Source organism: Rhodoplanes tepidamans, assembly GCF_030813915.1.
GTDB lineage: Bacteria > Pseudomonadota > Alphaproteobacteria > Rhizobiales > Xanthobacteraceae > Rhodoplanes > Rhodoplanes tepidamans.
In genome coordinates this window covers 1-56022 of sequence record NZ_JAUSUJ010000035.1, presented here as the reverse complement: position 1 = coordinate 56022, position 56022 = coordinate 1, and the positions used below count along the sequence as shown (strand labels likewise).

At 71.0% G+C, this 56022-nt stretch carries 52 protein-coding genes and 2 pseudogenes (1 of these 54 only partly in view); 22 read left to right on the top strand and 32 right to left on the bottom strand.

The features are described from left to right. From J2S22_RS28500 to J2S22_RS28485, 4 genes are all read left to right on the top strand, one after another. Positions 1 to 673 carry the final stretch of a YncE family protein gene (locus J2S22_RS28500; RefSeq protein ID WP_272780718.1) on the top strand. It extends 806 nt beyond the left edge of the window, so the window shows 673 of its 1479 coding nt (coding positions 807–1479); the start codon falls outside the window, past its left edge; the stop codon is at positions 671 to 673. 79 nt (positions 674 to 752) lie between these two features. Next, positions 753 to 1277 (top strand): sigma-70 family RNA polymerase sigma factor, encoded by a 525-nt coding sequence (locus tag J2S22_RS28495; protein ID WP_272780717.1) that lies wholly within the window; start codon positions 753 to 755, stop codon positions 1275 to 1277. Next, positions 1274 to 2056 (top strand): anti-sigma factor family protein, encoded by a 783-nt coding sequence (locus J2S22_RS28490; protein WP_272780716.1) that lies wholly within the window; start codon positions 1274 to 1276, stop codon positions 2054 to 2056. Before J2S22_RS28495 ends, J2S22_RS28490 begins: the two co-directional genes overlap by 4 nt. A gap of 306 nt (positions 2057 to 2362) precedes the next feature. Further along, a complete protein-coding gene (locus tag J2S22_RS28485) occupies positions 2363 to 3799 on the top strand; it encodes an MFS transporter (protein WP_272780715.1) in 1437 nt (478 codons plus the stop codon). A gap of 154 nt (positions 3800 to 3953) precedes the next feature. Here the strand turns inward: J2S22_RS28485 and J2S22_RS28480 are convergent, their stop codons facing one another. Continuing rightward, complete coding sequence (locus J2S22_RS28480; protein WP_272780714.1) at positions 3954 to 4523, bottom strand: TIGR00645 family protein; 570 nt, start codon at positions 4521 to 4523, stop codon at positions 3954 to 3956. Between the two features lie 335 nt (positions 4524 to 4858). On the opposite strand from J2S22_RS28480, the gene J2S22_RS28475 reads away from it, so the two are divergent. Both J2S22_RS28475 and J2S22_RS28470 read left to right on the top strand, forming a co-directional pair. Continuing rightward, positions 4859 to 5947, top strand: a complete 1089-nt coding sequence (locus tag J2S22_RS28475; protein ID WP_272780713.1) for an aromatic ring-hydroxylating dioxygenase subunit alpha — start codon at positions 4859 to 4861, stop codon at positions 5945 to 5947. 4 nt (positions 5948 to 5951) lie between these two features. Then, positions 5952 to 6926, top strand: coding sequence for a PDR/VanB family oxidoreductase (locus J2S22_RS28470; protein ID WP_272780712.1), 975 nt, complete (start codon positions 5952 to 5954; stop codon positions 6924 to 6926). Positions 6927 to 6939: 13 nt separating this feature from the next. Here the strand turns inward: J2S22_RS28470 and J2S22_RS28465 are convergent, their stop codons facing one another. Both J2S22_RS28465 and ettA read right to left on the bottom strand, forming a co-directional pair. Then, entirely contained in the window at positions 6940 to 7170 is a 231-nt protein-coding gene (locus J2S22_RS28465; RefSeq protein WP_272780711.1) for a hypothetical protein, read from the bottom strand. Between the two features lie 419 nt (positions 7171 to 7589). Continuing rightward, a complete protein-coding gene (ettA, locus tag J2S22_RS28460; RefSeq protein WP_272780710.1) occupies positions 7590 to 9242 on the bottom strand; it encodes an energy-dependent translational throttle protein EttA in 1653 nt (550 codons plus the stop codon). Positions 9243 to 9714: 472 nt separating this feature from the next. Between ettA and J2S22_RS28455 the strand changes: the two genes are divergently transcribed. From J2S22_RS28455 to J2S22_RS28435, 5 genes are all read left to right on the top strand, one after another. Further along, a complete protein-coding gene (locus J2S22_RS28455; protein WP_272780709.1) occupies positions 9715 to 9933 on the top strand; it encodes a hypothetical protein in 219 nt (72 codons plus the stop codon). A gap of 148 nt (positions 9934 to 10081) precedes the next feature. Next, positions 10082 to 11041, top strand: coding sequence for a D-2-hydroxyacid dehydrogenase family protein (locus tag J2S22_RS28450; RefSeq protein WP_272780708.1), 960 nt, complete (start codon positions 10082 to 10084; stop codon positions 11039 to 11041). A 338-nt stretch (positions 11042 to 11379) separates the two neighbouring features. Next, entirely contained in the window at positions 11380 to 12330 is a 951-nt protein-coding gene (locus J2S22_RS28445; protein WP_272780707.1) for a caspase family protein, read from the top strand. Positions 12331 to 12544: 214 nt separating this feature from the next. Beyond that, a complete protein-coding gene (locus tag J2S22_RS28440; protein WP_272779720.1) occupies positions 12545 to 13903 on the top strand; it encodes a GntP family permease in 1359 nt (452 codons plus the stop codon). A 12-nt stretch (positions 13904 to 13915) separates the two neighbouring features. Next, complete coding sequence (locus J2S22_RS28435; protein ID WP_272779721.1) at positions 13916 to 14428, top strand: gluconokinase; 513 nt, start codon at positions 13916 to 13918, stop codon at positions 14426 to 14428. 25 nt (positions 14429 to 14453) lie between these two features. Here the strand turns inward: J2S22_RS28435 and J2S22_RS28430 are convergent, their stop codons facing one another. From J2S22_RS28430 to J2S22_RS28410, 5 genes are all read right to left on the bottom strand, one after another. Then, the gene (locus J2S22_RS28430; RefSeq protein ID WP_272779722.1) at positions 14454 to 15662 is read right to left on the bottom strand and encodes a M24 family metallopeptidase; all 1209 of its coding nucleotides are present in this window, start codon (positions 15660 to 15662) and stop codon (positions 14454 to 14456) included. A gap of 232 nt (positions 15663 to 15894) precedes the next feature. Beyond that, positions 15895 to 16947, bottom strand: coding sequence for an ABC transporter substrate-binding protein (locus tag J2S22_RS28425; protein ID WP_272779723.1), 1053 nt, complete (start codon positions 16945 to 16947; stop codon positions 15895 to 15897). Positions 16948 to 16983: 36 nt separating this feature from the next. Beyond that, positions 16984 to 18435: an amidohydrolase family protein gene (locus tag J2S22_RS28420; RefSeq protein WP_272779724.1), complete on the bottom strand. Its 1452-nt coding sequence runs from the start codon at positions 18433 to 18435 to the stop codon at positions 16984 to 16986. Between the two features lie 2 nt (positions 18436 to 18437). Next, positions 18438 to 19298, bottom strand: coding sequence for an ABC transporter permease (locus tag J2S22_RS28415; protein WP_272779725.1), 861 nt, complete (start codon positions 19296 to 19298; stop codon positions 18438 to 18440). Then, the gene (locus J2S22_RS28410; protein ID WP_272779726.1) at positions 19295 to 20101 is read right to left on the bottom strand and encodes an ABC transporter ATP-binding protein; all 807 of its coding nucleotides are present in this window, start codon (positions 20099 to 20101) and stop codon (positions 19295 to 19297) included. Before J2S22_RS28410 ends, J2S22_RS28415 begins: the two co-directional genes overlap by 4 nt. 120 nt (positions 20102 to 20221) lie before the next feature. Here J2S22_RS28410 and J2S22_RS28405 point away from each other — a divergent pair. Beyond that, positions 20222 to 20647, top strand: a pseudogene (locus J2S22_RS28405) (MarR family winged helix-turn-helix transcriptional regulator); the annotation flags it as partial. A 216-nt stretch (positions 20648 to 20863) separates the two neighbouring features. Here the strand turns inward: J2S22_RS28405 and J2S22_RS28400 are convergent. The 5 genes from J2S22_RS28400 to J2S22_RS28380 all read right to left on the bottom strand — a co-directional run bounded on the left by J2S22_RS28400 (position 20864) and on the right by J2S22_RS28380 (position 26182). After that, the gene (locus J2S22_RS28400) at positions 20864 to 22471 is read right to left on the bottom strand and encodes a bifunctional 3-(3-hydroxy-phenyl)propionate/3-hydroxycinnamic acid hydroxylase (RefSeq protein ID WP_272779727.1); all 1608 of its coding nucleotides are present in this window, start codon (positions 22469 to 22471) and stop codon (positions 20864 to 20866) included. Then, positions 22468 to 23241, bottom strand: coding sequence for an IclR family transcriptional regulator (locus J2S22_RS28395; RefSeq protein WP_272779728.1), 774 nt, complete (start codon positions 23239 to 23241; stop codon positions 22468 to 22470). Before J2S22_RS28395 ends, J2S22_RS28400 begins: the two co-directional genes overlap by 4 nt. 1 nt (position 23242) lies before the next feature. Continuing rightward, a complete protein-coding gene (locus J2S22_RS28390; protein ID WP_272779729.1) occupies positions 23243 to 24100 on the bottom strand; it encodes a fumarylacetoacetate hydrolase family protein in 858 nt (285 codons plus the stop codon). A 207-nt stretch (positions 24101 to 24307) separates the two neighbouring features. Continuing rightward, positions 24308 to 25147 carry a VOC family protein gene (locus tag J2S22_RS28385; protein ID WP_272779730.1) on the bottom strand — a complete coding sequence of 280 codons (840 nt, stop codon included), beginning with the start codon at positions 25145 to 25147 and terminating at the stop codon, positions 24308 to 24310. A 108-nt stretch (positions 25148 to 25255) separates the two neighbouring features. Further along, the gene (locus tag J2S22_RS28380; RefSeq protein WP_272779731.1) at positions 25256 to 26182 is read right to left on the bottom strand and encodes a LysR substrate-binding domain-containing protein; all 927 of its coding nucleotides are present in this window, start codon (positions 26180 to 26182) and stop codon (positions 25256 to 25258) included. Positions 26183 to 26313: 131 nt separating this feature from the next. Here J2S22_RS28380 and J2S22_RS28375 point away from each other — a divergent pair, with 131 nt between their 5' ends. The 4 genes from J2S22_RS28375 to J2S22_RS28360 all read left to right on the top strand — a co-directional run bounded on the left by J2S22_RS28375 (position 26314) and on the right by J2S22_RS28360 (position 29531). Continuing rightward, positions 26314 to 26964 carry a polysaccharide deacetylase family protein gene (locus J2S22_RS28375; protein WP_272779732.1) on the top strand — a complete coding sequence of 217 codons (651 nt, stop codon included), beginning with the start codon at positions 26314 to 26316 and terminating at the stop codon, positions 26962 to 26964. Positions 26965 to 27056: 92 nt separating this feature from the next. Continuing rightward, a complete protein-coding gene (locus J2S22_RS28370; protein ID WP_272779733.1) occupies positions 27057 to 28052 on the top strand; it encodes a Bug family tripartite tricarboxylate transporter substrate binding protein in 996 nt (331 codons plus the stop codon). A gap of 121 nt (positions 28053 to 28173) precedes the next feature. Further along, positions 28174 to 28947 (top strand): CPBP family intramembrane glutamic endopeptidase, encoded by a 774-nt coding sequence (locus tag J2S22_RS28365; protein ID WP_272779734.1) that lies wholly within the window; start codon positions 28174 to 28176, stop codon positions 28945 to 28947. Between the two features lie 167 nt (positions 28948 to 29114). Further along, the gene (locus tag J2S22_RS28360; RefSeq protein WP_272779735.1) at positions 29115 to 29531 is read left to right on the top strand and encodes a DUF6481 family protein; all 417 of its coding nucleotides are present in this window, start codon (positions 29115 to 29117) and stop codon (positions 29529 to 29531) included. A gap of 156 nt (positions 29532 to 29687) precedes the next feature. Here J2S22_RS28360 and J2S22_RS28355 read toward each other — a convergent pair whose 3' ends face one another. After that, positions 29688 to 30710: an alcohol dehydrogenase catalytic domain-containing protein gene (locus J2S22_RS28355; protein WP_272779736.1), complete on the bottom strand. Its 1023-nt coding sequence runs from the start codon at positions 30708 to 30710 to the stop codon at positions 29688 to 29690. Between the two features lie 412 nt (positions 30711 to 31122). Between J2S22_RS28355 and J2S22_RS28350 the strand changes: the two genes are divergently transcribed. After that, positions 31123 to 31422 (top strand): hypothetical protein, encoded by a 300-nt coding sequence (locus J2S22_RS28350; protein WP_272779737.1) that lies wholly within the window; start codon positions 31123 to 31125, stop codon positions 31420 to 31422. Between the two features lie 75 nt (positions 31423 to 31497). On the opposite strand, the gene J2S22_RS28345 is transcribed toward J2S22_RS28350, so the two are convergent. The 6 genes and pseudogenes from J2S22_RS28345 to J2S22_RS28325 form a co-directional block, all read right to left on the bottom strand. Beyond that, complete coding sequence (locus J2S22_RS28345; RefSeq protein WP_272779738.1) at positions 31498 to 31863, bottom strand: hypothetical protein; 366 nt, start codon at positions 31861 to 31863, stop codon at positions 31498 to 31500. Between the two features lie 109 nt (positions 31864 to 31972). Further along, positions 31973 to 33088 carry a pyrroloquinoline quinone biosynthesis protein PqqE gene (pqqE, locus tag J2S22_RS28340; RefSeq protein WP_272779739.1) on the bottom strand — a complete coding sequence of 372 codons (1116 nt, stop codon included), beginning with the start codon at positions 33086 to 33088 and terminating at the stop codon, positions 31973 to 31975. Next, positions 33085 to 34157: pseudogene (gene pqqC / locus J2S22_RS28335) on the bottom strand (pyrroloquinoline-quinone synthase PqqC). The gene pqqE and the pseudogene pqqC overlap by 4 nt, the downstream one beginning before the upstream one ends. Further along, complete coding sequence (gene pqqB / locus J2S22_RS28330; RefSeq protein WP_272779742.1) at positions 34118 to 35023, bottom strand: pyrroloquinoline quinone biosynthesis protein PqqB; 906 nt, start codon at positions 35021 to 35023, stop codon at positions 34118 to 34120. The pseudogene pqqC and the gene pqqB overlap by 40 nt, the downstream one beginning before the upstream one ends. 18 nt (positions 35024 to 35041) lie before the next feature. Further along, on the bottom strand, positions 35042 to 35119 hold the full coding sequence (gene pqqA, locus J2S22_RS30945; protein ID WP_370878258.1) for a pyrroloquinoline quinone precursor peptide PqqA: 78 nt from the start codon (positions 35117 to 35119) through the stop codon (positions 35042 to 35044). Positions 35120 to 35286: 167 nt separating this feature from the next. Next, positions 35287 to 35784 carry a DUF1236 domain-containing protein gene (locus J2S22_RS28325; RefSeq protein ID WP_272779743.1) on the bottom strand — a complete coding sequence of 166 codons (498 nt, stop codon included), beginning with the start codon at positions 35782 to 35784 and terminating at the stop codon, positions 35287 to 35289. Positions 35785 to 36076: 292 nt separating this feature from the next. Between J2S22_RS28325 and J2S22_RS28320 the strand changes: the two genes are divergently transcribed. From J2S22_RS28320 to J2S22_RS28310, 3 genes are read left to right on the top strand one after another with little or no spacing between them, the layout of a single operon-like run. After that, on the top strand, positions 36077 to 36262 hold the full coding sequence (locus J2S22_RS28320) for a hypothetical protein (RefSeq protein ID WP_272779744.1): 186 nt from the start codon (positions 36077 to 36079) through the stop codon (positions 36260 to 36262). Positions 36263 to 36275: 13 nt separating this feature from the next. Further along, a complete protein-coding gene (locus J2S22_RS28315) occupies positions 36276 to 37172 on the top strand; it encodes an MBL fold metallo-hydrolase (RefSeq protein WP_272779745.1) in 897 nt (298 codons plus the stop codon). A gap of 41 nt (positions 37173 to 37213) precedes the next feature. Further along, positions 37214 to 37999: an SDR family NAD(P)-dependent oxidoreductase gene (locus J2S22_RS28310; protein WP_272779746.1), complete on the top strand. Its 786-nt coding sequence runs from the start codon at positions 37214 to 37216 to the stop codon at positions 37997 to 37999. Between the two features lie 184 nt (positions 38000 to 38183). On the opposite strand, the gene J2S22_RS28305 is transcribed toward J2S22_RS28310, so the two are convergent. Continuing rightward, positions 38184 to 38678 (bottom strand): ferritin-like domain-containing protein, encoded by a 495-nt coding sequence (locus tag J2S22_RS28305; RefSeq protein WP_272779747.1) that lies wholly within the window; start codon positions 38676 to 38678, stop codon positions 38184 to 38186. A gap of 220 nt (positions 38679 to 38898) precedes the next feature. Between J2S22_RS28305 and J2S22_RS28300 the strand changes: the two genes are divergently transcribed. Then, positions 38899 to 39879, top strand: coding sequence for a DUF2865 domain-containing protein (locus J2S22_RS28300; protein ID WP_272779748.1), 981 nt, complete (start codon positions 38899 to 38901; stop codon positions 39877 to 39879). A 14-nt stretch (positions 39880 to 39893) separates the two neighbouring features. Here J2S22_RS28300 and J2S22_RS28295 read toward each other — a convergent pair whose 3' ends face one another. Continuing rightward, positions 39894 to 42155 carry a sensor histidine kinase gene (locus tag J2S22_RS28295; RefSeq protein WP_272779749.1) on the bottom strand — a complete coding sequence of 754 codons (2262 nt, stop codon included), beginning with the start codon at positions 42153 to 42155 and terminating at the stop codon, positions 39894 to 39896. Between the two features lie 475 nt (positions 42156 to 42630). On the opposite strand from J2S22_RS28295, the gene J2S22_RS28290 reads away from it, so the two are divergent. Beyond that, positions 42631 to 44379 carry a hypothetical protein gene (locus tag J2S22_RS28290; RefSeq protein WP_272779750.1) on the top strand — a complete coding sequence of 583 codons (1749 nt, stop codon included), beginning with the start codon at positions 42631 to 42633 and terminating at the stop codon, positions 44377 to 44379. Between the two features lie 4 nt (positions 44380 to 44383). Here J2S22_RS28290 and J2S22_RS28285 read toward each other — a convergent pair whose 3' ends face one another. The 10 genes from J2S22_RS28285 to J2S22_RS28240 form a co-directional block, all read right to left on the bottom strand. After that, complete coding sequence (locus J2S22_RS28285; RefSeq protein ID WP_272779751.1) at positions 44384 to 45463, bottom strand: protein-glutamate methylesterase/protein-glutamine glutaminase; 1080 nt, start codon at positions 45461 to 45463, stop codon at positions 44384 to 44386. Positions 45464 to 45466: 3 nt separating this feature from the next. Further along, a complete protein-coding gene (locus J2S22_RS28280) occupies positions 45467 to 46369 on the bottom strand; it encodes a CheR family methyltransferase (RefSeq protein WP_272779752.1) in 903 nt (300 codons plus the stop codon). 21 nt (positions 46370 to 46390) lie between these two features. Further along, positions 46391 to 48352 carry a methyl-accepting chemotaxis protein gene (locus tag J2S22_RS28275; protein WP_272779753.1) on the bottom strand — a complete coding sequence of 654 codons (1962 nt, stop codon included), beginning with the start codon at positions 48350 to 48352 and terminating at the stop codon, positions 46391 to 46393. A gap of 129 nt (positions 48353 to 48481) precedes the next feature. Further along, a complete protein-coding gene (locus J2S22_RS28270) occupies positions 48482 to 50341 on the bottom strand; it encodes a methyl-accepting chemotaxis protein (protein WP_272779754.1) in 1860 nt (619 codons plus the stop codon). Positions 50342 to 50379: 38 nt separating this feature from the next. Further along, the gene (locus J2S22_RS28265; protein WP_272779755.1) at positions 50380 to 50907 is read right to left on the bottom strand and encodes a chemotaxis protein CheW; all 528 of its coding nucleotides are present in this window, start codon (positions 50905 to 50907) and stop codon (positions 50380 to 50382) included. Between the two features lie 3 nt (positions 50908 to 50910). After that, positions 50911 to 52662 carry a methyl-accepting chemotaxis protein gene (locus tag J2S22_RS28260; RefSeq protein WP_272779756.1) on the bottom strand — a complete coding sequence of 584 codons (1752 nt, stop codon included), beginning with the start codon at positions 52660 to 52662 and terminating at the stop codon, positions 50911 to 50913. Beyond that, a complete protein-coding gene (locus J2S22_RS28255) occupies positions 52662 to 53198 on the bottom strand; it encodes a chemotaxis protein CheW (protein ID WP_272779757.1) in 537 nt (178 codons plus the stop codon). The genes J2S22_RS28260 and J2S22_RS28255 overlap by 1 nt, the downstream gene beginning before the upstream one ends. Positions 53199 to 53216: 18 nt before the next feature. After that, positions 53217 to 55277 carry a chemotaxis protein CheA gene (locus tag J2S22_RS28250; RefSeq protein ID WP_272779758.1) on the bottom strand — a complete coding sequence of 687 codons (2061 nt, stop codon included), beginning with the start codon at positions 55275 to 55277 and terminating at the stop codon, positions 53217 to 53219. Beyond that, positions 55274 to 55642, bottom strand: a complete 369-nt coding sequence (locus tag J2S22_RS28245; RefSeq protein WP_272779759.1) for a response regulator — start codon at positions 55640 to 55642, stop codon at positions 55274 to 55276. The genes J2S22_RS28250 and J2S22_RS28245 overlap by 4 nt, the downstream gene beginning before the upstream one ends. Further along, positions 55639 to 56022, bottom strand: a 384-nt coding sequence (locus J2S22_RS28240; RefSeq protein WP_307155903.1) for an STAS domain-containing protein, incomplete at its 5' end; no start/stop codon positions are given. The genes J2S22_RS28245 and J2S22_RS28240, both read right to left, overlap by 4 nt.

Below are 56022 nucleotides of genomic sequence, written 5' to 3'. Positions count from 1 at the left end.
CCACGTCAATTTCGCACGCACTGCCGCCGGCATGTTCGCCTATGTCACGGTCGGCGGGCTGAACGAGGTCAGGGTGTTCCGCACCGACGACTTCTCGCAGGTCGCGACCATCCCGGTCGGCAGGCTGCCGCACGGCCTGTGGCCGTCCGGCGACGGCAGCCGGATCTATGTCGGCCTGGAGAACGCCGACGGCCTCACGGCCATCGACACGGCGTCCAACACCGTGGTGGCGACCGTTCCGATCGGCCAGGCGCCGCAGGCCGTCGTGTATGTTCCGAACGCCGTGCCCTCCGGCGACGGAAAGCAGGGGCTGCAGCCGCTCGCGACATCCGGAGCGGCTGCCCAGTTCACGCTTTCGGGGCCGCACCAGGCCGACGCGGCGCCGACTAGCGTCTCGCTGTTCGACCAGGGCCTGACGCAGGTGCTGCAGGCATCGGTGACCGGCCTCGAACCGAGGAAGCCCTATGTGCTGGCTCTGGCGCCGAACCCGGACGGCAGCGGAGCGCTCCAGCCGCTCTCCGGTTTCACCACCAATCCGGCCGGGGCGGCCATCGTCAACGCAGTCGGCCCGATCCGCCAGGTGGTACAGGGTGTGGAGTCGCCGCCGCGATATCTCGTGATCGCTCCGGGGGTGCCCGGCCAGACCGGCGCGCCCGTACAGGTGCAAATGTGATGAAGACGCGCCGAGGGGCAGCCCGGATCCGACCCTCCCGGACGGGCGAGCCGTCCGGGAAGGCCGTGCGGGTTTCGCCATGACCACGATGACGTCGCTGATCGAGCCGCTCATTCCAGCGCTGCGGCGCTATGCGCGGGCCTTGCTGCGGGACAGCTCCGCCGCCGACGATCTCGTCCAGGACTGCCTCGAGCGGGCGATCGGACGTTGGCATCAGCGCCGCCAGGACGGCGACGCCCGGACCTGGATCTTCACGATCCTGCACAACCTCGCCATCAACCGCCTCCGCCAGGCGCAGCGCCGCGGCCGGCACGTTGCGATCGAGGACGCGGACGAGGATTCGGTCTCGCATCCACCCGCACAGGAGGATCGGATCCGGCATCACGACGTCGTTCAGGCGCTCGCCGATCTGCCCGAGGATCAGCGCGCCGTGCTCCTCCTGGTCGCCGTCGAGGACCTGTCCTATGCCGAGGCCGCCGACGTCCTCGACGTTCCGATCGGAACCGTGATGTCCCGCCTGGCCCGCGGCCGCGAACGGCTCCGGCGCGCTCTGGGGGAACCGGACAGGATCGCCAAGGCCCCGAATCTGCGGAGAATCAAATGAGCAGCCGTCCGATCTCCGAAGACGACCTGCACGCCTTTGTCGATCAGGCGCTCGATCCCGCGCGTCGCACCGAGGTCGCCGAGTATCTGAAGAGCCACCCCGATGTCGCCGGGCGCGTCGAAGACTATCGCCGGCAGCGCGAGTCGCTGCGCGCCGCCCTGGCGCCGATCGCCGAGGAGCCGGTGCCGTCGCGGCTCGACCTGAGGCGTCTGATCGAGGCGCGGCGAGCCTCGCGCGTCGGATGGCGGGCGGCGGCGGTCGCCGCGGCAGCCGCCATCGTGCTGCTGTGCGGCGGCGCGGCCGGCGGCTGGATGCTGCACGACCTGTCGCAGCCGCCGGCCGGCGGCATCGCGGCGCTGGCGTCGCAGGCGACGGAGAGCTTCGAGGTCTACGCGTCCGACCATGTCCGTCCGGTGGAGCTCCGCGCGGAGGACCGCACGCTGCTGGTCGACTGGGCCTCGCAGCGTCTCGGCCGGGCCGTCACGGCGCCGGACCTGTCGCGCTCGGGCTACCGTTTCATGGGCGGACGCCTGGTGGCCACGCCGCAGGGACCGGCCGTGCTGTTCATGTACGACGACGATCGCGGCACGCGTCTCGCCGTGCTGAGCCGCCGCATGGCGGTCGACCAGGACGCGCCGATGCGCCCGCATTCGCGCGGATCGACGGCAGGGTTCGCGTGGGCCGAGAACGGCATCGGCTACAGCCTGGTGGGACCGCTGCCGGCCGAGGCGCTGCATCCGATCGCCAACGAGGTTCGCCGGCAGGAGCGCGGCATCTGAACAGCGGCGGAGCGGCGCGCGTCGGCGCGATGCCGTCGAGCCGGCCATCGGGCACCCCGACTCCGGCGTCATCCCGGGTGAGCGCGCCGGACGGCTTGCGGATTCGGCCGGACCGCGCCTATGTGGGACGGCAGCGCCCCCGCGCCAAAGCGGGCACCGGTGTTCGCCACACGCGAACACCGGTGCCCGCTTCCGGACTCCAGGACCAGGCCGTTGTCGACCTCCCCCGAACAGCCCTCGCCGCCGTCGTCCCCCTCGCCCACCCCGCCCTCGCCTGCCGCCCCATCGCCGGCCCCGACCGCCTTCATGGTCGTGTTTCCGTCGATCATGCTGCCGATGTTCCTCGCCGTGGTCGACCAGACCATCGTGGCGACGGCCCTGCCGGCGATCGCCGCCTCGACCGGCCAGATCGAGCGCGCGCCCTGGGTGGTGGTCGCCTATCTGATCGCCGCGACAGTCGCGGCGCCGCTCTACGGCCGCCTCGGCGACTCCTTCGGCCGCCGCCGGCTGCTCCTGGTCGCGCTCGGCATCTTCATCGCGACGTCGCTCCTGTGCGCGGCGTCGCCGACCATCGAGGTCCTGACCCTCGCCCGCGTGCTGCAGGGTCTCGGGGGCGGCGGGCTGATGACGCTGTCCCAGGCGCTGATCGGCGAGGCGGTGCCGCCGCGCGAACGCGCCCGCTACCAGGGCTGGCTCGCCGGCGTGGCGGTGACGGCCAACTCGTTCGGGCCGGTCGCCGGCGGCTTCCTGACCGAGCATTTCGGCTGGCAATCGATCTTCCTGATCAACCTGCCGGTCAGCGTCGTCGCAATCGCGCTCGCGCTGCGCCTGCCGGCCCGCAAGGTCGAGCGCGTCGCGTGGCGGTCCGATCCGCTCGGACTGATGCTGTTCGCCGTTTTCGTGACGACCACGCTGCTGTCGCTCGAGCAGGTGCAGCGGGCGAACTTCTCGGCCCTGCCGCTCGCCGCGGCGTTGCTCGCCGGGGCGGGACTCAGCCTCGTGCTGCTGATCCTGCAGGAGCGCCGCACGCCATCGCCGCTGATCCCGCTCGGGCTCCTGAAGCAGCCGGCGATCTGGCGCAGCGACGCCATGGCGGCCTGCCACGGCGCCGCCCTCGTCTCGCTCATCACCTTCCTGCCGGTGTTTCTCGGGGTGGTGCGGGGGGCCTCGCCCTCGACCATGGGCCTGGTGCTGGTTCCGCTCACCATCGGCATCGGCACCGGCTCGCTGCTCACCGGCCGGCTGATGGCACGCACCGGCTACACCACGCTGTTCCCCTCGATCGGGCTCGGCCTCGCCGCCGTCAACCTGATCGTGCTGGCGTTCTTCGCCGCCGAGCTGTCGATCCCGGCGCTCGGCGGCATGATGCTGTGGAACGGCGCCTGCATGGGGACCGTGATGGCGGTGGTCCAGGTGACGGTACAGAGCGCCGCGGGGCCCGGCCGGCTCGGCGAGGCGGCCGCCTCCGTGCAGTTCTCCCGCTCGATCGGCGCCGGACTCGGCACCGCCATCATCGCGACGCTGCTGTTCGGCTGGCTGGCGCTGCACAATCCCGATGCCATGGCGGTCTTCACGGAGCTGGTGCAGCGCGGCCGCGACGCTGCCGCGCACGTGCCGGCCGCCCGGCTCGCCGCCGTGCAGGGCGACATTCGCGACGCCTTCCGGGTGGTGTTCCTCGGCATCGCCGGCTTCACGCTCGGCGGCCTGGTGCTGGCGCTCACCAACCCGCTGCGCCGGATCTGACCGACGCCGACGTCGTCATTCCGGGGGATGGCACGCGGCTCGGCGCGTCGCGCCGCCCGAGCGCGCCGCCCCGGAATCGAGCCACGCATTCCAGCTCCGCCGCTGGAGTCCGGGTTCGCGAGCCGTCGGCTCGCGCCCCGGAACGACCGCGCTGTCAGTGATGCGCGCTGTCGGGCGGCTGGCTCAGCCGGTCCACATAGGCAATGCCGATCGCCGACAGGATGAACACGCAGTGGATGATGGTCTGCCACATCACCCCGGTGGCGGTCAGCGTGCCGCGGCCGGAATCGAGCGCCCCCGCCTCGATGAAGGTGCGCAGGAGGTGGATCGACGAGATGCCGATGATCGCCATGGCGAGCTTGATCTTCAGCACGCTCGCATTGACGTGGCTGAGCCACTCCGGCTGGTCCGGATGGCCCTCGAGGCCGAGCCGTGACACGAAGGTCTCGTAGCCGCCGACGATCACCATGATCAGCAGGTTCGAGATCATCACCACGTCGATCAGGCCGAGCACCACCAGCATGATCTGCAGCTCGCTGAAGTCGAACGAGTGCGTCACGAGGTGCCAGAGCTCCTTGAGGAACAGGATCACGTAGACGCCCTGGGCGACGATCAGGCCGATATAGAGCGGCAGCTGCAGCCAGCGCGAGCTGAAGATCAGCAGCGGCAGGGGACGCAGCGACTTGGGCAGCGGCTGCGGAAGGTGCGGGGTCGTCTCGGTCATTCGTCGGGTCTCGCTCGTCGCGCCGTTCGGCGGGCGCGCGGGTGAAGGGCTGCAGGTGATACGACCGCGGCAGGCGAAAAGTCCACCGCGGCGGACTCGAAGCAGCAGAACAGCTTGGCAGCCGCGTGACCGCCCGCCGGGGCGTTTCGCCGCAGGTTTCAAAATACCTGCACGGCAGACGGCGTGGGCAAACGCCCACCAAATCTGTGGGAAAAATCGGTAGCTTGGGTGGACCCGGCCTGCCCACGGCAGCGTGGGCATCTTTCCACTGGTCGCGCCGCCGGCTCGGCGCCTAGCATCCGCTCAACAAGAAGCACCACTTCAGGGAAACGCATATGACGCCCGAGACCCCCGACCTCCCCTTCCCGCTGAACGCCTGGTACGCCGCCGCCTGGTCGCACGAGATCGGCCGGACGCTGTCGGCCCGCACGGTCTGCGCCAGGGACATGGTGCTGTACCGCCGCGCCGACGGCCGGGTCGCCGCGCTCGAGGACGCCTGCTGGCACCGGCTGCTGCCGCTCTCCCTCGGCCGGCTCGACGGCGACCAGGTGGTGTGCGGCTATCACGGCCTGGTCTTCGACGCCGACGGTCGCTGCACCTTCATGCCGGCCCAGAAGACGATCAACCCGTCGGCCTGCGTGCACGCCTACCCGGTCGCCGAGCGACACCGGCTCGTCTGGGTGTGGCCGGGCGATCCGGCGCTCGCCGACCCGGCGAAGATCCCCGATTTCCACTGGAACGACGGCACGGAGTGGGTCGGCGAGGGCGGCACCTTCTACGGCCTGAAGTGCGACTACCGGCTGGTCATCGACAACCTGATGGACCTGACCCACGAGACCTATGTGCATGCCGGCAGCATCGGCCACGACGCCATCCTGGAGAGCCCGTTCGAGGTCACCCATACGGCGCGCAGCGCCACCGTGACGCGCTGGATGATCGACATCGAGCCGCCGCCGTTCTGGGCCAGACTGCTCGGCAAGCCCGGCAACGTCGACCGTTGGCAGATCATCCATTTCCAGGCGCCGTCGGTGATCGCCGGCGACGTCGGCGTGGCGCCGACCGGGACCGGCGCGCCGCGGGGCGACCGCTCGCAGGGCGTCAACGGCTGCTTTCTCGCAGCGATCACGCCGGAGACCGAGACGACCTGCCACTACCACTGGAACTTCGTTCGCAACTTCCGCCGCGACGACGAGGCGCTGACGCGGGCGATCCAGAAGGGACACGTGAACCAGGGCAAGGGCGTCTACGACCAGGACCATGTGGTGCTGGAGGCGCAGCAGCGCGCGATCGACCGCAATCCGCGCATGCCGTTCTACAACCTCAACATCGACGCCGGCGCCCTGTGGGCCCGCCAGCTGATCGACCGCATGCTCGAGGCCGAGCGCGGCGGCGCCCGGCCGATGCCGAGCCAGGCGGCGGAGTGACGCCATGCTCCAGGCCGTCGACCAGCGGACCGCGCGGCTGCGCGCCACCACCGACCTGACGCCCGACATCCGCCTGTTCGAGATCGAGCCGGACGGGGCGTTCGTGCCACCGCCGCCCGGCAGTCACCTCGACATCCGGGTCCGGATCGGCGACCGGCCGGACCTGCGCTCCTACTCGATCGTCGGGCCGTGCGCCGACGGCCTCTACCGGATCGCCGTGAAGCTCCTGCCGCACAGCCGCGGCGGCTCGGCCTGGATGTGGTCGCTCACCCCCGGGGCCCGGCTCTCGTTCACGGGGCCCCACGACACGTTTCCGCTCGGCACCGGCCGGCCGGACTATCTGCTGGTCGCCGGCGGTATCGGCATCACGCCAATCTACACCATGGCGACGGCGCTCGCCCGTGCCGGCGCGACGCTGCGCCTCGTCTATGCGGCGCGGCGCGCCTGCGACCTCGCCTTCGCCGGCGAGCTGCGCGAGATCCTGGGCGAGCGGCTGACGATCGTCACCAGCGAGACCGGCGGGCGGGTCGACCTCGCGGCCGGGATCGCCGCGCTGGCCCCCGACGGCGAGCTCTATGTCTGCGGGCCGATCGGCATGCTGGAGGCGGCCAAGCACGCTTGGCAGGCGAGCGGCCGCCCGCCCGAGAAGCTGCGGTTCGAGACCTTCGGCAGCAGCGGCCGCTTCGCCACGGTGCCGTTCACAGTCAGGATCCCGCGGCTGGGGCTGGAGATCGCCGTGCCGGAGAACCGCACGATGCTGGACAGCCTGGAGGCGGCCGGCGTCGCGATGATCTCCGACTGCCGCAAGGGCGAATGCGGCCTGTGCGCCCTGCCGATCCTCGCGGTCGACGGTGTCGTCGACCACCGCGACGTGTTCTTCAGCGACGTGGAGAAGGCGGCGGACGCCAAGCTCTGCACCTGTGTCTCGCGTGTCGCCGGCGGCACCATCACGATCGACACGGCCGACCGGGAGGGGTGAGGCGGGACCGCGGTCAACCGCGGCGCTCGATCTCCCCGACGCGACGCTCCAGATCGGTGAGGCGGTCGTCGACCGACTTCGCCGCCATCCGGCCGAGCACCGTCTCGCCGGCCATCACCTTGCGCAGATCCTCGAACTCGTCGGAGATGTGCTCGAAGCCGTCGTTCACCTTGGCTTCGAGGCGGGTCAGCCCCTCGCGCAACTCCTGAAGCAGTCGGATCGTATGGTTCTCGATCTCGGCCATGTGCGGACCTCACTGAGCGCGACCGAACATAACATGAACACGAACCGAACGCGAGTCCCCGTGCCACGGCCGTTTGACCTTTTCCGGCGGGGCGCTAGCCTCGGGCCTTCGACGGTCGGAGCCCGCCGTGACCAGGGTGATCCCCGGCGAAGGCCGGGTCACTCTTCTTGGGGGACGACCCGGTTTTGATAGCCCTATCCGTCGTCGCAATGCACCACACGCACGATACCGCAAGCAAAGCTGAAATTTATCCGGAGTCGAAAACTCCTTGTCGCTTGCGTCGATAGCGGTGGAGCTCGAAAGAACCAGTTCCACCTTCGGTCCCGCTTCCCCTGCCTCTGTCGCGCTGCCGCGAGGAGTGGATGCCCGGCGCGAGGCCGGGCATCACGCTGTCGGAAAGGGGCGCGGGGTTCAGAACCTCACCGCGAAAACTTCTTGTACTTGAGCCGGTGCGGCACGATCGAGTCGGTGCCCAGCCGGCGCATCTTGTCCTTCTCGTAGTCCTGGAAGTTGCCCTCGAACCACTCGACGTGGCTGTCGCCCTCGAAGGCGAGGATGTGGGTGGCGATGCGGTCCAGGAACCAGCGGTCGTGGCTGATGATCACGGCGCAGCCGGCGAAGTCCTCCAGCGCCTCCTCGAGCGCCCGCAGCGTGTCGACGTCGAGGTCGTTGGTCGGCTCGTCGAGCAGCAGCACGTTGGCTCCGGACTTGAGCATCTTGGCGAGATGCACGCGGTTGCGCTCGCCGCCCGAGAGGTTGCCGACCTTCTTCTGCTGGTCGGCGCCCTTGAAGTTGAAGGCGCCGCAATAGGCGCGGCTGTTCACCTCGCGCTTGCCGAGCATCAGGATGTCGAGGCCGTCCGAGAGCTCCTCCCAGACGGTCTTCTTCGGATCGAGGCTGTCGCGGGACTGGTCGACATAGCCGAGCTGGACCGACTCGCCGACGACGATCGTTCCCTTGTCGGGCTTCTCCTGCCCGGTGATCATGCGGAACAGCGTCGTCTTGCCGGCGCCGTTCGGGCCGATCACGCCGACGATGCCGCCCGGCGGCAGCTTGAAGGTCAGGTCGTCGATCAGGAGCTTGTCGCCGAACGCCTTGGTGAGGCCCTCGAAGTCGATGACGTTCTGGCCGAGCCGCTCGGCCACCGGAATGACGATCTGGGCCGTGCTCGGCGCCTTTTCGCTGGCCTTCTGCAGCAGCTCCTCGTAGCGCTGATAACGCGCCTTCGACTTGGCTTGGCGGGCCTTCGGCGAGGACGCGATCCACTCCTGCTCGCGGGCCAGCGTCTTCTGCCGGCTCTCCTCCTCGCGGCCCTCCTGCTCGAGCCGCTTCTGCTTCTGCTTGAGCCAGGACGAGTAGTTGCCCTCGTACGGGATGCCGCGGCCGCGATCGAGCTCCAGGATCCAGCCCGTGACGTTGTCGAGAAAGTAGCGGTCGTGGGTGACGATCAGGATGGCGCCCGGATAGGTGCGCAGGTGCCCTTCGAGCCAGTTCACGGTCTCGGCGTCGAGATGGTTGGTCGGCTCGTCGAGCAGCAGGAGCTCGGGCTGCTCCAGCAGCAGCCGGCACAGCGCGACGCGACGGCGCTCGCCGCCGGACAGCTTGTCGACCGCCCAGTCGTCCGGCGGGCAGCCGAGCGCATCCATGGCCTGCTCGACCTGCGAGTCGAGATCCCACAGGTTCTGATGGTCGATCTTGTCCTGGAGTTGCGACGCCTCCTCCGCGGTCTCGTCGGAGTAGTTCATCATCAGCTCGTTGTAGCGGTCGAGGATCGCCTTCTTGGCGGCGACGCCGAGCATGACGTTCTCGCGCACCGTCAGGTCCTGCTCGAGCTGCGGCTCCTGCGGCAGGTAGCCGACCCGGGCGCCCTCGGCCACCCAGCCCTCGCCCGTGTACTCCTTGTCGATGCCGGCCATGATGCGCAGCAGCGTCGACTTTCCGGCGCCGTTGACGCCGAGCACGCCGATCTTGGCGTCCGGGTAGAAGGAGAGGTGGACGTTGTCGAGCACCTTGCGGTTGCCCGGATAGGTCTTGGACAGACCCTGCATGTGGTAGATGAACTGCCGGGCCATTGCCGCGCCTCGTCCTCGTCCGGTTGTCGGGATTCGCCGGCTGATGTAGCGACCGCCGCGCCGAAGGGCAAGCTGGGGCTGGGCGCGCCGGAAGCCGGTGCGAGCGCTCGCCGAGCGAAACACGGCCGCCGGGTCCGCGCCGGTAGCCGGGGTCCGTCCCGCCCAGGGTGATCCGCCTCACAAACCGCATCCCGCTCCGACGCGACGAACCGGCATGACCTGTTGAAACCGCCCGGACCCGTCCGAGCACGCGCCAGCGGACCGTCACCGGCGCCGACCCGCCCGCGGGCCGGCTGCCGCCGGCCACAACGACCGACTGTAACATCGCGGTAACGGTGCCCGACAAAGTTGCGACAGGCCGCGAAAATGAACCGAATTTTAACGAGTTTGACCGACAAAAGGCCGTAGAGCGGTCCTCAGGATCGGCGACGGCAGAAGGCCGGATCAGGATCGCCCAGCCATGGAGGGTGCCATGAACGCCTCCAGTTCCGCAGAGACCCCGCTCGGCAAGTCGCTCTTGGCCGCGTGCCGCTCGATTCTGACCGACTTGTTCCGCCCCTATCGCCCCGAGCGCCACTACATGCGCGGCCCCGGCCCCAAGTGGCGGGAGAAGAACACCATCACGCATATCGTGGTGCGGCCCGACCGCAGCATGCGCGGGCGGCCCGCCCGCATCCGCGTCCGCGTCTGAGTACCCTCCGGGCCTGCCGCGGCGGCGCCGGCTGCACGGCACCGCCGCTCCGCCGGGCACGCCGGCATCTTCGCGAAATCCCTTGTGTCGTCTCGCCGCCCCGGGCTAGCTCCCGGCGGTATCACGCATGGCAAGGGAGTTCCGGCCCATGGGCGTCCGCTGCGCCGTCCTCGACGATTACCAGAATGTCGCCCTGACCAGCGCCGACTGGTCGTCCATCGCCGAGGACGTCGACGTCACCGTCTTCGACACCGCCTTCGCCTCGCCGGAGGCCGCCCGGGCGGCCCTGCAGCCGTTCCCGATCGTCTGCATGATGCGGGAACGGACCCCGTTCCCGCGCGCCATGATCGAGGCGCTGCCGAACCTGAAGCTCCTGATCACCACGGGCGCCGCCAACCGGGCGATCGACCTCGCCGCCGCCCGCGATCGCGGCGTGGTCGTCTGCGGCACCGGCGCCTACGGCAATCCGACCATCGGGATCGTGTTCGGGCTGATCCTCGAGCTGACCCGCCGGATCGGCTTCGAGAACGCCCGCATGAAGGCCGGCGCCCCCCTGCAGGCCACGGTCGGCGACGACATCGAGGGCAAGACGCTCGGCATCCTCGGCCTCGGCAAGCTCGGCACCCGGGTGGCCGGCATCGCAAGCGCGTTCCGCATGCCGGTGATCGCCTGGAGCCCCAACATGACGGCCGAGAAGGCGGCCGCCGCCGGCGCCACCCTGGTGAGCAAGGACGAGCTGTTCGCCCGCTCCGACATCCTCACCATCCACGTCCAGCTCTCGGACCGGTCGCGCGGCCTGGTCGGCGCCCGGGAGATCGGCCTGATGAAGCCCGACGCCCTGCTGATCAACACCTCGCGCGGCCCGATCGTCGACGAGGCGGCGCTGCTGGCGGCCCTGACGGCCGGCAAGCTCGGCGGCGCCGGGCTCGACGTCTACGACATCGAGCCGCTGCCCGTGGACCACCCGTTCCGCACGCTCGACAGTGTCGTGACCACGCCCCATCTCGGCTACGTGACGAAGCAGAACTACGCGATCTATTTCCGCGACATGGTCGAGGACATCCGGGCCTTCCTGGACGGGACACCGGTGCGTGTGATCGGCGGGTGAGCCACAACGCGATACCAATCATGCTGCAGCGCAGTCATTCGCCGGCCCGACCGCCCTTCGGGCCGGCGATGTTCAATTTTTCGCGAGTGGACGATGCCGGCGCTGCGATGTTTTGGCGTACGGGATTGTAACGGAACGCAGTTCACCGCCACAACTCTGAAGTTTCGATCTTTACCGACGTATTTTAACCCAGAATAATGTATTTCCACTTCGCGATACTCGACCAGAGCTTCGCTCCGACGGCGCCATGGCGGCGCCTGATTCTCGTCAAAATTCAATAAAGCTTGCCTCGCGCCTCGTTTGTCTGTATGTCGCGCTGCGTTCCAGCAGGAGGGATCATGCGGACAGTGAAATTCGCCGGGGCGGCGGCGCTCGCCTTCGTGAGCCTGACGCTGGTCTCGGCGGAGGTCATCCGGACCGCGGTCGGGCAGCAGCTCGAAACCGGCACCCAGGTCGCCATGGCGCCGAGCGGCGGCAATGCTGCCGCGGAGGCACGCCGCGAGCCCAGGCCAGCACAGCCGGCGGCCCAGCAGGCCGACGCGACCGGCCCGGTCGCCGCCGCCGGACCCCGGCTCGCCTTGGTGATCGGCAACGGCGCCTATCCGGACGGCGACGCGCCGCTGACCGCGCCGATCGCCGATGCACGGGCCGTGGCCGACGAACTGCGCGAGAAGGGCTTCGACGTCGAGCTCGGCGAGAACCTGAGCAAGCAGGCGATGGAGTGCGCGGTCGAGCGCTTCACCGGCAGGATCACGCCGGGCGCCACCGCCCTCCTCTATTTCAGCGGCCATGGCGTGCAGATCGGCCGCGAGAGCTTCCTGGTCCCGGTGAGCGCCCAGATCTGGCGCGCCGAGGACGTGCGCCGCGACGGCATCGGCCTCGAACCGGTGGTCGCCGCCATGAACGCCCGCGGCGCCAGGAGCAAGCTCGTCATTCTCGACGCCGCCCGGCGGAACCCGTTCGAGCGGCGGCTGCGCGGCTTCTCCACCGGGCTCGCGCCGATCGCCGGCCCGGAGGGCACGCTGGTGCTCTACGCGGTCGCGCCCGGCAAGATCGCCGACCAGGAGGCCGACGGCCAGAGCGTCTTCGCCCGCGAGCTGATCGCCCAGATGCGGGCGCCCGGCCAGACCGCCGAGGAGGCGTTCAACCGCACCCGCCAGACCGTGGCGCGGGCCACCGGCGGCGCCCAGGTGCCCGCGGTGTTCTCGGCCGTCACCGACGACGTGTCGTTCGCGACGGCCGACGGCCGCGCCGACGAGCCGGCCCCGACCCGCCACAGCGCCCGCTGAGGCCGAGCGCGCGAGCGCCGCTCCTTCACCCATTGCGATACCGGAACGGCGCGGCCTCCCGAGGCCGCGCCGTTCCGCTTTTCCGGTCCGGTGTCCGGGGCGCTTGCGCCGGATGCCGGGACGCGCATGATCCGGACATCGGAACACGCCCGCCCGGCCGACCGGCAGCACGTCGGCGACGTCGTCCGGACCGCCGGCCCAGAAGGAGACGACCATGCCCGCGCCCGGCACGGCCACCGGCGAGCTGCTCCTGCTCTACGCCGCCCTGGCGATCGTCGCCCTGATCGTGCTGATCGCACGGTTCAAGCTCAATCCGTTCATCGCCCTGATCGTCGTCTCGCTCGCCATGGGCGTCGCCGCCGGCATGCCGCTGCCGACCATCGTGACCTCGTTCCAGAACGGCGTCGGCGGCGTGCTCGGCTTCATCGCCGTGGTGGTGGCGCTCGGCACCATGCTGGGCAAGCTGCTCGCCGAGTCCGGCGGCGCCGAGCGGATCGCCCGCACGCTGATCGGCCTGTTCGGAGAGCGGCGGGTGCACTGGGCGATCATGTTCGTCGCCTTCATCGTCGGCATGCCGGTGTTCTTCCAGGTCGGCTTCGTGCTGCTGGTACCGCTGGTCTTCGCCATCGCCAGGCGGACCGGCACGTCGCTGATCCTGGTCGGGGTACCGCTGGTCGCCGGCCTGTCGATCGTCCACGGCCTGGTGCCGCCGCATCCCGCCGCGATGCTGGCGGTCGGCACCTTCCAGGCCGACGTCGGCCTCACCATCGTCTATTCCATCATCGTCGGCCTGCCGGCCGCGGCGCTCGCCGGGCCGATCTACGGCCAGTGGATCTCGCGGCGCATCACGCTGCCGGCGCACAACCCGCTCGCCGACCAGCTCGTCGGCGAGCCGCGCGCCGACCTCCCGGGCTTCGGCGTGTCGGTCTTCACCATCATGCTGCCGGTCTTCCTGATGGTCGGATCGAGCCTCGCGGATCTGACGCTGGCGGCCGGAACGCCGGCCCGCAACACCCTCAACTTCATCGGCAATCCGGTGATCTCGCTGCTCGTCGCCCTGCTGGTGGCGTTCTGGACGTTCGGCGTGCGGCGCGGCTTCGACCGGAACCAGCTCCTGAAATTCACCACCGACTGCCTCGCGCCGACCGCGACCATCCTGCTGGTGATCGGTGCCGGCGGCGGCTTCAACCGGGTGCTGCTCGACTCCGGCGTCGGCAAGGCGATCGCCGACATGGCGATCCAGCTCCAGGTGCCGCTGCTGGTGCTCGCCTTCGTGGTCGCCTCGGTGATCCGCGTCGCCACCGGCTCGGCGACCGTGGCGCTGACCACGGCGGCCGGCATCGTCGCGCCGATCGCCGCGGCGACGCCGGGCGCGGTGCGGCCGGAGCTCCTGGTGCTGGCCACCGGCGCCGGATCGATCATCCTGTCGCACGTCAACGATTCCGGCTTCTGGCTGATCAAGGAGTACTTCAACATGACGGTCGAGCAGACGCTGAAGACATGGACGGCGCTGGAGACGATCCTCGCGGTGTCGGCCTTCTGCTTCACGCTGCTGCTGTCGCTGGCCGTCTGAGCGGAGCGGACCATGATCGTCGTGCTGATGGGCGTCTCGGGATCCGGCAAGACGACGGTGGGCATGCTGCTCGCCGCGCGGCTCGGCTGCGGCTTCTCCGATGCCGACAGCTTCCACCCGCCCGAGAACGTCGAGAAGATGCACGCCGGCATCGCGCTGAACGACGACGACCGGCGGCCCTGGCTCGCGGCGCTGCGCGCCGCCATCGAGGGCTGGGAGCAGCAGGGCGTCGACCACGTGCTCGCCTGCTCGGCCCTCAAGCAGGCCTATCGCGAGGTGCTGTCGCCGGCCGGCGACGTCACCTTCGTGTATCTGCGGGGATCGGCCGACGTGATCGCGCCGCGGCTCGCCGCCCGCACCGGGCACTACATGAACCCGGCCCTGCTCGACAGCCAGTTCGCGACGCTGGAGGAGCCGCGCGACGCGATCGTGGTGGATATCGACCGCACGCCGGACGAGATCGTGGACGCCATCGTCGCAGCGCTCGGCCGACCGTCGCCGCAGGCCTCGCAGGCGGGGACGTGATCCGACGGATCCCGGCCCGCCGCGCTCACAGCACCCGCCAGCCGCGCGGGTATTGCTGCAGGCTGCGCCAACCCGTCTCGGTGACCAGCACGAGGTTGCCGGTCTGCACGCCGGCCGTCCCGTCACGCGTCGTCACGTTGGGCTGGACGACGAGCGCCATGCCGGCCTGCAGCGTCAGGTCGGGGATGCCCGCGGACGGCCGGCTCGCCGTACCCAGCACCGGCGGCAGATAGCCGCCGCCGTAGCCGTGCACGAGGTCGTCGATGACGGTGAAGCCGGCATCCTCGATGCCACGCGACGCCTCGACCAGCTCGCGCGCACGGGTGCCGGGCTTCACCCGCGCCAGCACCGCGTCGAGCACCTGGTCGGCGACCGCGTGCAGCTCGCGATAGAGCGCGTCGGGCTCGGTCCCGAGAAAGAAGGTGCGCAGGATCTGCCCGGTATAGCCCCAGAAGTCGACCGACAGCTCGCAGCTCAGCACGTCGCCCGTCTGCAGCACGCGGGCCGACGGGAACTGGCGCGGCACCGCGACGTCCGGTGCGTCCATGGGGGTCGAGTGGACGTAGTGGATGAAATTGGTGCCGCCGAGCGCCAGATAGCTCTCCTGCACCTGCGCGATCAGCTCGCGCTCGCTGCGCCCGGGCCGCGCCCGCTCGGCGAAGGCCAGCACGGCGAGATCGGTGAGGCCGGCGGCGAGCGACAGCCAGCGCACCTCCTCCTCCGACTTGATCATCCGCAGCTGCGCATAGGCGCGGTTCATGTCGACCACCCGGAAGCGGCCGGCCAGCCGTTCCGCCTCGGCAGCCGGCATCCGGCCGATCACCCCGACGGAGGCGCGTCCCTTGATGGCGAGGTCCGAGGTCGCGGCGGCGACCGCCTCGGCGGCCCGGCCGATGGCGCTCCCCTCCCCCCACAGGACCTCGGTGTTCCAGGCGAGCCGGCGGGCGAGCGGCAGGTGGTTGTAGTGCTGGACGAACATCCGCCGCGGCGCGCCCGGCACCACCACGGTGACGGCCTCGGCCGTCACCGGCCAGCCGGTGAGCCAGCCGGTCGCGGTGCCGGCCCGCATCGCCTCGGCGACGATCAGGGCGTCGAGCCCCTGTGCCGCCATCATGTCCCCGACCAGCGCCTCGCGCCGCTGCATCTCGGCGGCGGAGAAGCTCGGATAGCTCGGGCCGAGAAGGTCGCCGTAGCGCGACCGCAGCTCCGACTCGAAGTTCGACAACGCCGGCATGGCTCGCAATCTCGGCTCCGTTCCGTTCAATCTCCGCCGGACCGTCCGCCGACCTCTCCGCCGTCGTCGCCCGCGCCGGCGGACGCCCCGGTACCCACCGACGCTGGCGATCGAGCGAGGTGCTGCGGCCTGCTGGGTGCTCCGCCTTCGCGGAGCACGACCGTGGAGAGGCTTCGATTCGCCCGGCCGGCATCCCCGGGTCGGACCCGCAGATGCCGCTCGTCTCGCGGCGTCACTTCGCGAACGGCTTCTCTCTCTCGAGCCGCGCCAGCGCCTCCTTGGCGATGGTGAGGTCGAACAGCCGCTCGGCCGAAACCTTCTTCTCGACGAAGTCGTAATAGTCGGCCCAGTAATCCTGCATCTTCATGATCGAGGTGACGTTCGGTAGCCCGTCCTCGTTGACGTAGGACCAGTTGGGAGCGATCGCCTTGACGGTCTCGGGCTTCTGGAGCGCCGTGGTGCGGGCCAGGATGTCGACGATCTCGGGATGCTGGTCGGGCGCCGCCGCGGCGGCGTTGAACTCCTTCGCCCCCTGCAGATAGGCCATGGCGAAGCGCACCAGCACGTCGCGCTTCTCCCGCACCAGCGACTGGCGGGTGGCGAACACGCCGATCGGGCCGTCCGGATCGATCTTGTCGCCGGTGGCGATCATCGGGCCCCAGCCGTTCTTCTCGGCGAAGAAGCCGAACTGGTAGGCGAGATCGGTGGCGTCGATCTGGTTCTGGCCGAGCATCTTCATCAGGTCGGGCTGCGGCACGTTGGTGACCCAGGTCACGTCCTTGCGCGGATCGAGCCCGGCCTTCTGCAGCGCCAGCGAGAAGACGTACTGGTTGATGCTGCCGGTGCCGCTGACGCCGATCTTCTTGCCCTTGAGCCTGCCGAGATCGCCGAGCGTCTTCACGCCGGCGTCGGCCATCTCCTTGCTGACGTTGATGACCGTGTAGCCGCGCCCCGCCTTGTTGTTGCCACGGTCGAGCACGACGACGAGCGGCGCGCCGCGGGCGATCGAGTTGAACAGGCTGGCATTGGCCGTCATGAAGGTGAGATCGAGCTCGCCCGCGATCAGCGCCGGGACGGCCTGCTGGCCGTCGATGAACATGCGCTTCTCGACGTCGATCCCGACCCTCTTGAAGTAGCCCTTCTGCTCGGCGACCAGGAATCCGCCGCCCGTGATGAACGGCCCCTCGCCGATGCGCAGCACGTCCGCCGCGCGCCCCGTGGCCGGCGCCCCCGCGAGTGACAGCACTGCGCCGACGACCGCCAACAACCTGCCTGACGCCTTCATGACCGTCTCCTCTGATGGATCGCTGCCGAACGATGGTTACGCCCGCGCCCGCCGGGACGCCGGGACCGATGCCGGCCGGACCGGCCAGGACGAGGCGAGCCGGTGCGAGAGGCCGGCGCTCGCGACGATGCTCCGCCCGATCGCCTCGGCCTCGCGCAGGATCTCGCGTGGATCCGGGCACTGCGGAAAGACGCCGTCGCGGTAGACGATTTCGCCGTCGACCAGCACCACCTTGGCGTCCGAGCCCTTGCCGGCGCACACGAAGGCGGAGAGCGGCCGCAGCAGCGGCCCGACATGGGGCCGGCGCATGTCGAACACGGCGATGTCGGCGCGCTTCCCGACCTCGAGCGAGCCGATCTCGGCGTCGAGCCCGGCGGCACGGGCGGCGTCGATGGTCGCCATCTCGATCGCCTGCTCGACCGAGATGCGGGTCGGGTCGAGGTGGCGCTGGTGCTGGAACAGCACGCAGGCCTTGATCTGCTCCAGCATGTCGTCGGTGTAGTCGACCATCGGCCCGTCGGTGCCGAGCGCCGTGACGATGCCGAGCTTCGCCGCGTTTGCGATCGGCCCGATGCCGCCGCCGCGGATCGACTCGCTGGTCGGGGTGTAGACGAGGCTGGCGCCGACCCGGGCCATCTGTTCGAGGTCGAGCTCGGTACAGTGGATGCAGTGGGCGAGGATCCACCGCTCGTCGAGGACGCCGAGCTGCATCAGGTAGCGCACGTCGGTGCGGCCGGTCTCGCGCAGGTGCTTGAGGAACCCCTTCTCCAGAGAGAAGGTGCCGCCGGCGATGTGGCTGGAGATCCGCACGCCGAGGTCACGCGCGAGCTTATAGCCGCGGGTGATCAGGTCCTCGGTGCTCATGCCGGAGGCGGTCCAGTGGGCGTTCGCCTCGATCACCATGCCCATGCGCACGAGACCGCCATGGGCGCCGTCCCAGCGCCGCACCTCCTCGGCGAGTGCGGCGAGCGACTCGTCGAGCGACAGCGGATGCGTCGCGAAGCGCGCATTGCGGCAGCGCAGCTCCTTGGCGAAGATCTGGCGGATGCCGAGCGCGGCCTGCGGTTCGACGATCGCCTTCACGGTCTCCGGCGTCGTCACGGTGACCGAGTGATTCAGAGAGCAGGTCGTTCCGGTGGCCAGCATCTCGAGGCCGCACTGCCAGCTCGCCACCCGCATCGCCTCGTCGTCCAGCCGCGACACCAGCGGGAAGACCAGATCGGTGATCCAGTCCTCCAGCAGCATCCCGTCGGCGAGCCCCTTGAACAGCACGTACCAATGGTGCTGATGCAGGTTGATCAGGCCCGGCATGACCAGGCAGCCGGTGGCGTCGATCACCTCGTCGACGTCTCGCGTCGTCGCCGGATCGAGGCTTTCGCCCACCGCGGCGACGCGGCCGTCCTCGACCAGCACGGCGCCGCCGGGGAAGACGCTGCGGTCGCCGTCGACCGTGACGACGAGGCCGTTCTCGATCAGGATGCGCGCCATGGTCAGCTCCTGCCCACGGCCCAGGGCGCGACCCAGCGGTCGACGGCCTGCTGGGCCTTGATGATGATGCCGCCGAACACCGCGAGGGCCACCAGCGCCGCGAAGACCTTCTCGGTCTCCATCACCTGGCCGTAGCGGATCAGCAGCCAGCCCACCCCGCTCTGGTTCGAGCCGCCGATCATCTCGGCGGCGACCACCAGGATGATGGTGACGCCCATGCCGAGATGCAGACCGGCGAAGATGCTGGGGATCGCGGCGGGAATCACCACGTTCATCTGGATCTGCCGAGTGTTGGCGCCGAGGTCGCGGGCCGCCTTGACGAGCTCCTGGCTGGTCTGGCGGATGCCCGCATAGGTGCTGATCACCACGGGGAAGAACGCCGTGATGGCGCTGATGGTGAGGATGTAGGCCTCACCGGTGCCGAGCCAGATGATCAGGAGCGGAATGAGCGAGATCTTCGGCAGCGGGTAGAGCGCCGCGATCCACGGGTCGAGGACACGCGCGACCACCTTCGACATGCCCATCAGCACGCCGACCAGCACGCCGAGCACGCCGGCGACCAAGAACCCGGCCATGATGCGCATGAAGGTGACGGCGAGATTCCACGGCAGCGACCCGTCGGCGATCATCGCGAGCAGATAGCGCGCGATGCTGGACGGGGCGGGAAGGATGATCGGCGGCACGTCGCCGTATCTCACCGCCGCCTCCCAGGCGGCGACGAACAGCACGACCGAGAGGGCCGGCAGCAGCCGCATCCACAGGGGATCGCGACGCCTCTTCGCCGGGCGACCGCTCCTCGCCCGTCCGCTCGCGGCGCGGCCGTTCCAGCCGCGGCCGATCATGGCCCGTCCGCTCGGGATCATAGGACGGCCTCGTCCTGCTGGCGCATGGCGTTCAGGACCTCCTCGCGGATGAGATGCAGGATGCGGTCGTAGAGCTCGCCGAAGGCCTTCGTGCCGACCATCTCCTGGGTGCGCGGCCGCGGCAGGTCGATGGCGATGACCTCCTTGATGCGGCCCGGGCGCGCCGTCATCACCACCACCTCGTCGCCGAGCAGGATGGCCTCGTCGATGGCGTGGGTGACGAACAGGATGGTCTTGCGCATCCGCTCGAAGATGCGGGTGAGCTCCTCCTGCATCACGATCTTGGTCTGCGCGTCGAGCGCCGCGAAGGGCTCGTCCATCAGCAGGATCGGCCGGTCCATGATGAGGGCGCGGGCCAGCGCGACGCGCTGGCGCATGCCGCCGGAAAGCTGGCTGCAGGCCTTCTCCTCGAAGTTCCGCAGGCCCACCATGCCGATCAGCTCGCGGGCACGGGCGTAGCGCGCCTCGCGCGGAACCCCGGCCATCTCCAGCCCGAAGGCGACGTTGTCGATCACGTTGCGCCACGGGAACAGGTTGAGCGACTGCCACATCATCACCGAGCACCGGCCCGGCTTCGCCGGCGGCACGGCGGGGTTGCTCGGATCGACGATGCGGATGGCGCCCGAGGTCGCGGTCTCGATGCCGCCGACGATCTGGGCGAGCGTGCTCTTGCCGCAGCCGCTCGGACCGAGCAGGCAGGTGAGCGTGCCGGAGCGGAAATGGTGACTGATGCCGTCGAGGGCGCGTACGCCGTCGCCGCCGTCGTCCCAGACCTGGACCAGGTTCTCGACGATGATGTCCATGCGCGGGGGCTCGCCGGAGTTGCGCCGATCGGGGGAAGCCTCCGGAGGGGATCGGAAGCTCGATATTAATTATCTTAACGTTGAGCTTTTCATTTGCCCGGCCGCTCCGTCAAGCCCATTATGCGTGCGCACTGCCGCAATCGTCGGCTTCCGGCGTTCGCGGATGCACAGGCCCGTTTCGTTCATCCGCACACGACGACGTCACCGATACCCGACATGACCACCGAAGAGACCGATTCCGTCGCCCAGCTGCTCGCCGAATGGCGGCGCGAGCGGCCCGACCTCGATCCGACGCCGATCGGCGTGCAGGGCCGCGTCATGCGGCTCGCCGCGCACTTCCTGCGACACACCGACACGTGGCTCTCGCCGCTCGAACTCGGCTGGGAGGCGTTCAGCCTGATCGTGACGCTGCGCCGCTCCGGCAAGCCCTACGCGTTGCGCCCGACCGATCTGCTCGCCGAGTCGCTGCTCACCTCGGGCGCCATCACCAACCGCATCGACAAGGTGGAGGCGCTCGGGCTGGTCGAGCGGCACCCCGACCCGCGCGACCGGCGCGGCTTCATCATTCGCCTCACGCCGGCCGGCAAGCGGCTGGCCGACCGGGCGATCGCCGATCACATCACGGGGGTCGACGGTCTCCTGGGAGTGCTGTCGGGCGCCGAGCGCAAGCAGCTCGCGACGCTGCTGGCGAAGCTGCTGGCCGCCGTCGAGCAGACGGCGAAGCCGGCCAGGGGGGCACCCGCCAAGAGCGGGGGACGTCGGTCAGCGGCTGCCGCAGCCGGGCAGCGCGGCGAGGCGGAGGGCCAGGCGTCGCGCCGCGTCGGCCGCGGCGCCCGGCCCCGGGCCGACGGTGCAGGCCGCCGCGACGTAGCGGTCCGGCCGCACCACTAGCAGCGCGTCGCGGCCACGCAGCCGGCCGGTCAGCAGGCCGGCGACGTCGCGGCCGACCGGCACGTCCGGGAGACCGCGATAGGGATTGCAGTCGGGCGGCAGCACGGCGAGCCGGCGCAGGCGTGTCAGGCCGAGATCGCCGTCGAGGCGGGCGAGATGCGCCTGCGCCTCCGCCCCGGTCGCGACCAGGGCGAAGCCGTCGCCCAGCAGATCGTCGAGCCGGACGCGGCTGCGGTCCGGCCGCTCGATCTCGGGCTGCGGCAGCATGCGGCCGGCGAGGCCGAGCCCGTCGTCCTCGGGCGCGACGAGGCCTTCGCGGTAGAACGGCTTCGGCTTGTATCTCATCTCGGCGAACCAGGCCTGCACGGGCGGCACCAGGCCGGCGAGCCGGAACCCGGCGCGCACCAGCGTGCCCTGCACGGCCGAGGTCGGCATCATCACCCGCCCCATGGTCACGGCGAGCTTGATGAGGGCCCAGGCGTGCGGCGCGCGCTCGACTTGGTAGGTCGCGAGCAGATCGGCGCCGAGCTCGCCCTTCACGACGGCGGCGAGCTTCCAGGCGAGATTGTGGGCGTCGCGCAGGCCGCTGTTCATGCCCTGCCCGGCGAAGGGCGGCGACAGATGCGCGGCGTCGCCGGCGAGAAACAGGCGGGCCGTGTTCCAGCTGTCGGCGATGCGGGCGTGGAACACGTAGACCTGCCGGCGGACCACCGGCGCATCGGCATCAGGTCCGTGCGCGGCGAGCAGGGTCCTCACGAAGGACGGATCCGTCGCCGTCGCGTCGTCCTCGTCGTCGCGCAGCATGAACTCGTAGCGGCGGATGCCACCCGGCCCCGGCAAAGTGATCAGCGGGCGCGCCGGATCGCAGACCACGCGCGTCTGGCGCAGCCGCTCGGCGGTCGCGGCGAGGTCGACGATCAGCCAGCGCTGCCGGTAGGTCGAGCCCGTCATGGTGGCACCGACGATCTTCCGGAACTGGCTGCGTCCGCCGTCGCAGGCGGCGACGAAGCGGGCCCGCAGCTCCACCGGGCCGCCGGCCGGATCGCGCAGCGTCAGGGTGACGCCGGAGGCGTCCTCCACGGCCGACTCGCAGGCATGGCGGAACAGCGGCGTGACATTGGGGAAACGGGACAGGCCCGTGCGCAGCGTGGCCTCGAGCCGCGGCTGCTCGAAGGCGTTGCGCCGGGGAAAGCCGTAGTCGCGAGCGGTCGGCTCGACGGCGAGAAAACGCCGGCCGTCCGGCCCGAAATAGCGCGAGCCGTAGTCGAGGGCGACGTCGTGCAGCACCGCGTCGACCAGGCCGGCGGCCTGCAGGGTGCGCAGCGACTCGTCGTCGATCGAGACGGCGCGGGGCTCCTGCACGGTCCCTTCGTTTCGCTCGACCAGCACCACCGAGACGCCGGCGCGGCCGAGCAGATTGGCGAGCGTCAGCCCGGTGGGGCCGGCGCCGACGATGGCGACGTCGCAGGCGAGCGTCACGATGCGGCCGCGGTCGGTGCGTCGTCACCTGCGCCGAGCCGGGCGACGAGCCAGCCGGCCGAGGCGACGAGCAGCAGCACCAGCCGGTGCTCCAGCGCCGGGTCGAGCCGGGCGGCCTCGACCACCAGGCTGAGGCTCGCCGCGATGCCGAGCTGCGGCAGTGCGATCGGCACGGCCAGGCCGGCGAGCCCGTCGTCGATATCGCCGCGGCTGACGCAGTGGCCGCGGCGGCGCACCCCGGCGAGGATCTCACGCAGCGCCGCTATCTGCTCGGGCGCCGCGGCGGCTCCGTCGATGGTGTCGATCAGGCGGACCAGCCGTCGCGCGGGCAGCTGCGCCAGGATGGTCTTCGAGGTGGCGCCGCGGGTGAGCGGCATCGGCCGGCCGCGCTCGTAGCTCGGCGTCGCCGGCAGATCGCCGGCCCGGGTGTCGGCGACGCACATCACGGTGTCGCCGTAGAGCCGCGCCAGCAGCACGGCGCAGGGCACGCCCGCCTGCGCGGCGATGTCGGCGAGCCGCGGCTCGCCGATCCGGGTCAGCGGATCGGTGCGGCGGACCAGCCGGTCGAACTCGACGAAGGCGGCGCCGAGCCGGTAGTGCGCCTCGGTCGCCGGCTCGAGAAAGGCCTCGGCGACGAGCTCGCGCACCGCCCGGTAGACGCTGCTGGCCGGCTGGCCGAGCGCCGCCGCCATCTCGGGAACCGTCCAGGTCGCCTTGGCCTCGCCGAACAGGCGAAGGATCCGTACGAACCGCGACAGGCCCGCCGCCATCTCAGCCTCCCGGCTCGTCGGCGATCGGGTTGCGCAGGCGTCCGATGTCCTCGACCGCCACCTCGCAGACGTCGCCGGGCTTCATCAGGAGCTGCGGATTGCGCTTGAAGCCGACACCGCCCGGCGTGCCGGTGGCGATCACGTCACCCGGCGCGAGCCGCGTGAAGGTGGTGACGTAGGCGATGATCTCGGGAATGCCGAAGATCATGTCCCCGAGGGTGGCGTTCTGCACCACCTCGCCGTTGAGCGTCGTCGTGATGGCACGATGGTCGAGCCCGTCGATCTCGTCCGCCGTCACCAGCGCGGGGCCGAGCGCGCAGGTCCCCGGAAAGTTCTTGCCCGGTGTGAACTGGATGGTGTGGCGCTGGAAGTCGCGCACCGAGGCCTCGTTGCAAACCGTGAAACCGGCGACGAGCGCCATGGCGGCCTCCTGCGGCACGCGCCAGCCGGGCCGGCCGATCACGATGGCGAGCTCGCCCTCGTAGTCGAGCACGTGCGAGACCGCCGGCCGCACGATCGGCGCCTCGTGGCCGACCAGCGTGTCGGCGAAGCGGATGAAGACGGAAGGGTGCGCGGTCGGATCACGCTCGGTCTCGCGCCGATGCTCCTCGTAATTGTGCCCGACACAGAGGACCTTGTCCGGGTTCGGGATCACCGGCTCGTGGCCGAACTCGCCGGGCGCGTAGTCGACCGTGGTCGCGGCGGAGAGGTCGAAGGTCGCGCCGAGCGCCTTCGCCTGCAGGAAGGTTCTCAGATCAGGCAAGACGCTGCCGAGACGCGCGCCGAGATCGTGCACGCCGCCCGTCACGGCGATCCCGAAGCTGCGGCGCCCCTGCGCCGTGAACGACACGAATTTCATGATACGTCCTTCGTTCGGCGAGTGATGCCGTTTGGTCCGCCAGGCCGGACATCCACCATCCGCTCGTCACGGACGGGTCCGTCCGGCCGTCCACGATCTCGATCGCGACACTCAGCGGAGGCGTGGATGCCCGCGACAAGCGCGGTCATGACGACGCCGGAGAGCTTGGCACATGGTCATCGGACGTCCACACGCTCGCGCCCCCCCTCACGCCCGCATGATGGCGCGGCCCCACAGATTGAGGGTGCGCTCGGCGTGCGGCCATTCCTTCACCGGGCGATCGTGGATGACCTCGAGCTCGGCCGAGACCTCGATCCAGTTGCCGTCCGGGTCCTCGATGAAGACGAACAGGTTGTTACCCGGCCCGTGGCGGCCGGGTCCCCACATCAGGGTGATGCCGCGGGCGGCGAAGCGGTCGGCCCAGTCGCGGATCATGTCCCATTCGCCGGCCTCGTAGGAGTGGTGGTCGATGCCGGCGCGGTCCTGCAGGAAGCAGGCGATGGTGTGGTGCTCGTGATTGGCGCGCATGAACGAGGTGGTGACCCTGCCGGTCGCGTCGACCACCCGGTCCGACACCGCGAAGCCGAGCCGGCCCGCGTAGAACTCCTCGATCGCCTGGACGCTGCGGGTGGCGAGGGTGAGGTGCTGGACCGGGCCGCACAAGCCGCTGCGCGGCGGCTCCGGGGCGGCCAGCCCGAACGCGATCGCGTTGCCGTTCGGGTCGGTCACCGCGAACGCCCCGTCCTCGAGCAGCGGGGTCGGGAACGGCGCCGGGTCGAGCCCCTGCGCCCGCGCATATGCGCGCAGGCCGTCGAGGCCGGCAGCGTCGCGCACCGCGAATCCGGCATGGCCGAGCGTCTTGGCCGGCCCGTCGGTCACGACGAGGCGGCGGCCCGGCCCGGCGAGGACGAGGTCGCCGGCAGACCCGTCCCGCGGCAGCGGCGCCATGTCCATCGCGTCGGCGTAGAAGGCGGCGAGCCGCTCGGGATCCGGGCTCTTCAGATGCAGGTGGTGCAGATAGGCGCCGGCCTGGATCGCCGTCAGCATGACATCCTCCCTGATTATCGTTTTTTGATAATTATATTTACGACAAATAGCCGCTATATCAATTCTTGGCAATCGAGGACTTGGAGAGAGATCGCGTTGACGGTCCGGTCAGCCGCCGCCGGCGGCTCGTGGTCGCCGCGCACGGTCCCGGTCGACCTCCCGGCGCACCGCTCTGCGGAGGATCGCGGCGAACGACCGGGCCCCGGCGGAGCGTGCGCGGCTGCGCGGCCACAGCAGCCCCGGCACCCGGCGCGGCGTCGGCGCCTCGATCGCCACCGGGACCAGATCGGCGTCGGCCGCCACCGCACGATGCGGCACGATCGCCGCGATGTCGGAGCGCCGGGCCATCTCCAGCATCGAGCCGATGGTGTTCATCTCGACGATCACGTTCGGCGCGATTCCGGCCGCCGCGAACCAGCCGTCGAGCATGCGGCGGGTGGCGAAGTTGCGGGTCAGCAGGATCAGGGGCGTCCGGTGCAGCGCGCTCATCCGCACGCGGCGCCGCGTGGCGAGCGGATGCGCCGCCGTGACGGCGAGCACCAGCTCCTCCTCGTAGAGCGGCTCGAACACCAGGGCGTCGTCGGCGGCCGGCGCATAGGCGATCCCGACGTCGAGCGTGCCGTCGCCCACCCGCGCCTCGATCACCGGTGCGGCGAGATCCTCGATCACGAGGCGGACATCGGGATGCCGCGCCAGGAACGTCGCGGCACAGGCCGGCATCATCCGCATGTGCACGCTGTGGACGGCGCCGACCGCGAGCGTGCCGGCGAGCGCCTCGGTGCCGGTGCGCAGCGCGCGGATCGCCCCGTCAATGTCGTTCAGGGCCCGGGTGATGCTCGGCAGCAGCAGTTCGCCCTGCTCGGTCAGCGCGACGCGCTTGCCGGTGCGGTCGAACAGGCGCACGCCGAGCTCGTCCTCGAGCTGTCGGATCTGGTGCGACAGGGTCGGCTGGGTGACGTGCACCAGGGTCGCCGCGCGGGTGAAGCTGAGCTGCTCGCCGAGCGCCGTGAAGTAGCGCAGATGCCGGAGTTCCATGGAGCGAAGCCCCTTTGATAGACAACGTCTATGGATGTAATGCAAACAATCACCTTTGTCACTGAAACGGGCCCCCCTATGGTCGGCCCCGCCCCGCCGTCCGGCGCCGGCGCTTTCAATGGAATCGGCTTGTGACACGACGCGTTACCGTCACGTTCGACAACGGCCCGACCGCCGGGGTCACCTCCGGCGTGCTCGACCTGCTCGCCCGGCGCGGCATCGCGACGACCTTCTTCGTGATCGGCCGCAAGCTGCTCGATCCCGACGCCGCGGCGCTGGCCGAGGCCGCGCACGCCGCCGGTCACTGGATCGGGAACCACACCTTCACGCACTCGGTCGCCTTCGGCGACGATCCGGATGCGGCCTATGCGGCGCGCGAGATCGAGGCGACGCAGGCGCTGATCGGCCCGCTGGCCCACCCGGACAGGCTGTTCCGGCCCTACGGGAACTCGGGGAAGATCGGCCCGCACCTGCTCAGCCGCGCGGCGGCCGACCTGCTGGCGCGCCAGCGCTACACCTGCGTCCTGTGGTCGAGCGTGCCGGGCGACTGGCGCGACCCCGAGGGCTGGGTCGATCGCGCCGTCGCCGACGTCGCGGCGCGGGACTGGACCGTGATGGTGCTGCACGACATCGCCACCGGCTGCCTGCCCCGCCTCGCCGAGCTGATCGCCCGCCTCGACGATCTCGGCGTGACCTGGACGCAGGAGTTTCCCGACGACGTGGTGCTCCTGCGGGCCGGCCGGCCGGTGAGCCTCTCGGCGACCCATCTGGCGGAGGCCTGATCGGCCGGACCGAGCCACCGCCCCGCGGCCGGACGACTCGCCGAAGCACACGAAGACGAACGCCCCAAACAGAACCACACGGAGGAACGATCTTGGTCACCGTCTCGCGATCCACGCTTGTCCGCGGTCTCGCCGGCCTGCTCGCCGGGATCGCCGTCGCCGCCGCTCCGGCCGCCGCCTCGGCCGAGACCTATCCCTCCCGGATCGTCCGGATGGTCGTCGGGTTCGGTCCCGGCACGTCCACGGACATCATCGCCCGGCTGATCGGCAACGCGCTCTCGGCCGAGCTCGGCCAGACCATCGTGGTCGAGAACCGGCCCGGCTCCGGCGGCTCGATCGCCACCGCCGCGGTCGCCCGCTCCACCCCGGACGGCTACACGCTGACGATGGGCACGGTCGGCACCCACGCCATCAATGCCGGCCTGTTCCCGCGCCTGCCCTACGACCCGCTGAAGGACTTCGTGCCGATCGCGCTGGTCGGCTACACGCCGACGCTCCTCGTGGTACCGAAGGCGCTGCCGGTCGCCAACGTCGCCGAGCTGGTCGCCCATGCGAAGTCGCGGTCCGACGGCGTCGCCTTCGCGTCCGCCGGCACCGGCACGTCCGGCCATCTGGCCGGCGAGTTCCTGAAGAGCGCGTCCGGCGCCAAGATGGTGCACGTGCCCTACAAGGAGGGCGGCACCGGCCTCACCGATCTGATGGCCGGCCAGGTGCAGTTCATGTTCTATCACCCGGCCGCCGTGATGCCGCACGTGCGCTCCGGCGCCCTCAAGGCGATCGCCGTGTCGAGCGCGCGCCGCAGTGCCGCGGCGCCCGACGTGCCCACCATGGTCGAGCAGGGATTCCCGAGCTTCGACCTGGTGGCGTGGTTCGTCCTCTATGCGCCGGCCGGTACGCCGGAGCCGGTGCTCGCCCGTCTGCGCGACACCACCGCCCGGGTGCTCACCGGCGCCGAGGTCTCCGGTCAGCTGCGCGCCCAGGGCGTCGAGATGCTGCCCCTCGACGCCGCCGCCTTGGACAAGTTCTGCCGGGACGAGGTGAAGAAGTGGACCGATCTGGTCGTCGCCTCGGGCGCCCGGGTCGAATGACGGGCGCTCCGTAAGCCCGCGGCGGCGGGCCGGCCGCCGCGGCATCGCACCGCCGGCCGGCCTCGAACCGCAGCGCCGCATCCGGGTTGACGTGGCATCGACGCACGCCCGGAGCCGCGCGATGCCACCTCTCGTCCATCGTCGCGGTGACGCCGCCGCGGCCGCCTCGGTTCGGCCGGTTCCCGTTCTCCGCGGCCCCTGGGGTGCGGTGCTGTCGCTCGCCTGGGTGGTGCTCGCCTTCGCGGCCGAGCCGCCGCTGCGCGACGCGGCCGCGGCGATGGGGCTGCCGGCCCGGGCCGGTGGCGGCGGGCTGCCGCAGGCCCTCGACTCGCTGGCCGCGTGGGGCAGCATCCTCCTGGTGGTGGTGCTGGCGGTCCGGCTGACCGACGTGCCGCTGCGCGACTACCTGGGCTGGCGGCGGCCGCGGCCGGGCGACCTCGTGCTGGCCGCGGGCTTCGTGCTGACGCTCTACGGCGCCCTGGTCGCCATCACGCTGCTGGCCGACACCGCCGCCGTGCATGCCGGCCGTCCCGGCCGGACCGCGCCGGGCGCCGGGCCGGTCGCCGTCGTGCTCGCCTGGTCGTCGACCGTGCTCCTGGCGCCGATCGTCGAGGAGAGCCTCTTCCGCGGATTCCTGTGGCGGGGCATCGCCAACCGGCACGGCGTCGCCGCGGCCCTGGTGCTGACCTCGGTGGTGTTCGCGGCGTTCCACTGGGGCTACTGGATGCGGGGCGGCGGCATCGACCTGCTTTCGGTCGTACACTATCTCGTGATGGGCGGCGTGCTGGGGGCGTTCCGGCTGGCGAGCGGCTCGACCCTCGTTCCGATGGTGGCGCACGGGCTCGCCAATGCGTCCCTGGCCGCCTTTCCGACCGTGGTGACGGCCCTGGCCTGAGCCCGCCACGGTCCCGGGCGCACTCCGGCGTCGCGCCGGTGGCATACGGCAGGCGTTGAAGCCGCGGCCGGACCGGCCTATATCAGCGGCTCTCAACCAGACCGCGGGATGGTCGGACCACGGGCCCCGGGCCCGCTCCGGCCGTTCCGCACGACACCGGAGACCGAATGGCCCGCTTCCGCGACAACGAGCTGCAGGACCGCCAGAGCAATGCCAACGCCGCCAGGAAGGCGCTGCTGGAGAAGTTCAAGACCGCGGTGACGGATCCTGCCCTGGAAGAACGACGCGCCGCCCTGGAGGCGGAACGCCTCGCCCGCAAGGCGGAGCGCGACGCGATTCGCGCCAAGCGCGAAGCCGAGGCCGCCGAGAAGGCCCGCATCGAAGCCGAGGCGGCCGAGAAGGCCCGCCGCGAGGCCGAGGCCATCGCCGCCCGCGAGGCCGCCGAGCGGGCCGAGCGCGAGGCGCGCGAGGCGGAGGAACGGGCCGCCGCCGAAGCCGCCCTCAAGGCGGAGCAGAAGGCCGCCCGCGATGCCCGCTACGCCGCCCGCAAGGCCGCCAAGAAGGAGCGCCGTCGCGGCTACTGAGCCACGGCCGGCGCCCGCCGGCCCGATCCCCTCGCCGGCTCCCGACCGCCCACCGCCGAATCCCCGTCCCGCCGCCACCGGCTCGCCCTCGGCGCCGGTCTTCGGCCGTCCGACATCGGTCTCGCGAGACCGTGACGTCGTCGCGAGATGGAGTAGTCAGCCGACCAGCAGCGCGGCGCGCCCCGTCACGGCGCCGCGCTCGACCAGGTCGTGGACGGTCTCGGCCTCGTCGAGCGGCCGGACCACGCTGACCAGCGGCCGGATCTCGCCGCGGGCGACGAGGTCGAGGCACGCGTGGATGTCGCGCCGCGTGACGTAGCGGCTGCCGAGAATCTCCTGCTCGCCGGCGAGCAGCGCGAGCGACGACACGCCGAACGGCTGGCCGGCCCCGCCGAGCGTGACGAGGCGTCCACGCGGGCCGAGCGCCCGCACACCGGCCTCCAGGGTCGCAGTCGCCGAGACATAGTCGATCGCCACGTCCACGCCCTGCCCTTTCGTCAGCTCGCGCAGCACCTCGGCGACGTCGCCGTCGCGCGGATTCACGATCTCGTCGGCCCCGGCCCGGCGGCACGCCTCGGCCTTGTCGGCGGCGATCTCGACGGCGACGACCCGGGCGCCGGCCCGCCGCGCCATCATGAGCTGGTGGATGCCGAGCCCGCCGCCGGCCCCGAACACCGCGACCGTCTCGCCCGACTTCACGCGCGCCCGCCTGAGCACCTTGTACGGCGTCGCGACGGCGTCGGTGACGACGGCGATCTCGGCCGGCCGGGCGCGGTGGTCGAGCCCGGGCGGCAGCCGGACGAAGATGTGGGCCGGCAGCCGGACGTACTCGGCATAGCCGCCGTCGCAGTCGACCCCGACATTGCCACCGCCGTGCGGGCACAGCGGCTCAAGCTCGTCGCGGCACCACGCGCAGCGGCCGCAGTTCAGGTAGTAGTAGGCCGTCACGGCATCGCCGACCGACAGCCCGGCGACGTCGCGGCCGACGGCGACGATCTCGCCCGTGATCTCATGCCCGATGACCCGCGGGAAGCGCACCGCCTTCCGCCCCGCCTTGACGTGCTGGATGGTGAGGCCGGCGCCGCAGGCGAGCACCCGGGCCACCGCCTCGCCCGGGCCCGGCACCGGGTCCGGCCGCTCGGTCATGACGAAGGCCGATCCGGCGGCCTCGAGGACCATGGCTTTGATCGGACGGTCTCCCGCGGTGGGGTGGACGAGGAACGACGATCGGCCGGGTGCGACACGGCCGCAGTGGACGGCCCCCAGAATGACGCGCCGCCCCGCTTGACGCAAAATCTCGAATCGCGCGCTCATCCAAGGTACTATGAGGCGGGTGCCGGACCGAGATCGGCGGCGTCCGTCAAGCACCTTTCGGAAGCCGCAGCCGGCGAACGGCGATTTGGATTTGTCGATTTGGACAAGGATTTGGATCGAGGGACGACCCGATCGGCCGGCGTGCCGATCGCGTCGGAGGACGGTGCGCCAGCGCGCCGCATCGTCTCGCCGCTCCGCGGCTCCCGGCACCGTTTCGTCCCGCTCGCGGTCGCCGTGTCGCCCGTGATTTCAAATGCCGCATCAGGAGCGTTCGACCATGTCTGATCCCTCGCCCGTGACCAAGCCCACGATCACTCCGGTCGATACCCCGACCGCCCGACCTGCCGACCCGATCGTGGCGCCGCGGACCACCGAGCCGCCGCCCCGTCGCGAGCCGCCCACCACCATCGTCGACAAGGCGATCGAGGTCACCAAGGCCTACGCGCAATATGTCTGGGCCGACCTCAAGGTGCTGTTCGTCGAGATCAAGCCGGCCTTCGTCAAGTTCGCGGTCAAGCAGAAGAACTTCCTGATCGGCCTGGTGATCCTCATCCTGCTGCTGCTCTGGCTGTTCTGACGGCCGCATCGAGCCGCAGCTGTCGAAGACCCCGCGGCGCCGGACGGCTCGCGTCCGGTCGTGGTTGTCTGCGGCTCAGCGGCGCCGGAAGCCCTCGCGGATCGTGTCCATGCGATCGGTGCCGCCGCTGCCGAAGCGGGCCGGCGGCTGCTCGAAGATGTCGCACGAGGCCGAGCCGTACGGGACGATCCAGCCGGTGTCGTTGTCGAACACGTATCGGGGACAACGGCCGTCGTGGTTGGGCGCGAGCCGGATCGTGCCGACATGGCTGACCTCGCGATCGAGCGGCGGCGTCGACAGGAATCGACGGATCGGCCGGTCGAAGGTCTGCTCGACCGTCAGGGTGGCCACGATCATGGCGACGAAGACGATGCAGATCAGCACCACCCTGCGGCTCTGAACGACCCGGCGCTCGACAGGACGTGGTGAACGGTTCTGCATCGCAATCCAATCCACCTGAAACAGCCGATCGAGCATGCGCGGCGGTCGTCAATTCCCGGTTAACCGCCGCCCGCGTCATCGCGTCTCATCGGCCGGCCGCGGCCGGTTCCTAACTCCGCCGGGCATCCACCGTCGCGGGCCGGTCGGTCCGCCACCGCCAGGGGCCGTCCTCGGCCGCCGCGGCCAGCGCCGCGACGAGGCCGTGGTCGGGCGACAGCGCACATGCCGGGTCCGTGGCCCGGGCGTCGCCCGTGAGGGCGAAGGCCTGGCAGCGGCAGCCGCCGAAGTCGCGCTCCCGCTTCGGGCAGCTCGCGCACGGCTCGCGCATCCATTCCGTTCCACGGAACGCCGCGAAGGCCGGCGACTCCCGCCAGATCGATTCGAGCGCATGGTCGCGCACCGACCAGAATGCGAGACCGGGGATCGTCGGCGCCGCGTGGCACGGCAGCACCAGGCCTGACGGAGTCACGACGAGCGAGCGCCGTCCCCAGCCGCCGAGGCACGGCTTCGGCACGCCGGAGAAATGGTCCGGCATGACCGCGTCGATCACCAGGTCGCCGCGGTGCCTGTCGCGCAGGATCGCGATCTCGCGCTCGGCGGCGTCGACCTGACCGCGCCGCGGCATCAGGGCGGCCCGGTTGGCGAGCGCCCAGCCGTGATACTGCACATGCGCGATCTCGATCCGCCCGGCGCCGAGCGCCGCCGCCAGCGCGACCATCTCCGGAATGCGCCCGATGTTGCCGCGGTGAATCACGCAGTTGAGCGTCAGCGGCAGGCCGAGCGCCACCGCCTCGCGCGCCAGCGCGGCCTTGCGCGCGAAGGCACCGGGCCTCCTCGCGACGTGGTCGGCGGCATCCCGGTCGCTGTCCTGCACGGAGATCTGGACGTGATCGAGCCCGGCCGCGGCGAGCGCCGCGAGCCGCCGTGCGTCGAGCCCGACCGCCGACGTGATCAGGTTGGTGTAGAGCCCCGCGGCGCGGGCCGCCGCCACGATCTCGACGAGGTCGCGCCGCAGCGCCGGCTCGCCGCCGGACAGATGGAGCTGCAGCACCCCGAGCCCGGCCGCCTCGCGGAAGACGCGGGTCCAGGTCGCGGTGTCGAGCTCGTCGGCGCGATGCTCGAGCGCCACCGGATTCGAGCAGTACGGGCATCCGAGCGGACAGCGGTGGGTCAGCTCGGCGAGGAGGCCGAGCGGCGGCGGCACGGTGGCGGCACGGCCCGTCACAGCTCCACCAGCCTCTTGTCGGCCAAGCTGCGCAGTAGCGCCGAGACATCGGCGAGGATGCGGTCCCGGGGCGCCGTGTAGCGGCCCGCGAGATCGTCGACGACTGCCGCGACGCTGCGGGTGCCGTCGCACAGGTCGAGCACCGCCGCGGCGACCTCGTCGAGCTTGAACAGCCGCTCCGGCGCGAGCAGCACGCGGCCGCCGTGCGCGGCGCTCTCGACCATGCGGACGCCACGGGCGAGCCGCGGCACCGCGTCCGCGACGATCGAGTCCGGGCCCGGCATGGTCATGTGGCGGCTCCCGGATGATCGGCCGGCACGAAGGCACCCGGCGGGACGAGGCCCGGCGCCACATAGGCGGCGTGCAGCGCGTCGAGCATCGCCCACAGCACGTCGCACTTGAACCGCAACGCGTCCTGGACGCCACGCTGCGCGTCCGGCGTGGTGGCGTGGCGCTTCACATAGGCAAGCGCGAACGCGCTGTCGCGCGCCGCTCGCGGCGGCCGCTCGGCGAAATAGGCGAGCGTCTCGGGCGTGACGAAATCGTAGTGCTTCAGCATCCCGGCGACCCGCTCGCCGATGATGGCGGGCGAGAACAGCTCGGTCAGCGACGAGCCGATCGCCTCGACCAGGGGCCGGCTGCGCACGAAGTCGAGATAGGCGAGCGCCGCGAAGCGCATCGCCGGCAGCGCCTGCCGCTGGGAGACGACCATGTCCCGATCGAGCCCGAGCCCGTCGGTGAGCTTCAGCCAGCGGGCGATGCCACCGTCGTCCGCCGTCTCGCCGTCGTGGTCGACGAGACGCGAGCGCCAGGCGCGCCGCACCTCCACATCGTCGCAGCGCGCCATCAGAGCGGCGTCCTTCTGCGGGATGACCGCCTGATAGCACCAGCGATTGAGGGCCCAGGCCTGCACCTGACCCCGGCTGCAGCCACCCGTGTGCAGCAGCCGGTGGAACGGATGGTGATGGTGATAGCGCTCGGCCCCGATGGCGCGCAGCCTCGCCTCCAGCTCGTCCGGCGACAGGACGCTCACAGCACGATCTCCATGCCGTCCGCGGCGATCTCCCATCCGGCCGCGACGACACGCCGGCGCTCGGGCGAGTCCTCGAACAGCACCGGGTTGGTGTTGTTGAGATGGATGTAGATGCGCCGGCCGTGCAGGAAGGTGAGCGCATCGAGCGAACCGCCGTCCCCGGTGATCGGCACATGGCCCATGCGGCGCGAGCTTTTCGATCCGGTGCCGGAGGTGATCATCTCGTCGTCGGTGAACAGGGTCCCGTCCATCAGCACCACGTCGGCGCTGGCCAGCCGGGCGCGGATCGCGGGGCCGATCTCCGCGATCTCCGGCACGAAGACGAGATGCCGGCCGCCGGCACGCACCGAGACCCCCGTCACGGCGCCGTCCGCCGGCGCCTCCCCCACGGCCCGCTCGAGCCACAGCGGCACCTTGCCGGGCACCGGGAACAGCTCGATGGACAGGCCGGCGATGTCCACCGGCACGTCGGGCACGAGGGTACGGCGGTCCACGGCATCCGCGGCGAGCACGTCGAACATCGGATTGGTGGTCAGCACGGTCTGGACATAACCGTCGGCCAGGAGTGCGAAGGGCTGGCCCTCGCGCAGATGCAGCAGGCCCGCCGCCTGATCGATCTCGGCCCCGGTCAGAACCACGGCCGCGATCGGACTGTCGCGCAGCCCGGCGCTCGCGCGCGGCGTGAGCGCCGGCGCGGCCAGGAGCTGCTGACGAAGGTCCGGCGGCGCATTGAGAAGCACGACCCGCTCGCCGTCCGCCGAGACGGCGACGCAGGTCTGGGTGCGTGGTCGAACGGCTCCGTTCGAGCTACGGGCGGCCTGGCAGATCCCGCACCGGCAGTTCCATTGCGGCACGCCGCCGCCGGCAGCCGAGCCCAGCACGATCGCCCTGAGACCGACCACCGGGGCGCCTACGGCAACTCAAATCTCGGGCGGCAGATAGCCGTTGATCTCGAGTCCGAGACAGATCTCGATCAGGACGGGGGTGGTCCACGGCATGACGGTCCTTTCGCGGTCGAAGCGGTCCGAAAGGAAACCGCGCCGCCCCGTCGAAGTTCCGGGCCGGCGCGGCGATGTCGCGGACGTCACCGGCATCCCGGTCCCGGGCCGTCCCCGCAGCCGAGTCCGCTGACGTCATCACGCGGCGGTCGGAAGAGCTGACGTCATCACGCCGCGGTCGGAAGAATCGCGACGACCCGGCGGGTTTCCGGCTCGACGACCACCAGCCGCCCGGGCATCAGGAGGTATTGCTTGCCCGCATGGGCCGGAAAGGCCGCGGCGAGTTCGGGCGTCACGTCCTGCAACTCGACCTGGCGAGGCACCGCGACGCCGACCGCGACCGTGAACGCGACCTGATTGGCCTGCTGCCCGGCATGGGCCTGCGCGAAACTGCGGAGCGCCTCCTGTTGCGGCGGCGTCAGCTGCACCTGGTTCTCGGCGGTCGCGGATATTCCCTCGTTGCGGCCGACAGCGATCGGATCGGGCGGCGCCGCGGCGGCATCGGGCGGCGTCGGAGAGCGCCCGACCGTGCTGGTGCCCTGGTCCTGCCCGAACCGCGGGCCGGTCGCGTCGGTCGTCGACTGGTGGCGGTCGTAGCCGGGCACCAGCATCCAGACCAGCAACGCGAGTCCGACGAGAACGGCCGCGGCGGCACCGCCCATCATCACCCGGCGGGTTCCCCGTCGGTCCTGGGGAGTCGAAACGTCCATGAGCATTCCTCGTCGCGGCTGTCGGCGTTGCAGCTGTCGGCGAGCGCACGATCGCCCGCCCCTCGCAGGTGAAACGCCGCCGGCGCCACCGGGTTGCCGCCCGCGTCGCGGCCACGCGCAACCCAAGGACGTTCCTACCGCCAGGAACGCTCGCGCGCTGCGCCCGTTGGCCCGGACGAGCACCCGTGCCGCCGGACCGTCCCGCCCGGCACGGGACGCGCATCATCCCCGCCGGAGGCACCGCGCCATGTCGGCCGAGAAGACGTCGAAGACCTTCACGTCGCAGAAGGACCCGCCCGAGGGCTCGCGCGAGGTGATCGACCGCGAGCTCGCGCGCCAGGAGCGCCAGGCGAAAGACGCGCCGCAGACGCCGGGCGCCGGCACGGACGGCGGCGACACGGCCGCCTCCGGCGACGCGAACCGCACCCGCTGACCAGGAGGGCCGCATGGGCCGCCAGATTCCGCTCGACGACAGAACGCGCGCCGACGATCCGCGGCGCGACGCGGCCCGCGACGACGGCACCCACGAGGTGTTGCCGGACCTCGCCTATCAGCGTCTCGCCATCGTCAACGTGTGCTTCGTCGGCCCGATCGGCGCGGCCGACGGCGGCTGGGTGCTGGTCGATGCCGGCCTGTTCGGCACGGCGGCACTGATCCGCTCCGCCGCGGCACGCCGGTTCGGCGAAGCAAGTCGCCCGTCAGCGATCGTGCTCACCCACGCGCATTTCGATCACGTCGGCGCGCTGGAGACGCTAGCGGACGCGTGGGACGTCCCGATCTACGCCCATCCCCTCGAGCATCCCTATCTCACCGGCGACGCCGCCTATCCGGCCCCCGACCCGACCGTCGGCGGCGGCCTGATGGCGCTCGCCTCGCCGCTCTATCCCCGCGGCCCCGTCGACGTGCGGACACGGCTGCGTGCGTTGCCGGCGGACGGCAGTGTCCCGGTGCTGCCCGGCTGGTGCTGGATCGCGACGCCGAGCCATTCGGCCGGCCATGTGTCGCTCTGGCGCGAGGCCGACGCCACCCTGATCGTCGGCGACGCTTTCGTCACCACCAAGCAGGAGTCGGTCTACGCCGCCGCCATGCAGACGCCGGAGCTGCACGGGCCGCCCATGTACTACACGACCGACTGGGAGGCGTCGGCCGCATCGGTCCGCCGCCTCGCCGCGCTCGAGCCGGAGATCGTGATGGCGGGTCACGGCCGGCCGATGCGCGGAGCCGCGTTGCGCGATGCCCTGCGCCTGCTCGCCGACAACTTCGCGGAAATCGCCGTGCCCGAGCACGGCCGCTACGTCGACACGCCGGCGCGCGCCGCCGACGGCACCGCCTATGTCCGATAGACATCCCCGGATAGACATCCTCCAGACCACCGGAGACCACGATGCCCGACACCCGTCAGCTCGCCATGGTGACCGGTGCCTCCACCGGCATCGGATTCGAGCTCGCCAAGGTCTGCGCCCGCAACGGCTTCGATCTGATCGTCGCGGCCGACGAGCCGCGCATCCACAACGCGGCCGAGAACTTCCGCGAACTCGGCGCGTCGGTCGAGGCCGTGGAGGTCGATCTCTCGACCCGCGAGGGCGTCGACCGCTTCCATGCCGCCGCCGGCGGGCGACCGATCGATGCGCTGCTCGCCAATGCCGGACGCGGTCTCGGCCACGGCTTTCTCGAGCAGCCGTTCGACGACTTCCGCCGCGTCATCGACACCAACATCACGGGAACCATCTATCTCGTCCAGAAGGTGGCCCGGGACATGCGTGCACACGGCCGCGGCCGCATCATGCTGACCGGCTCGATCGCCGGCTTCGTGCCCGGCACCTATCAGGCCGTCTACAACGGCACCAAGGCGTTCATCGATTCCTTCTCGTTCGCCCTGCGCAACGAGCTGAAGGACACGGGCGTCACCGTGACGTGCCTGATGCCGGGACCGACCGATACCGAGTTCTTCGAGCGGGCCGGCATGACGGACACCAAGGTCGGGACGGCCGAGAAGGACGATCCCGTCATGGTCGCCGAGACCGGCTTCCAGGCGATGATGAAGGGCGACGGCGACGTGGTCAGCGGCTGGAAGAACAAGCTGCAGACCATGCTGGCGACCGTGACGCCGTCCGGCCTGCTGGCCGAGCAGCATCGCAAGATGGCCGAGCCCGGCTCCGGCCGAAGCTGACGGTGCGGAAGCCGACGGCGCGCGAGACGCTCTTGTTGCGACGCTACGCTTCTTGCTCTTGCGACGCTTCTTGCGAACCTGCCTTTGCGAACAAGACGCGACGTGAAACCACACATCATGAAAAAACCTCCGGGGTGAAAGGACGCCCCGGAGGCTCGATCGGTTCAGTCGTTCGGATCGGCGTTCAGGCCGCCGCCGCCTCGCGAGCCAGATAGGCGAGCGTCACGTCCTTCACGTGCGCATCGATCCACGCCGCCATCTCCTCCTCTTCCTTCAACGACTGGCTCAGCAGCGAGGCGGCGTCCACGCCGGCGCGGTCGGCGAGCGCGATCAGCGACTTGTAGGCGGCGATCTCGTAGTGCTCGAACGCGTTGTTGGCGAACGTGTTCTTGAGGATCTCGTCGCCCGCCGGCATGTGTCCGACCGCGGCCATGTTGCCCATGAACGCCATCGTCACGTCCTTCAGGGTCGACGCGCTGGCGTCGCACGCCTCCAGGCAGCGATCGAGCCGCCCGATCTGGGAGCGCGTCTCTTCGAGGTGCCGGCGCAGGCGCGCCTGAACCTCGGGGTAATCGTCGGTGCGCTCGATCTGGCGCTCCATCAGTTCTTCGGCCTGGCGCTCCATCGCATGGGCGTTGCGCAGGCCGGTCACGAACAGGTCGCGGGCAGTGTGCGGCATGATGGCGGTCTCCGGCTCCGGTCGGGAAGATTCGGGCGGCAGCGGTGTGCCTCGCCCGGGGATCAACCATCGCGACACCGGCCTGTTCCTTCGGGGCATCGTGAGACGTCCACCGATCGACGTCTCCGGGACGCCGTCAGGAACCGCATGCCCACGACCCGGTTTCCGGAACGGCGGCCGACGGCTGCCGCGCCACGACTCCGGGACGAGGTGGGCCGTGATGATCCGCATTCTGATCGCTCTGTGCGTCGCCGTGTTCTGCGCCGTGACGGTCTCTCAGCCGAGCGCCAACGACGCGTTCGACTTCTGGCGGCGCGAATGGTCCGGCTGGGGCGCAACGCCACCACCGCAGCCGCCGTCCTGGGGAAGCTCCTGGGGCAACCCTTGGGGCGCTCCGTGGGCCGCGCCCCCTCGGCAGCCGCCGTCGATCACGATCACGCCGCGGAGCCGCGGCACGGACAGCCGCGGCACGGAGAGCCGCAGCTCCGGCGGCAGCCGCGCCTGGTGCGTGCGGACCTGCGACGGATTTTACGTCCCGCTCGACCAGGGCGTCAGCCGTGCCGAGGCGAAGCGCAGCTGCGACGCGATATGCCCCGGCACCGAGACCGCGGTGTTCCGCGGCGGCGCCGACGGTCCGGACGGCATCGCCGATGCGGTCTCGTCGAGCGGAAAGCGCTACGGCGCGCTGCCGAAGGCCTTCTCGCACCGCACCGCGCTCGATGCGGCCTGCCGCTGCAGCGCCGCCCCGAAGGGCGCGCTGGCACGGCTGCGCCAGGACGCCACGCTGGTGCGGGGCGACATCGTCGTCACCGAGGCCGGCGTCCACATCTTCACCGGCGGCGGACGCCCGCCGCACGAGGATCGCGACTTCACGCCCTATCGCGAAGCCGGACGGCTGCCCGCGAAGCTGAAGCGCTATCTCAGCGAAATCGACCGTGCCTATGCGAGCGCGCCGGAGCGCCTCGCGACTCGGAACGACGCCGAGACGCGGGAGCCGCGGCGGGCCGAGACCCGGGCGGAGCGCCGCGCCGCGCGCCGCGCGGAGCGTCGGGCTCGCCGCGAGGCGGCGCGAGCGGAACGGGCCGCGGCGCGGGCGGCCGCGAAAGCCGCGCGCGAGCCGGCCGGCGACCCGGACGTTCAGACGCCGGCGGCCGTCGCGCCGGCCGCATCACCCGCCGTGGCGACGGGGCGCGGCCCCTGAACGGCCCTCATTCGTCATTCGTCGCGGAGACGCGGCAGCCGGAAGCGGAACACGGTGCCGCCGGCGGGATTCCGCTCGGCCCAGATCCGCCCGTGATGTGCCTCGATGATATTGCGGCACACCGAGAGCCCGATTCCCATGCCCTGGCTCTTGGTCGAGACGAACGGCATGAACAGCCGGTCGGCGATTTCCGGGGCGAGGCCGGAGCCGGTGTCGGCGACGGCGACCTCCACGTGCCCGCCGGCGGCGACGAGCCGGATGTCCAGCTCCTTGCGCTCGCTGGTCTCCATCGCCTCGACGGCGTTGCGCACCAGGTTGAAGACGACCTGCTGGATCTGGACCTTGTTGACCAGGATCTCGCCCGGCGCGTCGAGGTCGAGGCGGACCGCGACGCCCTTGTGCTTCGCCGCCGCCAACGCCAGCGTGCAGGCCTCGCGCATCAGCGTCGCGGCGCCGACCACCCTCAGCTCACCCTCGCCCTTGCGCACGAAGTCGCGCAGCTGCCGGATGATCTCGCCGGCCCGCAGCGCCTGCTCGCTGATCATGCGCATCAGCTCGACCAGCTTGTCGCGACGGGCCTCGTCGAGCCCGTCCCGGCCGACCAGGCGCTGGCAGCCGCCGATATAGACCGCGACCGCGGTGAGCGGCTGGTTGAGCTCGTGCGCGAGGGCCGCCGCCATCTGCCCCATGTCGGACAGGCGGGAGAGATGCAGGAGCTCGGCCTGCAGGGTCCGCCGCTCCTCCTCGGCGCGCTTCTCCTGGTCGATGTCGACGATCATCTGCACGGCGCCCGAGACGGCGCCGTTCTCGTCGCGGAACGGCAGCGCCGCGACGCGCGTCCAGGTCGGCGGCTGGGTGGCGTCGCCGCGGAAGAAGAACTCGACGCCGGGCCAGACCGGCTCGCCGCGCAACGCCCGTGCCGATGGATAGTCCTCGCGGGGGATCCGCCGGCCGTTCGCGTCGACGCCCTCCCACAACGGATGGCGGGCGTCGTCGCGCGACGGCACGATCCGCGGCACGAAGCGGCGATAGTTGCCGTTGGCGACGATCGTCCGTCCCTCGCGGTCGACCAGCGACACCCCGACCGGCAGCACGTCGAGAATCGCCGCCATCCGGTGTTCGTTCTCGCGCAGCGCCCGCTCGCGGGCGACGATCGTGCTGGCCGCCGTGTCGAGCGCGTGGAGCGCGTGATCGACCTCCGGCACCCAGGTCGGGCGGACGGCGGGCAGTTCGCCGCGCTCCAGCCGCGCCGCGCCCGTCTCCAGGGCGGCGATCGGACCGGTGATCCGCCGCGCCGCCCAGCCGGCGAGCAGCATGCTGAACAGCGCCACCCCCGAGGTCACCAGCACGGCCGTGATCATGGTGCGGCGGATCGGAGCCTCGAACACGTTCCGCTCGGTCGCGACCCCGACCACCCAGCCGCTCATCCGCGACACCGAGGTGGCGTTGATGAGCGGCCGGCCCTCGACGCTGCGCACCTCCGACATGCCGTCGACATGCATGACGGCGCGCCATTCGGCCGAGGCCGGGCTGCCGACCCAGCGGTCGTGGTCGAGGGAGCGGGCGACGAAGTTGCCCTCGCGATCGACCACCCCGACCAGCCAGCCCGGCGGCAGGCGCCGGTCGTTGAGGAGATCCCGGAACGCGTTGGCCAGCACGCCGATCAGCAGGTAGTAGGCGGGGCGACCGTCCCGGAAGACCGGCACGCCGGCGCCGACCACCGCACCGCCGGCGACCGGCCCCATCACGACGTCGGTGAACTCGACCCGCCTCTCGGCGAAGGCGCGCGCCGCGCCCGCCATCACGCTGTCGGGCGCCCGCGGCAGCGCCTCGTCCTGCGGCAGCAGCGTGTTCATCAGCTGCTGGCCGTCGGGCGACACCAGCGTCACCCAGGCGCCGGGCAGCCCGATGGTGGCCCGCTCCGCCTCGCCCCGAAACACGACGAGATCGTTCACCTGCAGCGCCGGCGACTCGCCGAGCGCCTGGCCGACCGCGACATAGTTGCCGAGCTGCGCCTCGACCGCGCTCATGATCGAATGCGCCGCGTAGAGGATCGCCTGGGCGTTGCTCGCGCGCTCCCGCTCGACGAGCTGCCAGACGGTGGCGGCGGACAGGAGCACCATCGGCAGGGCGACCATGACGACGATCAGGATCAGCCGCTGGCGGACCGAGAGGCCGGGCGTGGCGGACTTGTCCGCCCCGGCACCAGGCGACGCTGACGCTGCACTCGTCTCCTCCGGCGGCGACGGGCACGCCGGCTTCGGTCCCACTTGCATGGAGGCTCCTCGACAGGCCCGCAATATAGAAGGGCGAAAACAAACAGGCTTCGGTAGAACCACGCAGAATTGCGCCGTGCATCCGGGCGGGCGCGAACACCGGGTCGGAATTGCATGATGAGCGCAGAACTATGGACCGGCTCTACTGAATCACCACCGCGCCGCATCGCCCGCGCGCAGACGATCCCGGCGCGCTGCTGGCAATCTCAAGACGTGCGCGTCCGAACACTGGCGTTCCGGACGCATACGGCGGATGCGCGCCCCTGGCGCATCTGCGACCCTGGCACCGCCCGACGGCGGGATCGGCCCGGACCGGCGCCGCGACGGCCGGCACCGCGGCGATGCTCCGGCTCGCGTCCTCAACCCGACCTTAACCAAAGATCATCAAGTTGGAGCCGGCCTCGCCGCCGGCCCGCGGCGACGCTCCCTGTCCCCGGACGCGACTGCGGCCGTCGCCGAGCTTGCGAGACCGACCTTGCGTGACGCCATCCTTGCCACTGCCGAAGCGCTCGGTGCTGCTGCCGGCGTGGCAGAGGAGACCTTCCTCGAAACCGGCCGCCGGCTCGGCGCCTCGGTGGAGCTCCTGGAGCATCTCACCGGCCTGTTCGGCAGCCTGCAGGGCGAGCTCGACGGCGACGCCTTCCGGCGTGCCACCGAGAGCCTGTCCGCCGTGGCAGTCCGGGCCGGGGCGATCGGCGGCGCCCGGCGGGACGAGCGCGCCACCCTCGACCGGCTGATCGCCGTGACGGCGGGCCTGCGCCGGCGCATCGACGAGATCGCCAAGGAGATCCGCACCATCGACGTGCTGACCATCAATGCGCGGATCACCGCCTCCGGCATCGGCGACGCCGGCGCCGAGTTCCTCGACTATATCGGCGGCATCGGCCGTTCGCTGGCGATCACCAACACCAATCTTCAGCATTTCCGTGCCGAGCTGGTCGAGGTCGGCCGCCATCTCGCCTCGGCGGCCGCCGGCGAGGCGGACTTCTCGTCGCGCCACGCCCAGACGGCCGTCGAGGTGCCGCGCCGGCTCGAGGCCAGCATCGCACTGATCACGACGCGGTCGCGCAACGCGGCCGGCGCCGCCGCCGACGTCGGCCGCCGCTCCCGCAAGCTCGCCGACGGCGTCGGCCGCGTCGTCATGGCCCTGCAGGTCGGCGACGCGACACGCCAGCGCATCGAGCACGTGATCGCCAGCGCCGCCCTGCTGGCCCGGGTCGCCGACGCGCGCGACGACGGCGGTCCGTGGGCCGGGCTCGCCGCCGAGGAGCGCCGCGCCCTCGCCGCCGCCGGATGCGCCCTGCAGTCCGCCCAGCTCGCCGACGCGGCCGACGAGATCGCCCGCGAGATCGCCGCCGTGCACGGCTCGCTCGGCCAGCTCGGGCACGATGCCCGCGAGATCGTGCGGCTCGGCCGCGAGGTCTACGGCTCCGCCGCCCACGCCGACGACTCGTTCCTGAGCGAGCTCGAGGCCGACGTCCGGCGCGCCCGCGATCTCTTCGAGAACTTCCGCACCGCGCGCGAACAGGCCGACGCGATCATGAGCGAGGTGCTGCGCATCGCCGAGCGGCTGGTCGGCCACATCGGAACGGTGCGGGCCGTCGAGGCGGACATCCGCATCATGGGCGTCAACGCGACCCTGAAGAGCAGCCGGCTCGGCACGATCGGGCGCCCCCTCGCCGTGGTCGCCGACGAGCTCACACGCTCCTCCGCCCGCACGGCGACCGAGGCGGTGGCGGCCGGCGCCGACGTCCGCACCATCGTCGACACCACCGACGCGCTCGCCGGCAGCCGTCAGGCCGAGCGGCTCGCCGAGATCGCCGAGGTCATCTCGCAGATGGATGCCGCCCTCGCGCGCCTGCACGGCGTCGCCGACGCCCTCGCCGGCGCGCTCGTGGCGCTCGGCCGCGACGGGACCGCCGTCGTCGGCCTGCTCGACGAGACGGCCGCCGGCCTCGCCCGGGCCGAGACGATCGAGGCCGCCCTGCGTGCCGCCGCGGCGGACTTCGAGGTGGCGGCCGGCGCGGCCGGCAGGCCGCCGGACGGCCCCGCGGCCGAGGCGGTGTTCGGCGAGATCGCCGCCCGCTACACGATGGCGCGCGAGCGCGACATCCACGCCCGCCATGCCCCCGCGGCGCGCCGTGCGGCCGGCCTGCCGGCGCACGCGGCGGCGCCGCCGATCGCCGCGGCGCCCGAGCCGAGCCTCGACGACGTACTGTTCTGAAGGCTCACGGAGCGCCGGCGCGCAGAATCTCGCTGGCGAGCCGATCGAGCGGCAGCACGCGATCGGCGGCGCCGAGCGCGATCGCCTCCTTGGGCATGCCGAACACCACCGACGTCGCCTCGTCCTGGGCGACCGTGTGAGCACCGGCCTGCTTCATCTCGAGAAGCCCGCGGGCGCCGTCGTCGCCCATGCCGGTCATGATGATGCCGACCGCGTTCGAGCCGGCCCAGCGGGCGGCCGAGCGGAACAGCACGTCGACCGACGGCCGGTGCCTCGACACCAGCGGCCCGTCCTTGATGCCGACATAGTAGCGCGCACCGCTGCGCTGCAGCAGCATGTGACGATCGCCGGGCGCGATCAGCACGCGACCGCGCAGCGCGGTGTCGCCGTCGGCCGCCTCCTTCACTTCAACGTCGCACAGCCCGTTCAGCCGGCGCGCGAAGGCGGCCGTGAACATCTCGGGCATGTGCTGCACGATCAGGATCGGCGGACAGTCGGCGGGCAGCACCTCGAGCAGCGCCCGCAGCGACTCGGTGCCGCCCGTCGAGGCCCCGATGCAGACCACGGTCTCGGTGGTGCGGGCCATCGCCTGGCTCGCCCGCGGCGGCGCCAGGATGACGTCGGCAGTGAGCTTCTTGGGCGGCACGGCGACCGGCCGGCGCCGTGGCAGGCAGTGCAGCCGGGCCCGCCCCGCCGCCTTGACGGCATCGCAGATGCGCAGGCGCGACTCGACCAGGAACTGGGCGACGCCGACCCGCGGCTTCTGGATGACGTCGACGGCGCCGGCCTCCAGCGCCTGGAGCAGCGTCTCGGAGCCCGCCTCGGTCAGCGATGAGCACATCACCACCGGCACCGGGCGCTGGCTCATCAGCCGGCGCAGGAACGTGATGCCGTCCATGCGCGGCATCTCGACGTCGAGCGTGATGACGTCCGGCACCTCGTCGTGGATCCGCTTCGCCGCGACGAACGGATCCGCGGCCGTGCCGATCACCTCGATGTCCGGATCCTCGCCCAGGATGGTGGCGAGCGTCTGCCGCACCGAGGCGGAGTCGTCGACGACGAGGACACGGATCGGCGAGGCCATGCGTCAGCTCCGGCGGAACACGGCGGTGCCGGCCGGGCGCACCGGCAGGTCGAATCCGGACAGCGTCTCGGAATGGCCGAGCAGCAGGTAGCCGCCCGGCCGCAGATGGTCGCAGAGCCGGCGCAGAACCGCGAGCTGGGTCGGCTTGTCGAAATAGATGAGGACGTTGCGGCAGAACACAATGTCCAGGTCGCGGTCCATCGGATAGCTCGCGTCCATCAGGTTGAGACGACCGAACTGCACCATGGCGCGCAGCTCCGGCACGATCCGCACCAGGCGCGAGGCTGGATCCTTGGCCCGCATGACGTAGCGGGACCGCATCTCGGGCGGCACCGGCGACACCATCTCGGCCGGGAAGATGCCGCCCTGCGCGGTGCCGAGCACGTCGGTGCAGATGTCGGTCGCGTAGACGACGCCGACGAGATCGGGCATCCGGCGGCGCTGCTCCGCCAGAACCATGGCGATGGTGTAGGCCTCGGCGCCCGTCGACGCGGCGGCGCTCCACACCTTCACGGGCGCACGTGCCGACACCCTCCGCTCCGCCATGATGCGCGGCAGCACGTCCTCGGCGAGGATGCGGAAATGCTCGGGCTCGCGGAAGAACTCGGTCTTGTTGGTGGTGACGACGTCGATCAGGTGGATCTCCTCCGCGGCGAGACCGTCACGCTGGAAGAGATAGTCGCAGTACTCGTCGAGGCTGCGCATGCCGAGGGCGCGGACCCGCTTGCGCAGCCGCCCCTCGATCATGGTCGCCTTGCTGGGCGGCACCTTGATGCCGCTGTAGCCGTGAATGAAGGTCGCGAGACGCTGGAAGTCCCGCGACCTCAGCCTGTCGTGACCGTCGACCCAGCTCGGCTCGACGGCATTCTGTGCGTCGGACGACGCCCTGGCGAGAGCTCCACTCATGGCGTCGGTCCCCGTCGGCCTTCAGCTCGCGCGCTCGAACTGCGCGTCGTGAGCGTCCGGCCCACCCGACGACAGGTCGAGCTTGACGCCGCTCCTTCCCGGCGCACGGGACGGCTGCGCGTAGGCGGCCCTCACCTGATCGACGAGCTTGCCGGCGCCGCTCTTCGCGGACGGTGCCATCGGACGCCCGGTACGCTCCGCGGACTTGGTCGCCCCCGGAGCGGCGGCCGGACGACGCGCCGGGGCCGCCGCCGTGCTCTCCTCGGTGCGGAAATAGGCGATGCTGGCCTGGAGCTGCTCGGCCTGGGCGGCGAGCTCCTCCGAGGTCGCCGACATCTCCTCCGAGGCCGAGGCGTTCTGCTGCGTCACCTTGTCGAGCTGCTGGATCGCCTGGTTGATCTGCTCCGCCCCGATGTCCTGCTCGCGACACGCCGCGCTGATCTCGGACACGAGCTCGGCGGTCTTCTGGATGTCCGGGACCAGCCGGGTCAGCATCTCGCCGGCCTCCTGGGCGGCCTTGACGGTCTGCGACGACAGCGTGCCGATCTCGGCCGCCGCGGTCTGGCTGCGTTCGGCGAGCTTGCGGACCTCGGACGCCACCACCGCGAAGCCCTTGCCGTGCTCGCCGGCCCGGGCCGCCTCGACGGCGGCGTTGAGGGCGAGGAGGTCCGTCTGCCGGGCGATCTCCTGGACGATGTTGATCTTCTCGGCGATCGTGCGCATCGCCTCGACGGCGCGGGTGACGGCTTGGCCGCTCTTCTCCGCGTCGGCGGCCGACTGGCGGGCGATCGTCTCGGTCTGCGAGGCGTTGTCGGCGTTCTGCTTGATGTTCGAGGCCATCTCCTCCATCGACGAGGACGCTTCCTCGGCCGAGGCGGCCTGCTCGGTGGCGCCCTGCGACAGCTCCTCCGAGCTCGACGACAGCTCCTGACTGCCGGCCGAGACGCTGTCGGCGGCGGTCAGCGCCTCCGCCACGACCTGACGCAGCTTCTCGACCATCCGCTCGAGCGCGATGCCGAGCATGTCGCGGTCCGAGAAGCGCTTGACCTGCACGGTGAGGTCGCCGCTGGCGATCGTGTCGGCCGTCTCCGCGCTGGTGCGCAGATTGGCGGTCATCCGCTCGAAGGCGATGCCGAGCGCGTCCTTGTCCGACAGCCGCTGGAAGGCGACGTTCAGTTCGCCGTCGGCGATCTTCTCGGCCACCGCCGCCGTGGCCCGCAGGTTCGCGGTCATGCGGTTGAGGGCGTCCACGAGATCCTTGATCTCGTCGTTGGTGCGGACTGCGAGCGTCTGATCGAGGTCGCCGAGCGACACCGCCTGGGCCAGTGCGCCGGCGCTCGACAGGCCACGGCTGATCGAGAGCGCGATCCAGATCGCGATCACGGCGGCGATCGCGATCGCCGCGGCGACGATGGCGATCAGCATCAGCCGGGCGTTCTCGTACTCCTGCTTGGCGGCCTGCTTGGCCTCTTCCAGCCGACGCTGATTGATCTCCACGACGGTGGCGAGGTTCTTCTGCATCTCGGCGACGGCCTGGCGGCCCCGGCCGTTCGACAGCTCACGGGCCTGGTCGAGCTGGCCCTGCCGGACATGCTCCCGCAGTCGATCCTGCACCGTGGCGAGCTGCTGCAGGGCGTTCCGCGTCGTCGCCCACAGCTGCTTGTTCTGCACGCTCGCCGTCTCGTCGGCCTTTTCGACGCGCGAGATCAGCTGCTGACGATCCTTGGCGATCTCGGCGTCGTAGGTCTGGACCTCCTCCTTGGTCGAGGCCATGACCAGGTTCTTCTCGGCCCGCACCAGCGCCAGCAGGTTGTTGTTCAGCTCGAGCGACATCTGCATGCGCTTCACCGGCCCGTCGGCCATGCGCTCGAGCGTGGCGTCGAGACTGGAGAGATTGGCGATCCCGAGCCACGCCGTGACCCCGGACAGGACGATGATGGTCGTGAAGGCGAGGGCGAGCTTGAGCTTGATCGTGAAGCGCATCGGTCACCTGTCAACGGTGCGGCGGTGATGGTATCGGACTCGAGGGCCAGGAGCCCTTTCGGAGTGGACGGCGAGGGGCGCCGCGGGACCGGGGGGACCCCCTATCCGCGGCGCCCGGAGCTGCTTGCGTCAGCTCGCGCGCTCGAACTGCGCGTCGTGGGCGTCCGGTCCGCCGGCCGAGAGGTCGAGCTTGAAGCCGCCGCGCGACTGGGTGCGGCCCGGCTGAGCGTAGGCGGCCCGAACCTGATCGACGAGCTTGTTGGCACCGTTGGAGGCCGGCTTGGCGGTCCGCGACGCGCCCTCCGGCGCGGCGGCCTGCTTCGGCGCCGCGGACTGGCGCACCGCCGGGCGACGCACCGCCGCGGGAGCCGCCGCCGCACTCTCGTCGGTGCGGAAATAGGCGATGCTGGCCTGGAGCTGCTCGGCCTGGGCGGCGAGCTCCTCCGAGGTCGCCGACATCTCCTCCGAGGCCGAGGCGTTCTGCTGCGTCACCTTGTCGAGCTGCTGGATCGCCTGGTTGATCTGCTCCGCCCCGATGTCTTGCTCGCGGCACGCCGCGCTGATCTCGGAGACGAGCTCGGCGGTCTTCTGGATGTCCGGGACCAGCCGGGTCAGCATCTCGCCGGCCTCCTGGGCGACCTTGACGGTCTGCGAGGACAGCGTGCCGATCTCGGCCGCCGCGGTCTGGCTGCGCTCGGCGAGCTTGCGGACCTCGGAGGCGACGACGGCGAATCCCTTGCCGTGCTCTCCGGCCCGCGCCGCCTCGACGGCCGCGTTGAGGGCCAGAAGGTCCGTCTGCCGCGCGATCTCCTGCACGATGGTGATCTTCTCGGCGATGGTGCGCATCGCATCGACCGCGCGGGTCACGGCATCGCCGCTCTTCTCGGCGTCGGCAGCCGACTGCCGGGCGATCTTCTCGGTCTGCGTCGCGTTGTCGGCGTTCTGCTTGATGTTGGAGGCCATCTCCTCCATCGACGATGAGGCCTCCTCGGCCGAGGCGGCCTGCTCGGTGGCGCCCTGCGACAGCTCCTCCGAGCTCGACGACAGCTCCTGGCTGCCGGCCGAGACGTTGTCGGCGGCCGACAGCGCCTCCGCCACCACCTGGCGCAGCTTCGAGACCATGCGCTCCAGCGCGATGCCGAGCGTGTCCTTGTCGGAGAAGCGCTGCACCCGCACGGTGAGGTCACCGTTGGCGATGGTGTCGGCCACCTGCGCATTGGTGCGCAGATTGGTGGTCATCTGGTTGAGCGAATCGACCAGGTCCTTGATCTCGTCGTTCGACTTGACCGTCACTTCCTGGCTCAGATCGCCGATCGCCACCGCCTGGGCGAGCGCACCGGCCTTGGCGAGGCCGCGGCTGATCGACAGCGCCATGAAGAGCGCGGTGCCGACCGCGACGAAGAGTGCGAAGGCGACGAGGCCGATCAGCATCGTGCGGGCGCTCTCGTACTGCTCGGCCGCGTTGGCCTTCGCCTGAGCGAGAATTTTCTGATTGGCCTCGATGAGCGATCGCAAGCTCTTCTGCACGTCACCGACATGCTGGCGCGCGGCTGTTCCGGACAGAACTCGAGCCTCGTTCTGCTCACCTCGCCGCATCGCCTCACGAATCTTGTCCTGAACCAGGGCATATTGCTGGAACGCCGTCCGACTGGCGACCCAGAGCGGTCGGCGCTCGGTCGCGGCCGTCGCCTCACCCTTCTCGAGCGCGCCACCGATCGACTGGCGGATCGCAGCCATCTCGGTCTCGAACCGATCCGTCTCCTCCTTCGAGGACGCGGTGATGAGGTTCTTCTCGGCCCGTACCAGGGTCAGGAGTTCACTGTTGAGCTCCAGCGAGAACTGCATGCGCTGCATCGGCCCGTCGACGAGCCGCTGCAGCGTCTGGTCGAGCGAGGCGAGGTTGGAGATGCCGAGCCAGGCGGTGATGCCGGACAGGACGATGATGGTCGCAAAGGCGAGTGCGAGCTTCAGCTTGATCGTGAGGCGCATCGGGGCGTTCCTGGCAAGAGGCATTCCAGAGGCAGTGGTCAGGCGGCCTGCTCGGCCGGCGTCGCGAGGATGGCGGCGGCCGCGGGCATCGCCCGCTGCGCCGAGACGAGGGCCGGGTCCGCCGTGAACAACCGCACGATGTCGAGCACGGCGACGAAGCCACCGCCGTGGCGGCCGACTCCGAGGATGTGGTCGTGGCTCCACGGCGTACCGATATCGGGCGGCGGCTCGAGCCGCCCGTCGTCGAGCGTCGCCACCTCGAACACGCGATCGGCGACGAGGCCTATGGCGAGCTTGCGGCCCGGCAGCGGCACGTCGAGCACGACGATGCGGGTCTGCTCGTCTGATCCGACCCGCGGCAGCCCGAGCCGGGTTCGCAGGTCGATCACGGCGACGGCGCGGCCCCGCACGTCGATCAGGCCGTCGAGATGCGCCGGCGCGTCGGGGATGCGGAATACGTCCCGCATCGGCAGGATCTCGAGCACCATCGACACGGGCACGGCGAAGATCTCGCGGCCGATCCCGATGGTGACGTAGAAGGTCTCGCCAGTGCCGGTCTGCGTCATGGCTCAGCTCGCACGCTCGAATTGGACGTCATGGGCGTCCGGCCCCCCCGACGACATGTCGAGCCGGAAACCCGCCTTCGTCGGCGTCTTTCCAGTGGCATAGGCAGCACGCACCTGATCGACGAGCGCGGCGGCGCCGGCGGCCGACTTGGCGGCCGGCTTCGCGAGCCTCGCGGTTCGCGACGCGGACTCCGCCGCGGCGGCCGCCTTGGCGGGTCGCGTCGTCGCCCGCGCGGACTGGGCCCGACGCGGTGCATCTTCGGTGTCGTCGGTACGGAAGAAGGCGATGCTGGCCTGGAGCTGCTCGGCCTGGGCGGCGAGCTCCTCCGAGGTGGCCGACATCTCCTCCGACGCCGAGGCATTCTGCTGCGTCACCTTGTCGAGCTGCTGGATCGCCGTGTTGATCTGCTCCGACCCGATGTCCTGCTCGCGGCAGGCGGCGCTGATCTCGGAGACGAGCTCGGCCGTCTTCTGGATGTCCGGGACCAGCCGGGTCAACATCTCGCCGGCCTCCTGGGCGGCCTTGACGGTCTGCGACGACAGCGTTCCGATCTCGGCCGCCGCGGTCTGGCTGCGCTCGGCGAGCTTGCGGACCTCGGAGGCGACGACGGCGAAACCCTTGCCGTGCTCGCCCGCCCGCGCCGCCTCGACGGCCGCGTTGAGGGCGAGGAGGTCGGTCTGGCGGGCGATCTCCTGCACGATGGTGATCTTCTCGGCGATGGTGCGCATCGCGTCGACGGCGCGGCCGACCGCCTCGCCGCTCTTCTCGGCGTCCGCCGCCGACTGGCGCGCGATCGTCTCGGTCTGCGTCGCGTTGTCGGCGTTCTGCTTGATGTTCGCGGCCATCTCTTCCATCGACGAGGACGCCTCCTCGGCCGAAGCGGCCTGCTCGGTCGCACCTTCCGACAGCTCCTCGGCGCTCGAGGACAGCTCCTGGCTGCCGGCCGAGACGTTGTCCGATGCCGAGAGCGCCTCAGCCACCACCTGGCGCAGCTTCGCCACCATGTCGTTGACGTGGCCGATGAGGTCGCCGATCTCGTCCTTCGAGGCCTTGTCGAGCGTCCGGGTGAGGTCGCCCTGTGCCACGGCCTGGGCGAGTGCACCGGCGCGGGCGAGGCTGCGGCTGATGCTGGTCGCCATCCAGACGGCGATCACCGCGGCGAACAACAGCGAGATCCCGACCACGGCGAGCATCAGGTTGCGGGCGCTCTCGTACTGCGCGTTCGCGTCGCTCTTGGCGTCCTGGAGAATCGCGCGGTTGATGTCGGCGGCCCGTTCGAGCTGCTTCTGGAGGTCACTGGTCAGCTTGCGCCGGTCGCCGGCCGAGATGGCTCGCGCCTGGTCCCGTGCGCCCTGCGCGACCAGACCGCGGATCTTGTCCTGCAGACTCCCGATCTGGTTCAGCGTGTTGCGGTTAGCGGCCCAGATCGGCTTGTTCTGCGCCGTCGCGGTCTCCTCCGCCTTGTCGATGCGCGCCAGGAGCGCCTGACGCTCGTGGAGGATCTCGTTCTCGTACTTGGCGATGTCCTCCTTGGTCTCGGCGAGGATCAGGTTCTGCTCGGCGCGGATCAGCGAGACGAGCTCGGTGTTCATCTCGAGCGAGAAGGCGAGCCGCTGCACCGGCACGTCGACGAGCCGGACCAGCGTCGCGTCCAGCGAAGACAGGTTGGAGATGCCGAGCCAGGCGGTGATGCCGGACAGGACGATGACCACCGCGAAGGCGAGGCCGAGCTTGAGCTTGATGGTGAAGCGCATCACAGGTCTCCTGAACGCCCGGCATGCGCGGAAGCCGGGGTTCGTCGTTCTGACTTTGACGTGTCGAGCGCCGGATCGGCGGAGGACGGCGAAAGAATGCGGGCGAGATCGGGGACGACGATGAAGTCGTCGCCCCGCTTGCCGATGAAGCGGATGTAGTCCTGGCGCCAGCGCGTGCCGACGCGCGGCACCTCGGCGAGAGCCGAGGCGGCGAGCTCGGTCACCTCGTGCACCTTGTCGGCCCGGATGCCGATCACGGTCGGCACCCGGTCGATCTCGATCTCGGTGACGACGATGCGGGTGTCGATGGTGTCGGGCGCCTGCTCCATCCCGAACTTGAGGCGGAGATCGGCGAGCGGCACGACCTTGCCGCGCACGTTGATCAGGCCGTTGACGAAGGGCTCGCTGCCAGGCACCTCGGTGATCGGCACGAGATCGAGGATCTCGCGGACCTGGCTGGCCTCGAGCGCGAAGGTCTGGCCCTGCAGGTCCATGGTCAGCACCTCGAGGGGCCGGCCGGCTTCGGATTCGGTCATGTCACGCTCCTGTGCGGCTCAGCTCGCGGCCTTCAGCCGCTCCTCGGCGGCCTGCCCGTCGGCGACGAGCTGCGGCACGTCGAGGATCAGGGCGACGCTTCCGTCGCCCAGGATGGTGGCGCCGGAGAAGACGCCGACGCCGGCATGGAGCCGCGACAGCGACTTGATGACGGTCTGGTGGTCGCCGATCACCTGATCGACCACGAGGCCGACCCGGAACCCGCCGGCCGAGACGATGACGACCTTCTGGTACGGATCGGCGGGGAGCGACGAGGCGAACTGCTCGCGCAGCCGGATGTAGGGAACGAGATCGCCCCGGATGTTGAGGAAGCACCGCCCCTTGGAGCGGAGATCGTCCTCGGGCGTCAGCTCGACGCACTCCTCGACGGCGCCGAGCGGGATGACGTAACGGCCGCGGCCGACCCGCACCAGGAGCCCGTCGATGATGGCGAGGGTGAGCGGCAGGCGCAGCGTCACCTCGGCGCCCTGCCCCGGCGTGCTCCGGACGTCGATGGAGCCGCGCAGATCGTCGATGGTCCGCTTGACCACGTCCATGCCGACCCCGCGGCCGGACAGGTTGGTCACCTCGTGGGCGGTCGAGAAGCCCGGGGCGAAGATGACCTTGAACAGCTCCTCGTCGGCGAGCTTGGCGCCGGGCGCGAGCAGGCCGTTCTCCTCGGCGCGGGCCTGGATCTTGTCGCGGTCGAGACCCCGGCCGTCGTCGCCGACCGAGATCAGCACGGCGGCGCCGGCATGGCGGGCCGTCAGCGTGATGCGCCCGGTCGCCGGCTTGCCGGCGGCGGCGCGGCCGTCACGCGGCTCGAGCCCGTGGTCGCCGGCGTTGCGGATGAGATGCACCAGCGGATCGGCGAGCCGTTCGATCACGGTCTTGTCGAGCTCGGTCTCCTCGCCCGAGGTGATCAGCTCGATGTCCTTCCCGAGATCGCGCGACAGGTCGTGGACGAGCCGGCGGAAGCGGCCGAACAGCGAGCCGATCGGCATCATGCGGACGCCCATGGTGGTGTCCTGCAGCTCGCGGGCGAGCCGCTCGATCTCCTCGGTCACCGACTTGACCTGCGGGTCGTGCGAGGCGGCGGCGATCTGCTTGAGCCGCGACTGGGCGATCACCAGCTCTCCGACCCGGTCCATCAGCTCGTCGAGCCGCTCGGCCGGAACCCGCACGCTGCCGCCGCCGCGGCCCGCCACGGCGCCCGGCGTGGACGGGCCCGCCACGGCGCCCGGCGTGGACGGGCCCGCGGCGGGGGACGCCGGCGTCTCGGCCGGCATCGCGGTGCGGGTGCCGGAGTCACTGGCCGGCGCCGACGACGCGGCCGCGGCGGTCCGATCGGCCGGCGTCGCGGGCGCAGTGTCGGTGGCGTCGACCGGCTCGATGGTCAGCTCCATGTCGTCGAGGAGGAACATGAACACCTCCTCGATGGCCTCGCGGGGCCTCGCGGTCGTCAGCAGCACCTCCCAGCCGACATGACAGTCGAGGGGGTCGAGCTCCTCGAGCGGCGGGATGTCGCCGCTGCGCGCCACCACGGTGGCGCTGCCGAGGGCGTGCAGGTCCTCGATCAGCAGCAGCGGATTGGTTCCGGACGCCATGGCGCCGCGGGGAAGCCGGAAGCAAACCCGCCAGGTGGCGTCGCCGGACGGCGGTGCCGATACGGGCGCCGGCGTGGCGTCGGTGGTGGCGGGCGCCGCCGTGCCTTCGAGGATCAGGCGCAGGCCGCGCAGGATCGTGTCGCCGGCCGCCTCGTCGGCCTCGGCGGGCGCCTCGATCAGGCGCCGCATCTGGTCCTTGGCGTGGAGGGTCAGGGCGATCAGCTCGGCGCTGGCGTTCGCCCGGCCCTTGCGGACGAGGTCGAACGCGGTCTCGACGTGATGCGTGAAGGCGGCGAGTCGCTCGAAGCCGAACATCGCGCCCGAGCCCTTGAGCGTGTGCAGGGCCCGGAAGGCGCCGTCGATCAGGTCGGCGTCGGCCGGCCTGTGCTCGAGATCGAGCAGCGTGTGCTCGAGCTGCTCCAGGAGCTCCTGGGCTTCCTGGCGGAAGGTGTCCGCCGCGTCGATGATGGTCATGCGCCCAGCACCTTCTTGACCACGGCGACCAGTTGCTCCTGCTGGAACGGCTTGGTGATCCATCCGGTGGCGCCGGCCTCCTTCGCCTCCTTCTTGACGCCGGCGTCCGACTCCGTCGTCAGGAACAGTATCGGCACGCCGCGGTAGCTCGGCAGCTTGCGCAGCTCGCGGATCAGCGCGAGCCCGTTCATCACCGGCATGTTGAGATCCGTCACGACCATGTCGACCGGGCTGGCCTTCGCCTTGGCGAGGCCGTCGGCTCCGTCGTTGGCCTGGAGCACCCGGTACCCGGCGCCCTGCAGCGTGAGCTGCACCATCTGGCGCACGCTGGCGGAGTCGTCGACGTTGAGGATGGTCTTGCTCATGGGATGTCCGTTGCTTGCAGCCAGAACGCGGGACCGCCGAGCGGATCGGCGGGGTCGATGGCGAGGAAGCCGGCCCGGTCGAGCGTCGTCCGCAGCGCGCCGGACGCCGGCGCGGCGAGGGCGAGCGACTTGCCGGCGGCGGCGGCGCTGCGCCGCGCGGCGAGCACCAGCTGCACGAGGCCGAGGTCGAACTCGGCGAGGTCGTCGAGGCGGATGCGCACGCCGCCGGCACGGGCGAGTTCGGTCGTCAGACGCTCGTGCGCGGCCGCGATGGTGCGGACCGTCTGAGAGCCCGTTTGGAAACTGAGGTGGCGGGGCGGTCGATGCCGTGATTCAAGCTGTCCATGTGGACAGCAGCGAATCGGGGCCGGATGGCCGAC

Bases quoted from the DNA above. Each gene is read 5' to 3' on its own strand.
- J2S22_RS28495 (WP_272780717.1), top strand. From the start codon at position 753: ATGACCACGATGACGTCGCTGATCGAGCCGCTCATTCCAGCGCTGCGG.
- J2S22_RS28490 (WP_272780716.1), top strand. From the start codon at position 1,274: ATGAGCAGCCGTCCGATCTCCGAAGACGACCTGCACGCCTTTGTCGAT.
- J2S22_RS28485 (WP_272780715.1), top strand. From the start codon at position 2,363: ATGGTCGTGTTTCCGTCGATCATGCTGCCGATGTTCCTCGCCGTGGTC.
- J2S22_RS28480 (WP_272780714.1), bottom strand. From the start codon at position 4,523: ATGACCGAGACGACCCCGCACCTTCCGCAGCCGCTGCCCAAGTCGCTG.
- J2S22_RS28475 (WP_272780713.1), top strand. From the start codon at position 4,859: ATGACGCCCGAGACCCCCGACCTCCCCTTCCCGCTGAACGCCTGGTAC.
- J2S22_RS28470 (WP_272780712.1), top strand. From the start codon at position 5,952: ATGCTCCAGGCCGTCGACCAGCGGACCGCGCGGCTGCGCGCCACCACC.
- J2S22_RS28465 (WP_272780711.1), bottom strand. From the start codon at position 7,170: ATGGCCGAGATCGAGAACCATACGATCCGACTGCTTCAGGAGTTGCGC.
- ettA (WP_272780710.1), bottom strand. From the start codon at position 9,242: ATGGCCCGGCAGTTCATCTACCACATGCAGGGTCTGTCCAAGACCTAT.
- J2S22_RS28455 (WP_272780709.1), top strand. From the start codon at position 9,715: ATGAACGCCTCCAGTTCCGCAGAGACCCCGCTCGGCAAGTCGCTCTTG.
- J2S22_RS28450 (WP_272780708.1), top strand. From the start codon at position 10,082: ATGGGCGTCCGCTGCGCCGTCCTCGACGATTACCAGAATGTCGCCCTG.
- J2S22_RS28445 (WP_272780707.1), top strand. From the start codon at position 11,380: ATGCGGACAGTGAAATTCGCCGGGGCGGCGGCGCTCGCCTTCGTGAGC.
- J2S22_RS28440 (WP_272779720.1), top strand. From the start codon at position 12,545: ATGCCCGCGCCCGGCACGGCCACCGGCGAGCTGCTCCTGCTCTACGCC.
- J2S22_RS28435 (WP_272779721.1), top strand. From the start codon at position 13,916: ATGATCGTCGTGCTGATGGGCGTCTCGGGATCCGGCAAGACGACGGTG.
- J2S22_RS28430 (WP_272779722.1), bottom strand. From the start codon at position 15,662: ATGCCGGCGTTGTCGAACTTCGAGTCGGAGCTGCGGTCGCGCTACGGC.
- J2S22_RS28425 (WP_272779723.1), bottom strand. From the start codon at position 16,947: ATGAAGGCGTCAGGCAGGTTGTTGGCGGTCGTCGGCGCAGTGCTGTCA.
- J2S22_RS28420 (WP_272779724.1), bottom strand. From the start codon at position 18,435: ATGGCGCGCATCCTGATCGAGAACGGCCTCGTCGTCACGGTCGACGGC.
- J2S22_RS28415 (WP_272779725.1), bottom strand. From the start codon at position 19,298: ATGATCCCGAGCGGACGGGCCATGATCGGCCGCGGCTGGAACGGCCGC.
- J2S22_RS28410 (WP_272779726.1), bottom strand. From the start codon at position 20,101: ATGGACATCATCGTCGAGAACCTGGTCCAGGTCTGGGACGACGGCGGC.
- J2S22_RS28395 (WP_272779728.1), bottom strand. From the start codon at position 23,241: ATGGCGGCGGGCCTGTCGCGGTTCGTACGGATCCTTCGCCTGTTCGGC.
- J2S22_RS28390 (WP_272779729.1), bottom strand. From the start codon at position 24,100: ATGAAATTCGTGTCGTTCACGGCGCAGGGGCGCCGCAGCTTCGGGATC.
- J2S22_RS28385 (WP_272779730.1), bottom strand. From the start codon at position 25,147: ATGCTGACGGCGATCCAGGCCGGCGCCTATCTGCACCACCTGCATCTG.
- J2S22_RS28380 (WP_272779731.1), bottom strand. From the start codon at position 26,182: ATGGAACTCCGGCATCTGCGCTACTTCACGGCGCTCGGCGAGCAGCTC.
- J2S22_RS28365 (WP_272779734.1), top strand. From the start codon at position 28,174: ATGCCACCTCTCGTCCATCGTCGCGGTGACGCCGCCGCGGCCGCCTCG.
- J2S22_RS28360 (WP_272779735.1), top strand. From the start codon at position 29,115: ATGGCCCGCTTCCGCGACAACGAGCTGCAGGACCGCCAGAGCAATGCC.
- J2S22_RS28355 (WP_272779736.1), bottom strand. From the start codon at position 30,710: ATGGTCCTCGAGGCCGCCGGATCGGCCTTCGTCATGACCGAGCGGCCG.
- J2S22_RS28350 (WP_272779737.1), top strand. From the start codon at position 31,123: ATGTCTGATCCCTCGCCCGTGACCAAGCCCACGATCACTCCGGTCGAT.
- J2S22_RS28345 (WP_272779738.1), bottom strand. From the start codon at position 31,863: ATGCAGAACCGTTCACCACGTCCTGTCGAGCGCCGGGTCGTTCAGAGC.
- pqqA (WP_370878258.1), bottom strand. From the start codon at position 35,119: ATGCCGTGGACCACCCCCGTCCTGATCGAGATCTGTCTCGGACTCGAG.
- J2S22_RS28325 (WP_272779743.1), bottom strand. From the start codon at position 35,784: ATGATGGGCGGTGCCGCCGCGGCCGTTCTCGTCGGACTCGCGTTGCTG.
- J2S22_RS28320 (WP_272779744.1), top strand. From the start codon at position 36,077: ATGTCGGCCGAGAAGACGTCGAAGACCTTCACGTCGCAGAAGGACCCG.
- J2S22_RS28315 (WP_272779745.1), top strand. From the start codon at position 36,276: ATGGGCCGCCAGATTCCGCTCGACGACAGAACGCGCGCCGACGATCCG.
- J2S22_RS28310 (WP_272779746.1), top strand. From the start codon at position 37,214: ATGCCCGACACCCGTCAGCTCGCCATGGTGACCGGTGCCTCCACCGGC.
- J2S22_RS28305 (WP_272779747.1), bottom strand. From the start codon at position 38,678: ATGCCGCACACTGCCCGCGACCTGTTCGTGACCGGCCTGCGCAACGCC.
- J2S22_RS28300 (WP_272779748.1), top strand. From the start codon at position 38,899: ATGATCCGCATTCTGATCGCTCTGTGCGTCGCCGTGTTCTGCGCCGTG.
- J2S22_RS28295 (WP_272779749.1), bottom strand. From the start codon at position 42,155: ATGCAAGTGGGACCGAAGCCGGCGTGCCCGTCGCCGCCGGAGGAGACG.
- J2S22_RS28285 (WP_272779751.1), bottom strand. From the start codon at position 45,463: ATGGCCTCGCCGATCCGTGTCCTCGTCGTCGACGACTCCGCCTCGGTG.
- J2S22_RS28280 (WP_272779752.1), bottom strand. From the start codon at position 46,369: ATGAGTGGAGCTCTCGCCAGGGCGTCGTCCGACGCACAGAATGCCGTC.
- J2S22_RS28275 (WP_272779753.1), bottom strand. From the start codon at position 48,352: ATGCGCTTCACGATCAAGCTCAAGCTCGCCCTCGCCTTCACGACCATC.
- J2S22_RS28270 (WP_272779754.1), bottom strand. From the start codon at position 50,341: ATGCGCCTCACGATCAAGCTGAAGCTCGCACTCGCCTTTGCGACCATC.
- J2S22_RS28265 (WP_272779755.1), bottom strand. From the start codon at position 50,907: ATGACGCAGACCGGCACTGGCGAGACCTTCTACGTCACCATCGGGATC.
- J2S22_RS28260 (WP_272779756.1), bottom strand. From the start codon at position 52,662: ATGCGCTTCACCATCAAGCTCAAGCTCGGCCTCGCCTTCGCGGTGGTC.
- J2S22_RS28255 (WP_272779757.1), bottom strand. From the start codon at position 53,198: ATGACCGAATCCGAAGCCGGCCGGCCCCTCGAGGTGCTGACCATGGAC.
- J2S22_RS28250 (WP_272779758.1), bottom strand. From the start codon at position 55,277: ATGACCATCATCGACGCGGCGGACACCTTCCGCCAGGAAGCCCAGGAG.
- J2S22_RS28245 (WP_272779759.1), bottom strand. From the start codon at position 55,642: ATGAGCAAGACCATCCTCAACGTCGACGACTCCGCCAGCGTGCGCCAG.